Source organism: Filobacillus milosensis (genome assembly GCF_004402015.1).
In the GTDB taxonomy this organism is placed as follows: Bacteria; Bacillota; Bacilli; order Bacillales; family Alkalibacillaceae; genus Filobacillus; species Filobacillus milosensis.
On record NZ_SOPW01000004.1, the window covers coordinates 115,343 to 173,013 of the forward strand.

General features: G+C 35.4%; 63 protein-coding genes (2 of these 63 running past the window's edge). 3 read left to right on the forward strand and 60 right to left on the reverse strand.

All coding sequences use genetic code 11. The features are described 5' to 3' along the window. From fliY to smc, 39 genes are all read right to left on the reverse strand, one after another. Positions 1 to 163, reverse strand: the 5' end (the start) of a protein-coding gene (gene fliY, locus E3U55_RS05125; protein ID WP_134339276.1) for a flagellar motor switch phosphatase FliY. The gene continues 1,046 nt to the left of window position 1, outside the view; the window shows 163 of its 1,209 coding nt (coding positions 1–163); its start codon is at positions 161 to 163; the stop codon falls past the left edge of the window. Next, entirely contained in the window at positions 156 to 1,148 is a 993-nt protein-coding gene (gene fliM / locus E3U55_RS05130) for a flagellar motor switch protein FliM (RefSeq protein ID WP_134339277.1), read from the reverse strand. Before fliM ends, fliY begins: the two co-directional genes overlap by 8 nt. 34 nt (positions 1,149 to 1,182) lie before the next feature. Beyond that, the gene (locus E3U55_RS05135) at positions 1,183 to 1,605 is read right to left on the reverse strand and encodes a flagellar basal body-associated FliL family protein (protein WP_194840823.1); all 423 of its coding nucleotides are present in this window, start codon (positions 1,603 to 1,605) and stop codon (positions 1,183 to 1,185) included. Beyond that, positions 1,598 to 1,816: a flagellar FlbD family protein gene (locus tag E3U55_RS05140; protein ID WP_134339279.1), complete on the reverse strand. Its 219-nt coding sequence runs from the start codon at positions 1,814 to 1,816 to the stop codon at positions 1,598 to 1,600. Before E3U55_RS05140 ends, E3U55_RS05135 begins: the two co-directional genes overlap by 8 nt. Before the next feature lie 42 nt (positions 1,817 to 1,858). Further along, positions 1,859 to 2,803: a flagellar basal body rod protein FlgG gene (flgG, locus tag E3U55_RS05145; RefSeq protein WP_134339280.1), complete on the reverse strand. Its 945-nt coding sequence runs from the start codon at positions 2,801 to 2,803 to the stop codon at positions 1,859 to 1,861. A 78-nt stretch (positions 2,804 to 2,881) separates the two neighbouring features. Continuing rightward, positions 2,882 to 3,259 (reverse strand): TIGR02530 family flagellar biosynthesis protein, encoded by a 378-nt coding sequence (locus E3U55_RS05150; protein WP_134339281.1) that lies wholly within the window; start codon positions 3,257 to 3,259, stop codon positions 2,882 to 2,884. Next, on the reverse strand, positions 3,243 to 3,704 hold the full coding sequence (gene flgD / locus E3U55_RS05155) for a flagellar hook assembly protein FlgD (RefSeq protein ID WP_134339282.1): 462 nt from the start codon (positions 3,702 to 3,704) through the stop codon (positions 3,243 to 3,245). The genes E3U55_RS05150 and flgD overlap by 17 nt, the downstream gene beginning before the upstream one ends. Positions 3,705 to 3,707: 3 nt before the next feature. Next, complete coding sequence (locus tag E3U55_RS05160) at positions 3,708 to 4,997, reverse strand: flagellar hook-length control protein FliK (protein WP_134339283.1); 1,290 nt, start codon at positions 4,995 to 4,997, stop codon at positions 3,708 to 3,710. Positions 4,998 to 5,029: 32 nt separating this feature from the next. Beyond that, positions 5,030 to 5,605, reverse strand: a complete 576-nt coding sequence (locus E3U55_RS05165) for a MotE family protein (protein ID WP_134339284.1) — start codon at positions 5,603 to 5,605, stop codon at positions 5,030 to 5,032. A gap of 5 nt (positions 5,606 to 5,610) precedes the next feature. Next, positions 5,611 to 6,054, reverse strand: coding sequence for a flagellar export protein FliJ (gene fliJ, locus E3U55_RS05170; protein WP_134339285.1), 444 nt, complete (start codon positions 6,052 to 6,054; stop codon positions 5,611 to 5,613). Beyond that, complete coding sequence (gene fliI, locus E3U55_RS05175; RefSeq protein WP_134339286.1) at positions 6,054 to 7,364, reverse strand: flagellar protein export ATPase FliI; 1,311 nt, start codon at positions 7,362 to 7,364, stop codon at positions 6,054 to 6,056. The genes fliJ and fliI overlap by 1 nt, the downstream gene beginning before the upstream one ends. Before the next feature lies 1 nt (position 7,365). Continuing rightward, positions 7,366 to 8,139, reverse strand: coding sequence for a flagellar assembly protein FliH (gene fliH / locus E3U55_RS05180; RefSeq protein WP_194840824.1), 774 nt, complete (start codon positions 8,137 to 8,139; stop codon positions 7,366 to 7,368). Next, a complete protein-coding gene (gene fliG / locus E3U55_RS05185; protein ID WP_134339288.1) occupies positions 8,132 to 9,145 on the reverse strand; it encodes a flagellar motor switch protein FliG in 1,014 nt (337 codons plus the stop codon). The genes fliH and fliG overlap by 8 nt, the downstream gene beginning before the upstream one ends. A gap of 13 nt (positions 9,146 to 9,158) precedes the next feature. Continuing rightward, positions 9,159 to 10,748, reverse strand: coding sequence for a flagellar basal-body MS-ring/collar protein FliF (fliF, locus tag E3U55_RS05190; RefSeq protein ID WP_134339289.1), 1,590 nt, complete (start codon positions 10,746 to 10,748; stop codon positions 9,159 to 9,161). 35 nt (positions 10,749 to 10,783) lie between these two features. After that, entirely contained in the window at positions 10,784 to 11,095 is a 312-nt protein-coding gene (fliE, locus tag E3U55_RS05195; protein ID WP_228547474.1) for a flagellar hook-basal body complex protein FliE, read from the reverse strand. Between the two features lie 15 nt (positions 11,096 to 11,110). Next, positions 11,111 to 11,566 (reverse strand): flagellar basal body rod protein FlgC, encoded by a 456-nt coding sequence (gene flgC, locus E3U55_RS05200; protein ID WP_134339439.1) that lies wholly within the window; start codon positions 11,564 to 11,566, stop codon positions 11,111 to 11,113. A gap of 2 nt (positions 11,567 to 11,568) precedes the next feature. Then, positions 11,569 to 11,958 (reverse strand): flagellar basal body rod protein FlgB, encoded by a 390-nt coding sequence (flgB, locus tag E3U55_RS05205; protein WP_134339290.1) that lies wholly within the window; start codon positions 11,956 to 11,958, stop codon positions 11,569 to 11,571. 321 nt (positions 11,959 to 12,279) lie between these two features. Next, on the reverse strand, positions 12,280 to 13,059 hold the full coding sequence (codY, locus tag E3U55_RS05210; protein ID WP_134339291.1) for a GTP-sensing pleiotropic transcriptional regulator CodY: 780 nt from the start codon (positions 13,057 to 13,059) through the stop codon (positions 12,280 to 12,282). A 28-nt stretch (positions 13,060 to 13,087) separates the two neighbouring features. Beyond that, the gene (gene hslU / locus E3U55_RS05215; protein WP_134339292.1) at positions 13,088 to 14,479 is read right to left on the reverse strand and encodes an ATP-dependent protease ATPase subunit HslU; all 1,392 of its coding nucleotides are present in this window, start codon (positions 14,477 to 14,479) and stop codon (positions 13,088 to 13,090) included. A 4-nt stretch (positions 14,480 to 14,483) separates the two neighbouring features. Further along, positions 14,484 to 15,044, reverse strand: coding sequence for an ATP-dependent protease subunit HslV (gene hslV, locus E3U55_RS05220; RefSeq protein WP_134339293.1), 561 nt, complete (start codon positions 15,042 to 15,044; stop codon positions 14,484 to 14,486). A gap of 18 nt (positions 15,045 to 15,062) precedes the next feature. Continuing rightward, positions 15,063 to 15,959, reverse strand: coding sequence for a tyrosine recombinase XerC (gene xerC, locus E3U55_RS05225; RefSeq protein WP_228547475.1), 897 nt, complete (start codon positions 15,957 to 15,959; stop codon positions 15,063 to 15,065). 313 nt (positions 15,960 to 16,272) lie between these two features. Continuing rightward, a complete protein-coding gene (gene topA / locus E3U55_RS05230) occupies positions 16,273 to 18,348 on the reverse strand; it encodes a type I DNA topoisomerase (protein WP_134339294.1) in 2,076 nt (691 codons plus the stop codon). 103 nt (positions 18,349 to 18,451) lie between these two features. Further along, positions 18,452 to 19,354 carry a DNA-processing protein DprA gene (dprA, locus tag E3U55_RS05235; protein ID WP_134339295.1) on the reverse strand — a complete coding sequence of 301 codons (903 nt, stop codon included), beginning with the start codon at positions 19,352 to 19,354 and terminating at the stop codon, positions 18,452 to 18,454. Between the two features lie 68 nt (positions 19,355 to 19,422). Next, complete coding sequence (gene sucD / locus E3U55_RS05240) at positions 19,423 to 20,325, reverse strand: succinate--CoA ligase subunit alpha (protein ID WP_134339296.1); 903 nt, start codon at positions 20,323 to 20,325, stop codon at positions 19,423 to 19,425. 16 nt (positions 20,326 to 20,341) lie between these two features. Continuing rightward, positions 20,342 to 21,502 carry an ADP-forming succinate--CoA ligase subunit beta gene (gene sucC / locus E3U55_RS05245; protein WP_134339297.1) on the reverse strand — a complete coding sequence of 387 codons (1,161 nt, stop codon included), beginning with the start codon at positions 21,500 to 21,502 and terminating at the stop codon, positions 20,342 to 20,344. 127 nt (positions 21,503 to 21,629) lie between these two features. Continuing rightward, positions 21,630 to 21,896: an EscU/YscU/HrcU family type III secretion system export apparatus switch protein gene (locus E3U55_RS05250; protein WP_134339298.1), complete on the reverse strand. Its 267-nt coding sequence runs from the start codon at positions 21,894 to 21,896 to the stop codon at positions 21,630 to 21,632. Continuing rightward, positions 21,893 to 23,746 carry a hypothetical protein gene (locus tag E3U55_RS05255; RefSeq protein ID WP_134339299.1) on the reverse strand — a complete coding sequence of 618 codons (1,854 nt, stop codon included), beginning with the start codon at positions 23,744 to 23,746 and terminating at the stop codon, positions 21,893 to 21,895. The genes E3U55_RS05250 and E3U55_RS05255 overlap by 4 nt, the downstream gene beginning before the upstream one ends. Before the next feature lie 15 nt (positions 23,747 to 23,761). Then, entirely contained in the window at positions 23,762 to 24,532 is a 771-nt protein-coding gene (locus tag E3U55_RS05260; protein WP_134339300.1) for a ribonuclease HII, read from the reverse strand. Between the two features lie 38 nt (positions 24,533 to 24,570). Then, a complete protein-coding gene (ylqF, locus tag E3U55_RS05265; protein WP_134339301.1) occupies positions 24,571 to 25,419 on the reverse strand; it encodes a ribosome biogenesis GTPase YlqF in 849 nt (282 codons plus the stop codon). A gap of 221 nt (positions 25,420 to 25,640) precedes the next feature. Next, positions 25,641 to 25,985, reverse strand: a complete 345-nt coding sequence (gene rplS, locus E3U55_RS05270) for a 50S ribosomal protein L19 (protein ID WP_134339302.1) — start codon at positions 25,983 to 25,985, stop codon at positions 25,641 to 25,643. A gap of 96 nt (positions 25,986 to 26,081) precedes the next feature. Then, complete coding sequence (trmD, locus tag E3U55_RS05275) at positions 26,082 to 26,831, reverse strand: tRNA (guanosine(37)-N1)-methyltransferase TrmD (protein ID WP_134339303.1); 750 nt, start codon at positions 26,829 to 26,831, stop codon at positions 26,082 to 26,084. Further along, a complete protein-coding gene (gene rimM, locus E3U55_RS05280; protein ID WP_134339304.1) occupies positions 26,831 to 27,349 on the reverse strand; it encodes a ribosome maturation factor RimM in 519 nt (172 codons plus the stop codon). Before rimM ends, trmD begins: the two co-directional genes overlap by 1 nt. 11 nt (positions 27,350 to 27,360) lie before the next feature. Next, positions 27,361 to 27,747: a YlqD family protein gene (locus E3U55_RS05285; RefSeq protein WP_194840825.1), complete on the reverse strand. Its 387-nt coding sequence runs from the start codon at positions 27,745 to 27,747 to the stop codon at positions 27,361 to 27,363. Positions 27,748 to 27,817: 70 nt separating this feature from the next. After that, positions 27,818 to 28,045, reverse strand: a complete 228-nt coding sequence (locus tag E3U55_RS05290) for a KH domain-containing protein (protein ID WP_134339306.1) — start codon at positions 28,043 to 28,045, stop codon at positions 27,818 to 27,820. Between the two features lie 17 nt (positions 28,046 to 28,062). Next, a complete protein-coding gene (gene rpsP, locus E3U55_RS05295; RefSeq protein ID WP_134339307.1) occupies positions 28,063 to 28,332 on the reverse strand; it encodes a 30S ribosomal protein S16 in 270 nt (89 codons plus the stop codon). 78 nt (positions 28,333 to 28,410) lie between these two features. Further along, complete coding sequence (gene ffh, locus E3U55_RS05300) at positions 28,411 to 29,754, reverse strand: signal recognition particle protein (RefSeq protein WP_134339308.1); 1,344 nt, start codon at positions 29,752 to 29,754, stop codon at positions 28,411 to 28,413. Positions 29,755 to 29,766: 12 nt separating this feature from the next. Next, positions 29,767 to 30,093 (reverse strand): putative DNA-binding protein, encoded by a 327-nt coding sequence (locus tag E3U55_RS05305; RefSeq protein ID WP_134339309.1) that lies wholly within the window; start codon positions 30,091 to 30,093, stop codon positions 29,767 to 29,769. Positions 30,094 to 30,105: 12 nt separating this feature from the next. Further along, positions 30,106 to 31,104 (reverse strand): signal recognition particle-docking protein FtsY, encoded by a 999-nt coding sequence (gene ftsY / locus E3U55_RS05310; protein WP_134339310.1) that lies wholly within the window; start codon positions 31,102 to 31,104, stop codon positions 30,106 to 30,108. A 200-nt stretch (positions 31,105 to 31,304) separates the two neighbouring features. Next, positions 31,305 to 34,874 (reverse strand): chromosome segregation protein SMC, encoded by a 3,570-nt coding sequence (gene smc / locus E3U55_RS05315; RefSeq protein ID WP_134339311.1) that lies wholly within the window; start codon positions 34,872 to 34,874, stop codon positions 31,305 to 31,307. A gap of 114 nt (positions 34,875 to 34,988) precedes the next feature. Here smc and E3U55_RS05320 point away from each other — a divergent pair, with 114 nt between their 5' ends. Next, a complete protein-coding gene (locus E3U55_RS05320; protein WP_134339312.1) occupies positions 34,989 to 35,213 on the forward strand; it encodes a DUF1128 domain-containing protein in 225 nt (74 codons plus the stop codon). Between the two features lie 48 nt (positions 35,214 to 35,261). Here E3U55_RS05320 and rnc read toward each other — a convergent pair whose 3' ends face one another. From rnc to sdaAB, 9 genes are all read right to left on the reverse strand, one after another. Continuing rightward, positions 35,262 to 35,936 carry a ribonuclease III gene (gene rnc, locus E3U55_RS05325; RefSeq protein WP_134339313.1) on the reverse strand — a complete coding sequence of 225 codons (675 nt, stop codon included), beginning with the start codon at positions 35,934 to 35,936 and terminating at the stop codon, positions 35,262 to 35,264. A gap of 172 nt (positions 35,937 to 36,108) precedes the next feature. Next, positions 36,109 to 36,342 (reverse strand): acyl carrier protein, encoded by a 234-nt coding sequence (acpP, locus tag E3U55_RS05330; protein ID WP_134339314.1) that lies wholly within the window; start codon positions 36,340 to 36,342, stop codon positions 36,109 to 36,111. Between the two features lie 35 nt (positions 36,343 to 36,377). Then, entirely contained in the window at positions 36,378 to 37,118 is a 741-nt protein-coding gene (fabG, locus tag E3U55_RS05335) for a 3-oxoacyl-[acyl-carrier-protein] reductase (protein ID WP_134339315.1), read from the reverse strand. 4 nt (positions 37,119 to 37,122) lie between these two features. Beyond that, positions 37,123 to 38,064, reverse strand: coding sequence for an ACP S-malonyltransferase (gene fabD / locus E3U55_RS05340; protein ID WP_134339316.1), 942 nt, complete (start codon positions 38,062 to 38,064; stop codon positions 37,123 to 37,125). A gap of 2 nt (positions 38,065 to 38,066) precedes the next feature. Next, the gene (gene plsX / locus E3U55_RS05345) at positions 38,067 to 39,065 is read right to left on the reverse strand and encodes a phosphate acyltransferase PlsX (protein ID WP_134339317.1); all 999 of its coding nucleotides are present in this window, start codon (positions 39,063 to 39,065) and stop codon (positions 38,067 to 38,069) included. Positions 39,066 to 39,080: 15 nt separating this feature from the next. Then, positions 39,081 to 39,641: a transcription factor FapR gene (fapR, locus tag E3U55_RS05350; protein ID WP_134339318.1), complete on the reverse strand. Its 561-nt coding sequence runs from the start codon at positions 39,639 to 39,641 to the stop codon at positions 39,081 to 39,083. Positions 39,642 to 39,711: 70 nt separating this feature from the next. Further along, positions 39,712 to 41,748, reverse strand: coding sequence for an ATP-dependent DNA helicase RecG (gene recG, locus E3U55_RS05355; protein WP_134339319.1), 2,037 nt, complete (start codon positions 41,746 to 41,748; stop codon positions 39,712 to 39,714). Between the two features lie 20 nt (positions 41,749 to 41,768). Beyond that, positions 41,769 to 42,647: an L-serine ammonia-lyase, iron-sulfur-dependent, subunit alpha gene (sdaAA, locus tag E3U55_RS05360; RefSeq protein ID WP_134339320.1), complete on the reverse strand. Its 879-nt coding sequence runs from the start codon at positions 42,645 to 42,647 to the stop codon at positions 41,769 to 41,771. 17 nt (positions 42,648 to 42,664) lie between these two features. Continuing rightward, a complete protein-coding gene (sdaAB, locus tag E3U55_RS05365; RefSeq protein ID WP_134339321.1) occupies positions 42,665 to 43,327 on the reverse strand; it encodes an L-serine ammonia-lyase, iron-sulfur-dependent subunit beta in 663 nt (220 codons plus the stop codon). Between the two features lie 173 nt (positions 43,328 to 43,500). Between sdaAB and E3U55_RS05370 the strand changes: the two genes are divergently transcribed. Further along, positions 43,501 to 44,766, forward strand: a complete 1,266-nt coding sequence (locus E3U55_RS05370; RefSeq protein ID WP_134339322.1) for an NCS2 family permease — start codon at positions 43,501 to 43,503, stop codon at positions 44,764 to 44,766. Positions 44,767 to 45,087: 321 nt separating this feature from the next. Here the strand turns inward: E3U55_RS05370 and E3U55_RS05375 are convergent, their stop codons facing one another. Together E3U55_RS05375 and E3U55_RS05380 are read right to left on the reverse strand one after the other, a co-directional pair. Continuing rightward, on the reverse strand, positions 45,088 to 46,761 hold the full coding sequence (locus tag E3U55_RS05375; protein ID WP_134339323.1) for a DAK2 domain-containing protein: 1,674 nt from the start codon (positions 46,759 to 46,761) through the stop codon (positions 45,088 to 45,090). A 37-nt stretch (positions 46,762 to 46,798) separates the two neighbouring features. Beyond that, positions 46,799 to 47,158 (reverse strand): Asp23/Gls24 family envelope stress response protein, encoded by a 360-nt coding sequence (locus E3U55_RS05380; protein WP_134339324.1) that lies wholly within the window; start codon positions 47,156 to 47,158, stop codon positions 46,799 to 46,801. A 190-nt stretch (positions 47,159 to 47,348) separates the two neighbouring features. On the opposite strand from E3U55_RS05380, the gene rpmB reads away from it, so the two are divergent. Then, a complete protein-coding gene (gene rpmB, locus E3U55_RS05385; RefSeq protein ID WP_134339325.1) occupies positions 47,349 to 47,537 on the forward strand; it encodes a 50S ribosomal protein L28 in 189 nt (62 codons plus the stop codon). Between the two features lie 52 nt (positions 47,538 to 47,589). On the opposite strand, the gene spoVM is transcribed toward rpmB, so the two are convergent. The 10 genes in view from spoVM to coaBC are tightly spaced (at most 42 nt apart) and all read right to left on the reverse strand, a layout consistent with a single transcriptional unit that may run on beyond the window. After that, positions 47,590 to 47,667, reverse strand: coding sequence for a stage V sporulation protein SpoVM (gene spoVM, locus E3U55_RS17940; protein WP_134339442.1), 78 nt, complete (start codon positions 47,665 to 47,667; stop codon positions 47,590 to 47,592). Positions 47,668 to 47,709: 42 nt separating this feature from the next. Next, a complete protein-coding gene (locus E3U55_RS05395; protein ID WP_134339326.1) occupies positions 47,710 to 48,354 on the reverse strand; it encodes a thiamine diphosphokinase in 645 nt (214 codons plus the stop codon). Positions 48,355 to 48,362: 8 nt separating this feature from the next. Further along, positions 48,363 to 49,013 carry a ribulose-phosphate 3-epimerase gene (gene rpe, locus E3U55_RS05400; RefSeq protein WP_134339327.1) on the reverse strand — a complete coding sequence of 217 codons (651 nt, stop codon included), beginning with the start codon at positions 49,011 to 49,013 and terminating at the stop codon, positions 48,363 to 48,365. Position 49,014: 1 nt separating this feature from the next. After that, positions 49,015 to 49,896, reverse strand: coding sequence for a ribosome small subunit-dependent GTPase A (rsgA, locus tag E3U55_RS05405; protein ID WP_134339328.1), 882 nt, complete (start codon positions 49,894 to 49,896; stop codon positions 49,015 to 49,017). After that, positions 49,897 to 51,870 carry a Stk1 family PASTA domain-containing Ser/Thr kinase gene (pknB, locus tag E3U55_RS05410; protein WP_134339329.1) on the reverse strand — a complete coding sequence of 658 codons (1,974 nt, stop codon included), beginning with the start codon at positions 51,868 to 51,870 and terminating at the stop codon, positions 49,897 to 49,899. It abuts the gene before it with no gap. Continuing rightward, positions 51,867 to 52,613, reverse strand: a complete 747-nt coding sequence (locus E3U55_RS05415; protein ID WP_134339330.1) for a Stp1/IreP family PP2C-type Ser/Thr phosphatase — start codon at positions 52,611 to 52,613, stop codon at positions 51,867 to 51,869. The genes pknB and E3U55_RS05415 overlap by 4 nt, the downstream gene beginning before the upstream one ends. A 35-nt stretch (positions 52,614 to 52,648) precedes the next feature. Continuing rightward, the gene (gene rsmB / locus E3U55_RS05420; RefSeq protein WP_134339331.1) at positions 52,649 to 53,989 is read right to left on the reverse strand and encodes a 16S rRNA (cytosine(967)-C(5))-methyltransferase RsmB; all 1,341 of its coding nucleotides are present in this window, start codon (positions 53,987 to 53,989) and stop codon (positions 52,649 to 52,651) included. 4 nt (positions 53,990 to 53,993) lie between these two features. Further along, entirely contained in the window at positions 53,994 to 54,932 is a 939-nt protein-coding gene (fmt, locus tag E3U55_RS05425; protein ID WP_134339332.1) for a methionyl-tRNA formyltransferase, read from the reverse strand. A gap of 13 nt (positions 54,933 to 54,945) precedes the next feature. Further along, positions 54,946 to 57,357 (reverse strand): primosomal protein N', encoded by a 2,412-nt coding sequence (gene priA / locus E3U55_RS05430; protein ID WP_134339333.1) that lies wholly within the window; start codon positions 57,355 to 57,357, stop codon positions 54,946 to 54,948. After that, a protein-coding gene (gene coaBC, locus E3U55_RS05435) for a bifunctional phosphopantothenoylcysteine decarboxylase/phosphopantothenate--cysteine ligase CoaBC (protein WP_134339334.1) crosses the window boundary here: on the reverse strand, positions 57,354 to 57,671 show its final stretch. It continues 888 nt past the right edge of the window; only the last 318 of its 1,206 coding nucleotides appear in the window; the start codon falls outside the window, past its right edge — the gene reads right to left on this strand; its stop codon occupies positions 57,354 to 57,356. Before coaBC ends, priA begins: the two co-directional genes overlap by 4 nt.

A 57,671-nucleotide genomic window follows, 5' to 3' on the forward strand; every position in this document is an offset into this window, starting at 1 on the left:
CATCAATTTCAACAGATGATAAAGACTCATCCATCGGGGGCTGCTTTGTCTGATTTTGCTGTGTTGGTTCAGTTGCTGACTCATTATCATTTTGTTCATCATCACCTTGTCCATTTAATAGAGCGTCAATCTCTTCTTGGGACAACATATCATCCTTATTCATCGTCTTCCCCCCTATATTCTTCAATAATTTGAACAGCTAAGTTCTTTTTCTTTTTACCAGGTTGCACATAAAACTTTGGTTCTTCATTAGCTTTTAATAAGAGTGGTTCATCTATTTTCTGATTTAATGATATAACATCATTGTTTGATAGATTTAAAAATTCTTCGATGGAAATGGCTGATTCACCTAACAAAACTTTCGCTTCAACTTCAACACTCTTAATATTTTTACTTAAATTCTCATAATGCTCTGGTTTAACTTCAGATACTTGATTTTGCATCCAATAGTGCATAGACAATTTAGATATAATAGGCTCTAAGACTATGTGTGGAATACAAATGTTAATCATACCAGTTGTATCGCCGATTGTTGTATTCAAGGTAATTACAATAACCGTTTCATTAGGAGATACGAGTTGCACAAATTGAGGATTCACCTCTAGTTCTTCAAGTGCCATATCGATTTCCACCATTGATGACCAAGCTTCTTCCAAAGTTTCCATAGAACGTTCAAAACTTCTACTCATTATTCTCGTTTCAATCTCTGTTAAATTTTCTACTTTGTTCATTCCAGCCCCTTTACCACCTAGAGTTCGATCAAGGATGGCATAAGCTATATTGGGATTGACCTCAAACAATAATCTCCCTTCAAGCGGAGCAACTGAGAATACATTAAGAACTGTTCGTTGTGGCACAGATCGAATAAATTCTTCATAAGGAATTTGTTCAACAGATACCAATGATACATTTACAAATGTTCTTAATTGAGCTGCAAGAAAAGAGGTGAATAGTCTAGCAAAATTCTCATGAATCCTTGTCAGACCTCTAATTTGATCTTTCGAAAACCTTAAAGCTCGTTTAAAATCGTAAACTCTAACTTTTTGTTCTGTCTCTTCTTGTTTTAATTCATCAGCATCCATTTCACCGCTGGAAATTGCTGATAACAAGGCATCTATTTCCCCTTGGGAAAGAACATCTTCTGACACTTTCTTCACCTCCATCATGGAGAGAGCCTAAACTCTACTGTAATACTTTATCTGTTACAAAAACTCCAGTAACTAAACCTTCATCTAATATCTGATTTAATTTCATTTTTATGTTCTCCTCAATCTGATCAAGGCCTGACCTAAAATCATCTGACTCTTTAACTGTTAAAGCTTTAATAATTACATTATTTAGTTGAAAACTTTCTCCCTTTTGTAAATATTCACTAGCTGCTTTACTGTCAGTTACAATACGGAATTGAATTCTGACAAAATTATTGTCAGCTAAATCAGTTGTTATTTCTTCTGTCAAAAAAGAATTTTCAACTTTTTCATCAATAGTTGGCTCACTCGCTTCATTTGTAGAATCATCCGTGTATAAGAGAACAATAATTGCTACAACTCCAACTAGCGTTAGTGCGATGATTGTAGTCATCATAATTTTTATAGGTTTACTCATCATCCATCACTTCTTTCCTTGCGAGATCTACGATTCCTATTTTTTGATAGAACTCATCCACTAATTGCATGACTTCTGATGCTGATTCCTTCACAAAATGCTTCTTACCATTAGTTAAAGTAATGGTGGTATCAGGTAACGATTCTATCTTTTCAATATAAAGTGCATTTACAATATATTTTTGATTATCTAAACGTGTGACATTTATCATATTAGGCTAGGGGCTGATCGTTCAGCCCCTATACCTCCCTTATTATCGTTTTAGATTAACTAATTCTTGAAGGATTTCATCTGATGTTGTAATAATTCTAGTATTTGCTTGGAAACCACGTTGTGCAGTAATCATTTCAGTAAATTCTTCTGCTAGGTCAACATTAGACATCTCAAGGGCACCTGCAAATATTCCTCCAACACCATTTGTTCCTGGAGCGTTTAAGTCTGCTATAGTATCAAAATCATCATCACCATCAGTCACAACACCAGCATTATTTGTTAGTTTATAAAGGTTTCCACCAGCTTTTTCTAAACCTTCTGAGTTAGAGAAGTTAGCTAGTAATACTTGACCTGCAACCTTAGCTTGACCACCAGCATCGACATAATTTACAGAACCATCAGCACCAACGCTAAAGCTCTGAGCACCTTCTGGAATCTTGATACGACCTGTATCACCATCTAAGTCACCTAAATTATCCGCATTATTAGTTGTACTATCTATTTGTAAATCGTACTCTCCAACTAAATATTGGCCATTGGCATTCACAATATAGCCGTCATTATCTAAATAAAAGTTACCTGCACGTGTAAAACTCACATCATCATTATCTAATTCAATTGAATCATCGCCACCATTAGAACTTGTTTTTTCAGCGACGACGAACATACCATCACCTTCAATTGCAAGGTCTAAAGGTCTATTAGTTGTTTGGCGATTACCTTGTGTATGAATCATATCAATACTACCTGTTGAAGTTCCCAAACCGACTTGCATAGGGTTTTGACCACCAAGAATAGGGTCGCCTCCTGCATCCTGAATTGGCCCCGTTGCACCTTGCATAGTCTGACTCATTAAATCTGAAAAAGTTAAACGCCCTTTTTTATAACCAAATGTATTAACGTTTGCAATATTGTTTGATACCACATCTAATTTTGATTGAAATCCTCTCATTCCAGAAATACCTGTATACATTGAACGTAACATATAACATCATTCTCCTCTCAGAACTTGTTGTACTGTATCAATCGGTCAACAGTACTTAGGCCTCCATACGGTCCAGCCTTAATCTTGCAATATTATGGTTCCGTTTATGTTTGTCACTAATTGACTCTGTGCTTCATTGCGATCCATTGCAGTGATAATAGTATTATTTTTCGTACTTGCCACAAGCACCGCATCTTTAAGCACTATTACTGAGTCAGTTACACCTTTTTTCTTCGCTTCAGTCATTTTTTCGCTTATTTGATTCCACTTTGAATCTTGAATTTGAATATTTCTTTCATCTAACCTTTTTTGTGCATGGTTGCTGATTTTAACCTGTTGATTAGCTGTATCTAAAAAGCTTTTAAATGATTGAGCAGGACTATTTTGCTTAACTGGTTTAGTTTTAGGTGTTAGTGGTAATTGCTGATGATGTATAGGGTTAATCTTGTTGTTCATTACCCGTCACCTCTTTGTCTGATTGAGATAAATTAACTTGATAGACATTGTTAGCATTTACGACGTCGCCATTATTCAATGTTAGAAAGATATCTTGTCCTTCACGTTTTACCGACGTCACTTCTGACTGAGCATTATTGCTTTCGCCATTTTGTTCAACAATATAACTAACTTGATTCCCAATCAAATTGGAATATTGTAAAAAATTTGATTGATTTTGTTGATTAAACAGTTTTTCAAAGTTACTAGACATATTACTGATTTGTTCTAACTGAGAAAAAGAAGCCATTTGTGCTACAAAATCTTTATCTTTCATTGGATCCATTGGGTCTTGGTTTGTAAGTTGTGTCATTAAAATCTTCAGGAAAGCATCTTTATCCATTTTCGAGTTGCCTTCTCGCATTTGATTTTGATTTGATAAATATAGTGAAGAGTCTACTTTCATGTATTACACCTCCTCTTCAAATAAATAATCACTAAATGATTTTTCTAATTGTTCTTCATTTGAGTCTGTTTGGTCTTGTGCATGTTCTTGTGAATCTTGATCTTGTTGTGATTCATCTTTATCCGTAAATTGTTGTGTATAATCTGTATTTGTTTGATCAACTTGCCTCTCAACTACAACTTGGTTCGGAGAGAACATATGCCTTAATTGTTGTAAATTCCCCTCAAGCATTTCTTTAGCTGCTTGTGTTGTTACAGAAATTTTCACTGCCATTTGACCATCAATTTGAGTAAACTTAAGCATCATATCACCTAGGTTAGCAGGTTTAAGCTGAATTGATAATTGTTTTTGAGCACCAACCTGAGTAAATCTTGTCGATTGAATTATTTTTTGTAATTGTTCAATGATTTGCTTCTGATTAGTAGTTGATGTAGTACTTTGCTCTGGCCTTGTCATATGAATGATAAACTGCTCTTGTTTAGTCAATTGACCATTAATTTGTGACTGATCAATACTTGATACTGGCTGAGATTGAAGACTTCGATTCTTATTGGTCGATATGTCAGTCCAATTAAGTTGATTTAATTCAAATCGAGCTTTAGGTGTTGTGACTAATTGCTTGATTGAATCTACTAAACGGTTTGAAACAAGACTCATTTCCAGACTTTGAGTTTTTGTTGTTGGCTGATTAAGTTTAGTCAATAATTCATTCCATTTTTTAGACCAACCATCAGGTATTTTAATATCTAATGGAATTTTATTATTTTGTAGTTGGTTAGAAGAATCTGTTGGTGACTTTATCATTTGGACTATTTTTGACAGCACTCTTTCTCCCTGAACTAATGCATCTGGTTTTGTAATAGGGTTTACCTTCTGATCTGATTGCGTCATTGAATTAAGAATGAACGCTCCAATAACTTGAACAGTTTGCTCCTCGGAATCAACCACCGAAAAGTCACTAGTAATTTGAGTGAGTGTATCTTTCATCAAATTATTCAAATCACCATCAAATTCAATAATTAATTCATTAAACCTTTCAACCAGCTGTTGAGACAATTTCTCAGGTATTTCTTCACTCACACCTTGTTCTAATGATTTAAAAAGTGTCTGTAAATCTAGATTCAATAATTCTTTCAGTTGTGATAATAATTCAGTTTGACTTTCGCCTTCAGTTGTCATTACTTGACTGATTATTTGCTGGAATGAGTTAACTGGTTTATTGGGCGAAAGATTTTTACCTGATGTTAATTGTTGAGCATTTCCCATTAACAAAGTAGCGACCGCCATATTCATTTTTTCACCCCCTTTCAAAGTTTTACAAAGGTTTAATTATTTTGATAAAGTGCATTAGAAAATATTGCTGCCTCTTCGGAATCCATGGCTGCTAGAACTTCTCCACGAATATCGCCAGGCATATCAATTAGCACTTTAACCGCAAGTTCATGATTCATATCAACAAGGATATCTGCAGCATTAGTGGCTTCCATTTCTGAAAAAGATGTGGATAATTTCGATATCGCTTCATCTTCTTTTAATGATTGCTCTTCCAAAGATTTAATAGACTGTTCATATCTTGTAATTTGTTCTTGCAAATTTTCTATTTCTTCATCTTTAGCAGATATTTCAGCCTCCAAATTAGCAATGCTAGCTTCTTGATCATTAATTTTAGCTTCGTAACCAGCTATTTCTTTTTCATTTTCTTCTTCTTCGGGATCAGTAACGAATGAAGAAATAATGGGTAGTTGACTGCCAATTTCCTGTGCTTTTTGAAATGGATTAATACCTGCCACAGTTGAAATAACTAAAGCAAGAGTTATTGCAAAAAGTATTGGGATAATAACAGCAAAGAATATCCATTGAAACTTATTAGTTTGTTTAGCTTCTTGCTTTAAAGTTGCCATATTCATCACCCATTTACTCTAACGTATTGTTGGACAGAAATCTCATCCATAAATTGATTTTCTAGTTTTCTATATAAGTTTTTTTGCTCAGCTTTTCTTTTGTTAATTACTTTTTCAAGCTTCTTAACTTCTTGATGAGCTAAAGTTAATTGGTTTTCTTTTTGTTGCATATTTAAACGTGCTTGATGAACTTTCATTTGTAGTTCATTTTCTTTCTGCTTAATATTTTCCAGTTGTTGACTATATAATGATAGTTTTGAAGCTTTAATACGTTCTTTCACCATGGAATTCAATTGATATTCAATCGATTCTTTAAACTTTAATAGGTCATATAATTGTTCTCCTATTTGTTCAAAATGGTCAATCGAGCGATTATATTGAGAATGAGCTTCATTCAAATCATTTTCTTTAATATCTAACAATTTTTCTAAAGAAATAATAGGATTCATTAACTGTCACCAACTAACTGTTTTAAGTGATTAATAGATTCATCTGAATGAGAAGTGTCATCTATGGACTGATATAAGAATTCCATTATTTTAGGTTGATAATGAATAGCCTCATCAATATGAGAAGATGACCCTTTCTTATAGGCACCTATTTGAATCAGTTCCTTATTCTCTTCATAAATTGATAACATGTTTCTTAATCGGGTGCTGGCTTGTAAGTGTTCTTGTGATACAATTTTTTGCATTAATCGACTAACTGATTTTAATACATTTATAGCTGGGTACTGGCCTTTTTCAGCCAATGATCGATCTAAAACTAAATGACCGTCTAACAAACCTCTCACTGCATCGGCAATTGGTTCATCCATATCGTCACCATCAACTAATACTGTATAAAAAGCTGTTATACTACCTTTATCATCTGTACCAGTTCGTTCTAATAGTTGCGGCAACATAGCAAATACACTTGGTGTGTAACCTTTCGTTGTAGGTGGTTCTCCACTAGCTAAGCCTATCTCTCTTTGTGCCATAGCAATTCTTGTTAATGAGTCCATCATTAAATTGACTTGATAACCTTGGTCTCTAAAATATTCACTTATTGCAGTAGCAGTATAGGCACCTTTAATCCTTTGTAATGCTGGCTGGTCAGATGTAGCTACTACAACAATAGATTTTTTAAGCCCTTCTTGACCAAGTTCTTGTTCAATAAACTCTCTAACTTCTCGACCACGTTCGCCTAATAATGCAAATACATTTATATCTGCATCACTATTTCTTGCTAACATTCCTAGCAGTGTACTTTTACCAACACCACTACCAGCAAAAATACCAATTCTTTGACCGCGCCCGACTGTAATACAGCTATCTATTGCCTTAACTCCAGTAGATAGCGGCTCAGTTATAGGTGGACGGCTTAATGGGTTAGGTGGTAGACGATCTGTTTCAAATTCAATTAAGTCATTATGTAATTCGCTACCATCCAACGGTTCACCTAATCCATTGAGAACTTTACCTATTAAAGATTTACCTACGCCAACAGTCAGTGAACGATTCGTTGATTCAACTAGACACCCTGGACCAATTTGATTGGTCGTTTCATAAGGCATTAATAGCACGTGTTCATTCTGAAAACCGACTACTTCTGCTTTTATTTTTTTAAGCTGTTTATTGTTACTAATAAAACAAACATCACCAATATTTACTTCCGGGCCTTTTGATTCTATAAGCAAGCCAACGCTTCGATAAACTTTCCCATATCGTTTTTTCAGGTTAGCTTGATGAATTGAAGTTATAATAGAATCAATGTTCAATCTAATTCTCCCCTTTTATAATATCGGTGAGGTGTATTTTTAATTGATGTAATTGAGTATCAATACTTGAATCAATCATTCCAAAAGGTGACTCAATCAAACAACTATTTTCAGATAAGTCTTTATTAGGGAATATGGTTAAAACCCCTTTATTTGGAAACAATTCTTCAAGTTCTTCAATGTTTTCTTGTAAAAACTTGTATTGACCTGGATGTACATTTAATGTCACTTCTGGTTGATGAATAACTTCTTCCAAGCTGTCTTTTATAATATTAAAGTAAGTGGATTGATCTTCAGTCATCTTTTGCAATAATATCTTTTCAACAGATGAAATGGTGAGTTTAATGATGTCATTTTCTGCTTCTTTAAGTTTTTCGTGATAATCATTTTTAGTTTGTTGCACTAATTCTTGGGCATTTTTAATTAGTTCTTCGTAGATTCTTTCTGCTTCTAACTCACCTTTTTTAAAACCTTCAGAATACCCCTCTTGATAACCATTATCTTTGGCCTCATTCATCATCTGATGTGATTGTTCCTCAAGTTTTTTATACTTTTCTTCGATATTAAGTTTTGCTTCACTTAATAATTGGTTAGCTTCCTCTTTAGCACGATCTAATTCTTGTTTAGCTTTAATTCTTAATTCTTCGATTTGCTGTTGTTTTATTTCTGTTGAATCATTATCATGAGACGTCGTCTCTTTTTGGTGAACCGGTTTTACTTGAATAACTTTACCACTCTTGGACCGTTCATCTGTTAAACGATAGATATTAGACAATGATGTCGTCACCTCCACCACGAGCAATTACAATCTCTCCCATTTCTTCTAGCCTTCTAATTGTAGCTACTATCCTTGTTTGAGATTCTTCGACATCTTTTAATCTAACTGGACCCATGAACTCAATTTCTTCTTTAATCGTTTCTGCCATTCTGTTCGACATGTTTTGGTAAAGAAGATCTTGTACTTCTTCACTCGCAACTTTTAATGCCATAATTAAGTCTTCGTTTTCTACATCACGAATTACGCGTTGAATAGCACGGTTATCAAGAGTAACAATATCTTCAAATACAAACATACGTTTCTTGATTTCCTCCGCCAATTCTGGATCTTTACTTTCTAAATCATCTAAGATTGTTCGTTCAGTAGATCGGTCAACACCGTTCAATATCTGAACAATCGACTCTACACCGCCAGTTTCAGTGTAATCCTGCGTTACTGTCGCAGAGAGCTTTTTCTCTAACAATGTTTCAACTTCGCTGACGACTTCTGGTGAAGCAGAGTCCATAACTGCAATTCTTCTGGCTATGTCTGATTGAGTATCTTCAGGTAATTCAGACAATATTTGTGCTGCTTGTTCTGAGTTTAGATACGATAGTATAAGAGCAATTGTTTGAGGGTGCTCATTTTGTATAAAATTATAGATTTGACTAGGGTCTGATTGTCTAGCAAAATCAAACGGCCTTACCTGCAATGAAGATGTTAAACGACCGATAATTTGACTTGCTTGGTTCTCACCCAACGCTTTTTCTAAAACTGTTTTGGCGTAATTAATACCGCCTTGAGATATATAATCTTGAGCTAAAGCGATCTGATGAAATTGTTCTAATATTTCTTCTTTTTGTGACCCATCTACTTTTTTTACAGATGAGATTTCTAATGTTAATTTCTCAATTTCTTCTTCTGTTAAATGTTTATAGACTTGAGCAGAGACATCAGGACCTAGAGAGATTAATAAGACGGCTGCCTTCTGTTTCCCTGTCAATTCACTACGCTTAGTGGCCATAATATAATGCCTCCTAATCTTCTGAGATCCAAGTTCTTAATAGTTTTGCAAATTCTTCTGGTTTATCCTTAGCTAAGTTTTCTAATTGTTTTCTTCTCATTCCAGAGTCTGATAAATCTTCTTCTAGTGGAAGTTCTTCAACTTTACTGCTGTAACTTTCTTCTGTTTCTACCAATTCATCGTCTTCATTTCGTCTACGAAGTACTAAGAAGATTAATAAAATAACAAGTAATAGTAGTCCGCCCCCAACTACATAGACCCAAGTTGGAATAGTTGGGACAGGTTGACTTATGTTTGTACCTTCAGAGAAAGGCTGAAAGACAATTGACACTTTATCAGCAGGATTAAAGGTTTCTGTATTGTTAATAACATCTGCTGAGATTGATGTTTCAATCATAGAAGATAAAATTGATTGTACATCTTCTTCAACCGATTGTTGTTCAGCTGCTGAAAGTGTAACTTGCTCTCCGTTTTCTTCTACTGAATTATCGACAGCTACTTGTATACCAATATCTCTAACCTCATAAGGGCTTTCAACTATGTCACGACGAATACGATTGAACTCATTATTAATTGTTTCACGAACCATTTCGTATTCTGAAAGGTCATCAGTATCTCCTTGTCCCAGGTATTCAGGGATATCAGTTACATCTGAAGGGATTTGACCACCATCAATACCAGCATAGGTTTCAGTAACTCGATCAACACTGACAGGTAAACCTTCCATATTTTCTAAGTCAACCGGTTCAACTAATTCTTCAACACGGTTCTCGCGCGTGAAATCAATATCTGTTGTTACTGATACAACAACTTTATCTTGTCCGATCATCGTTCCTAAAACTCTTTGAACCCGACGTTGTAAATCTCTTTCTATGTCTTCCTTAATTTGTTGATGCTCTACGTATGTATTTCCATTACCAGTTGTGTTCGTGTTTAAGTCAAAGTACTCAAAATTCTGATTCATGATTACAATGTTCTCTGTTGGCAAGTTAGGTACCGCTTTTGATACGAGATGATATAAGCTTCGAATTTTACTTTGGCTAAATTCATAGCCATATTCAGTATTTAAAACAATTGAAGCTGAGGATGACTCCTGCTGATCTCCAACAAAGATAGATTCTTTTGGTTGATTAATTAAAACTTTTGCACTTTCTATACCCTGTATATTAGAGATTAATGAAGCGAGTTCTGTCTGTAAGGCATCTAATTCAATTATCTGCCTCTCCTCGTCTGTCATACCCCAAGATACATTTTCACTAAAAAAGGAGTAATCAATATTTCCGCTATTCGGTATACCTTGTGCAGCAAAATCTACTAATAAGCGATCAGATTGAGCATCAGGAACTAAGATTGTTGTTCCACCATCGGTCAACTCGTACTTTACACCGCGACTATCCAGTTCACTTGTTAATTGTCCCGCTTCTTGATGAGATAAATTACTGTATAAAGGAACCATATTACTGGATGTGAACAATAAAGTAGAAACAATAAGAATTAACGGAAGTCCAACTAATCCACCGACCATACCTATTTTTTGTGTCTTAGACTTTGAACTCCAAAATTCTACGAATCTATTCCTGAATTTTTGTACTGTTTCATTCATCGTAGTCCTCCGATTTCATGGCTAAATCCTAATTATTATAGTTGCATTCGCATAACTTCTTTATAAGCTTCAATAGCCTTACTTTGAACTTGAGTTGCAGTCTGTAGTGTCACGCTTGCTTTCTGAGCAGCGATCATAACTTCATGCAAGTCATTAATTTCACCATTAACCAAAGCATTTGTTTTTTGATCAGAGACATTTTGTGCTTCGTTTACTTTATTAATGGCTTGTTTTAATGCATTAGCAAATTGATCATGAGTTTGGCTTGGCGACACTTGATTAATCATCTTACTGTTGTTCATTGCTTTAATATCACTTTTTAAAAATAAAGGATTTATTGAGTCCAATTAGATACCCTCCTACTAACGTCCAATTTCAAGAGCTTTCATAAGCATTCCTTTCGAAGCATTTAATGCAGTCACATTAGCCTCATATGCTCTTGTCGTACTCATCATATTAATCATTTCTTTTAATGGGTCTACATTTGGCATGGCAACATAACCATTTTCATCTGCGTCTGGATGGTTCGGGTTATACACCTGTTTAAACGGTGCAGGATCTTCTTCAACCCCACTCACTCTTACACCATTACCAGGAGAATCACTTTGATTCATAGCTTTCTGTAAAAATGAATTGAAATTTGCACCTCTTGGCTCTTGAGTCACAACTTTTCGACGGTAAGGTTCCCATTCACCATTCTCATTTAATCTAGCTCTTGTTGTATCAGCATTTGCTAGATTTGATGAAATAACATCCATTTTAAAACGGTTAGCAGTAAGGGCACTTCCACTTGTATTCATTCCATCAAAAATACCCATCATTAGTTACCTCCTCTAAGCACTTCTTTTAAAGAGTTAAATTTACCATTAATCCTCTCTACCAATGCCTCATAATATAGTTGGTTTTGAGCAAGTTCTGTCATTTCCTTGTCAATATCCACACTATTACCATTGTGATTATATGTAACATTTTGTCTTGTTGAAACTTCTATATTGTTTCTTTGGTTAGAGAAAGGTAAATGTTTAACGTTAGTACGTTTTGCTTCTAGACGGCTTTGTTCATTTGATAATTGTTGTTTAAAATTCACGTCTTTAGCCTTGTAATTAGGTGTATCAACATTGGCTATATTCTGTGCAATCGTTTTATTCTTGAGTGATGAATAACTTAATCCTCGTTCTAAGTTGTTTATGGTTTCGCTAAACAATTTCACAAACAACACCTCACGATCATTGTTATTATTTATAAAATATCCGAAAATTCTGTAAAATTCAACATATTTTACACTAATGTTACAAATTTATGTTTATATTATTACATAAAACGCGCTGTAATGATATACTTCAATGCTATTTTTATGAAAATTGTCGAACATTTTTCAAATTATTATTTCTATTATTTTCCTGTATTATAGGGCCATTTTCTTAAAGATAATACCAAAAACTAACCACATAAAAAAATGCCCTCCTTAGCTACAAGTTTATCCGTAGCTAAAAAGGGCATGTCCTATAATTATTGAGTATTTAGACTCAATTTATTTAATGCTATGCTTCTCTAATTCAAATAAGAATTTGTCATTTAGAACTTTAATGTAAGTTCCTTTCATTCCTAATGAGCGTGATTCAATAACTCCAGCACTTTCTAATTTACGTAGTGCGTTTACAATAACAGAACGAGTTATGCCAACTCGGTCTGCAATTTTACTAGCAACTAATAATCCCTCATTACCATCTAATTCTTCAAAGATGTGCTCGATTGCTTCAAGCTCACTATACGATAAAGAGTTAATAGCCATTTGTACAACAGCTTTACTTCTCGCTTCTTCTTCGATTTCTTCAGATTTTTGGTGAAGAATTTCCATACCTACGACTGTAGCAGCATATTCAGCAAGTAGAAGATCGTCTTCTTCAAAGCTGTCTTCTAAACGACTTAATATTAAAGTACCTAGTCGTTCACCACCACCAATAATAGGCACAAGTGTAGTCAATCCATTCTTAAATAACTCTTTATTTTCTACTGGGAAAGCTGTGTATTGGCTATTAATGTCAAGGTTCGCTGTTGTTTCATTAATGTTAAAAAGCTGTTGGGTATATTCATCTGGAAAACGGCGATCTTCAAGCATTTGTTTCATTCTGTCATTTTCAATTTCCTGATTAATCGCAAAACCTAGTAATTTACCTTTACGACTTAGAACAAATACATTAGCAGCAATAACATTTCTCATTGTTGCTGACATATCATTAAAATTCACTGCATTTCCTTTCGTTTTTTGTAACATTGCGTTAATGGTTCTTGTTTTCTCTAATAAATTCATGGTACATCCTCCTAAAATTATTTAACTTTTATAATATAAACTGAGATAGGTCTTTATTTTTCACAATATTAGTTAGCTTTTCATCTACATACTGTTCAGTTATTTCAATTGTTGCTAAGTTGATATCTGGTGCCTCAAATGATAAATCTTCAAGTAATTTTTCCATTATAGTATGAAGTCTTCTGGCACCAATATTATCTGTTTCTTGGTTAACTTCAAAAGCAATTTCAGCAATACGTTTGATAGCATCACCTTTAAACTCCAGGTTAATTCCTTCAGTTTCTAATAAAGCTGAATACTGTTTAATAATTGCGTTAGATGGTTCAGTTAATATATTGATAAAATCTTCAATCATAAGCTTATTCAGTTCTACCCTAATAGGGAAACGTCCTTGTAGTTCAGGGATTAAATCTGAAGGTTTAGCCATATGAAAAGCACCAGCAGAAATAAATAACATATAGTCAGTTTTTACTGCACCATACTTTGTCATAATGGTCGAACCTTCAACTATCGGTAGTATATCTCTTTGAACCCCTTCTCTTGAAACATTGGCTTGACCTTCATCTTTTCCGCATACTTTATCAATTTCATCAATAAATATAATGCCAGATTGTTCTGCTTGATCTATAGCAACTTGATGAATGTCATCTGTATCAATCAATTTCTCCGCTTCCATTTGAGTTAGTACTACTCTAGCTTCTTTAACAGGTAAGCGACGTTTCTTTTTCTTTTTAGGCATGAGTTGATTAAATGCATCTTGCATGTTCATACCCATTTGTTCTATACCCGAACCTTGTAACATATCAAACATAGATGATTGCTGTTCCTCAACCTCTATAGTCACCATCTGATCTTCAAGTTCACCCATCTCCAATTGATGCTCAATGCGTTGTCTTTGGTTCATGACATCAGATTCTTCATAATCATCCTGATTAGCTTGTTCCTGTTCTGAATTATTAAACAACATTTCAAAAGGGTTTTTCACTTGAGTGTTTTTCTTCTTAGATGGTACTATTAATTTTACTAATCGCTTGTTAGCCAATTTTCTTGCTTCATCTTGAATCTCTAACATCTTCTCTTCCTTGACCATTCGAACACTGGTATCTACTAAATCTCTAACCATTGATTCAACATCTCGACCTACATAACCCACTTCTGTAAATTTAGTCGCTTCAACCTTAACAAAAGGTGCTCCGACAAGTTTCGCAAGTCTTCTAGCTAATTCGGTCTTACCCACACCAGTAGGACCAATCATGAGAATATTTTTAGGAACTATTTCGTCTCGAATGTCTTCTGGCATTTGCATTCGCCGATATCTATTTCTTAGAGCTACAGCCAAAGCTTTCTTTGCATCGCTTTGACCGATAACATATTGATCAAGCTTTTCCACAAGTTGTCGTGGTGTCGCCTTTGTGCTCATTGAATTATTCTCCTTTATCATCTAAAGTTTCTAAAACAATTTGATCATTTGTGAAGACACAAATCTCACTAGCAATTTGTAAGGCCGCTTTTGCAATTTCCTCTGCACTTTGGTTTTCCCCAAAGCGCTTAAGAGCTCGCCCTGCACTTAGCGCATAGTTACCTCCTGAACCGATCGCTAATACCTCATCATCAGGTTCAATAACTTCACCTGTACCCGACACTAAAAGCATTGTGTCATGGTTCATAACAATTAACATCGCTTCGAGCTTACGTAACACCTTATCACTACGCCATTCTTTAGCCAATTCAACAGCAGCTCGTGATAAATTACCACTATATTTTTCTAAATAAGCCTCAAATTTTTCAAACAAAGTGAAAGCATCTGCTACTGAACCTGCAAAGCCGGCTAAAACTTTACCATTAAATAATTTACGAACTTTTCTAGCCTTATGTTTCATGACAACAGCATTACCTAAAGTAACTTGGCCATCACCACTCATAGCGGCTTTACCTTTATGTAGTACTGCAAAAATAGTTGTTGCATGAAATTGTTGTTGTTCCAATTCACATCTCCCCTATAATCATGATCTTGGATGCGCATTTTTATAAATCTTTTGTAAATAGTCACTAGTGACATGAGTATAAACCTGAGTAGAAGATAAATTCTCATGTCCTAGCATATCTTGAACTGTTCTTAGATCTGCACCTTCATTTAATAAATGTGTAGCAAATGTATGTCTTAATTTGTGTGGATGAATAGTTGATGATAAGGAAGCTCTTTTTATCATTTCATTTAGAACATACCTTACTCCACGATCAGTTAATGGCTGTCCTCGATGATTCAAGAAGACATACTCTGTATGATCAGCTTTATTTAATAACTGGTTCCTGCCATCATTAATATATTGATTAAGAGAATGGCTTGCAAAAGAACCAAACGGTATATATCGTTCTTTACTGCCCTTTCCAAACACGAGAACGGTATTTAAACTAAAATCAACATCACTTAGCTTCAATTTAACTAATTCATTCACACGCATGCCAGTGGCATATAAAACTTCCAGAATAGCTTGATTTCTTTGCCCTAAATGAGTAGTTAAATCTTCAACTTCAAACAGTTTAACTAACTCTTCTTCGTAAAAAAATTCTGGAATGTTCTTTTTCATTTTTGGCATTGAAACAAACTTGAAAGGGTTTTGTTTAACAGTTCCCTCAAGTTCTAGAAAATTAAAGTATGAACGTAAGCTCGATATTTTTCTAGATACTGATCGTCTTGATAATTCACCATCATATAATTCTGTTAAAAAAAGTCTAATATTTAAATGATTTATTTCATTGAGATTATCGATTACTTCTCTTTTTAGAAAGTCGTGAAATTGCTTAACATCTCTGATATAATGATTTATCGTTATAGGAGAAGCATTTTTCTCTACTTTCATGTAATTTTGAAATAACTCAACGCTTGAAGGATAAGTCACCTTGAAGCTCCCCTTTCAAAACGTTTAAATCTTATCAAACTTTTCAAAGTATTTCAACAATTATTAATTGTTTGTCATAATAATTTCACAATACTTCAACATCAACAATCGCATATTTTATATGATGGTTAATTGTAAGTCAATTTAAAAAACTTGACTAAATACATCTTTCACAATATGGATACAAAATATTCAATGTATTGCAATTTCATTGGAAAAATGTGATAACAAAATATGAAGTTCGTTTAGACACAAAAATGCCTCACCCTATTGTGGAAGCACCACATTAGAGTGAGGCATTACTTTTAATTATTTATTGTTGTGCGTTTTCTTCATAATCACATTCCGTACAAGTTACTTGTGTACCTTTTTTCTTTTTCTTTTCAACTAATAAAGAATTACACTTCGGACATGGTCGGTCAATTGGTTTATCCCATGATACAAAATCACATTCAGGGAATTGATCACACCCATAGAAAGTTCGTTTCTTTTTACTTTTTCTTTCTACGACATTTCCCTCTTTACACTTAGGACACTTTACACCAATTTCTTTAAGTATAGGTTTTGTGTTGCGACAATCTGGGAAGTTTGAGCAAGCTAGGAACTTTCCATAACGCCCCATTTTATAAACCATTTCATGACCACATTTTTCACAATCGACACCTGCTGGTTCATCTCTTACTTCAACTTTTTCGATTTCTTCTTCGGCTTTTTCAAGGCGCTTCTCAAAATCTTCATAGAATGTGTTAATGATTTCTCGCCATTGTTTAGAGCCTTCTTCTACATCATCTAAGTCATTTTCCATTTTAACTGTAAATTCCACATTAATAATTTCAGGAAAATACTCTTTTATTAAATTAATTACAATTTCACCAAGCTCAGTTGGGATAAAGCGACGGTTATCAAGGGCTACATATCCTCTACGTTGAATTGTATCTAACGTTGGAGCATATGTTGACGGTCGGCCAATTCCTTTTTCTTCTAAAGTCTTAACTAAGCGTGCTTCAGTATATCTTGGAGGCGGCTGTGTAAAATGCTGATCTGGTTGTATGTCTTCGGCTTTAACCACATCGCCTTCCTTCATCGGTGGTAAAATCTTATTTTCTTCTTTCTTATTATCATCAGTTCCTTCAATGTAAAGCTTCATGAACCCTTTGAACTTGATCTCAGAACCTGATGCTCTAAATTCAATATCGTTATTATAAAGGTGAGCAGTTACTGTATCAAGAATAGCCGGTGCCATTTGGCTTGCCATAAATCGTTCCCATATTAATTTATATAGGCGATATTGATCTCTTGAAAGTTTTTCTTTAATGGCTAATGGTGCTCTATTCGGTGATGTTGGACGGATTGCCTCGTGCGCATCTTGAGCACCTTCACTTTTCTTTGCCTTACGGTTAGGACCTAAGAACTCTTTACCGTAATTTTCATTAATGTAAGTACTTGCTTCATTTTTCGCTGTATCAGATATACGGGTTGAGTCTGTACGCATGTAAGTAATTAAACCAGTTGTACCTTCACGACCACCTAAATTAATACCTTCGTATAACTGCTGAGCAATCATCATTGTTTTCTTAGCTCGAAAGTTTAGCTTTCTAAAAGCTTCTTGTTGTAGAGAAGAGGTTGTAAAAGGTAAAGCTGGATTACGTTTTCTTTCTCTTTTGTTTACTTTTTTAACATCAAAGTTTTTACCATCTAATTGATTCAGTACTTGATCTACAGCTTCTTTGGATTTTAATCCTTGTTTTTCTCCATTTACACCATAAAACTTTGCTTCAAAGTCTTTTTTCCCTTTTTTGAAATGGCCTGTAATTGACCAGTATTCTTCTGGTTCAAAGTTTTTAATTTCATTTTCACGATCAATAATCATTTTAACTGCAACGGATTGTACACGCCCGGCACTTAATCCTTTTTTTACTTTCTTCCATAGTAAAGGACTAATATTGTAACCAACAAGTCGGTCTAATACACGACGAGCCTGCTGAGCATTTACTAAATCCATATCAAGTGTTCTTGGATTCTTAAACGAAGATTTAACAGCATCTTTTGTTATTTCATTAAAAACCACTCGACATGGCGCATCTTCCTGAATACCAAGTGAATGAGCTAAGTGCCATGCAATCGCTTCCCCTTCGCGGTCGGGGTCAGCTGCGAGATAGACTTGTTTGGCTTTCTTAGCAGCTTTTTTCAGGTCATTTAAAACAGGACCTTTTCCTCGAATAGTAATATATCTAGGTTCAAAATTATTTTTTACATCAACACCCATTTGACTTTTGGGTAAATCTATAACGTGACCCATAGATGCTTTAACACTATATTTTTTACCTAAATAACGTTCTATTGTTTTGGCTTTAGCTGGTGATTCTACTATAACTAAATAATCTGACATGTACCGAATCCTCCTACGAGGTATTTTGCTTTAATTAAATCTGTTTCATTATTAAATAAATTTATATAGTTTGTCAAACTTCAATTTTCGACAAACATGTGTTTCACACTTTTTCTTGCAGGTAAATTAAATGATTTTCAACATACCAATTTGTCAATTCTTCTGGTTTAACTAAAGGTATAGCACCATCTTGAATGAGTTTCAAACAACCCTGTGCTTGATCTAAAAATATCGAATCAGGAATGGAAAATACTTCTTTGCCTTGTTCGAGTGCCTGATCGGCTGTAATCATTGTACCACTTCTCTCAGAAGCTTCAATAATTATAGTAGCTGCCGAAAGTCCACTTATTATTCGATTTCTTTCTGGAAAATACCATTTTTGTGGTCTTAACTTTGGGTGATACTCTGTTAAGATAAGTCCCGATTCAATAATTTTATTAAATAATAGCTGATGCTCTTTAGGATAAATGTGATGGTATCCGAACCCTAATATTGCTATGGTAGAACCATTATGACTAAGTGCATATTGATGGGCCATAGCATCTATACCATATGCAAGACCACTAACAATTGCGATGTTGTTTTCCACGGTTGGTTTAAGAAATAAATCGATTTTATGAGAAGCTGATTGTGAAGGGTTGCGTGTACCAATAATAGAAACTTTTGGCATTCTTAATAATTCTTTATTCCCTTTCCAATACAAAATTAACGGGGAATCCGGAATTTCTCTTAATTCAATTGGATAATCTGAATCAAAAAAAGTGATTGGATTTTCCTTCTTATAATCTAAATAGTTTAACTCAATATGTCTTTTTGAATTTAAATAATAATGTAAAGATGTTGCTTGACTTGGGTGTAAATGAAAGGTTTGTTGAAGTTCAGTTGGGGAATGTTGATTAATTCTCTCTAACATTGGGTCATAACTCAAATAAGCATGGATTTTTCTTCTGTTCATACCCTTAAACTGCATCAAATGATACAGCTTAAATGATAAATTGTCATTCAATAAAAATCACTCCTTTAATTGAAAATTCCCCGAGAATAAGTAATGACCTATTTTCGGGGAATTAATTATTAATGAGTTTTTGTTTTTTCTAAAAGGTCATTCTCTTTTAATACTTCAATCATTGTTTCTCCCATTACGGCAGGTGTTTCAGCAACTTTAATACCGCACTCTCTCATTATGCGCTGTTTTTCTTCAGCTGTACCTTTACCACCTGAGATAATTGCACCAGCGTGACCCATACGTTTTCCTGGAGGAGCTGTTGCACCACCAATGAATCCAACAACTGGTTTAGTCATATTAGCTTTAACCCATTCAGCTGCTTCTTCCTCAGCTGTACCACCGATCTCACCAATCATCATAACTGCGTGAGTATCTGGGTCTTCATTAAATGCTTTAAGTACGTCAATGAAGTCTGTACCGTTTACTGGGTCTCCACCAATACCTACAGCTGTAGATTGGCCGTATCCTTCCTCAGAAAGCTGATGTACAGCTTCATAAGTTAATGTACCAGAACGAGATACTACACCAATGTGACCTTTTTTATGAATATATCCTGGCATAATACCAATTTTACATTCATCTGGTGTAATAACACCTGGGCAGTTTGGTCCAACTAAGCGTGTTTTCTTACCTTCCATATAACGCTTAACTTTAACCATATCTATAACTGGAATATGTTCTGTAATACAGATGACAAGATCCATTTCAGCATCAACTGCCTCCATGATTGCATCTGCTGCAAATGGAGCTGGTACATAAATTACAGATGCGTTTGCGCCTGTTTTATCTACTGCATCTTGTACAGTGTTATAGACAGGTACACCTTCTACTTCTGTACCGCCTTTTTTAGGAGTAACACCAGCAACAATGTTTGTTCCATATTCAAGCATTTGCTTTGTATGGAATTTCGCTGTTCCACCAGTGATACCTTGAACTAATACTTTAGTATCTTTATTAATAAAAACGCTCATTTTCGCCCGTCCTTTCTTATTTTACTAGTGATACGATTTTTTCAGCTGCATCTGCCATAGATTCTGCAGACGTGATGTTAAGTCCAGACTCATCTAAGATTTTCTTACCTAACTCAACATTTGTTCCTTCTAAACGAACGACTAATGGAATTTCTAAACCAATTTGTTTAGTTGCCTCAACTACACCTTCAGCGATAACATCACATTTCATGATTCCACCGAAAATGTTAACAAGGATTCCTTTTACACTGTCATCAGATAGAATAATCTTGAATGCTTCTGTAACCTTTTCAGCTGTCGCACCGCCACCAACATCTAAGAAGTTAGCTGGTTCACCGCCGTGATGCTTAATGATGTCCATCGTAGCCATAGCTAGTCCAGCACCATTAACCATACAACCGATGTTTCCGTCTAGAGCAATGTAGCTCAAGTCATATTTAGATGCTTCAATTTCCTTCTCATCTTCTTCATCTAAATCACGAAACTCCAGAATATCTTTTTGACGGAATAAAGCGTTATCGTCAAAGTTTAGTTTTGCATCTAACGCCATTACCTCACCATCACCAGTTGTAACTAGTGGGTTAATTTCAGCGATTGAGCAATCTTTCTCAACGAATACTTGATAAAGGCTCATCATAAACTTAACTGCCTTACCTAATAATTCGTCAGGGATATTGATGTTAAAAGCTAATCTTCTAGCTTGGAAAGGAGTTAATCCTGTTACAGGATCAATCACTTCTTTGAAGATTTTTTCTGGTGTTTCTTCTGCTACTTCTTCAATCTCAGTTCCACCTTCTTCAGAACCCATCATAACGACGCGAGAAGTTGCACGATCTAATACAACACCTAAGTAATATTCTTTCTTTATGTCGCATCCTTCTTCGATAAGAAGACGTTTAACTTCTTTACCTTCAGGACCAGTTTGGTGTGTTACTAATGTCTTACCTAAGATTTCATCCGCATATTCACGAACTTCATCTAAATTCTTTGCGATTTTTACACCGCCAGCTTTACCACGACCACCTGCGTGGATCTGTGCTTTTACAACAGAAACATTTGAACCTAATTCTTCTGCAGCTTGAACTGCTTCGTTAACAGAAAAAGCTACTTTACTATTAGGAACTGCAACGTTGTACTTGCGGAAAATTTCTTTCGCTTGGTACTCATGAATGTTCATGTTACATCCTCCCATCAATCTGTTACTACAAATTAAAAATATATTGGCTTCATTATTAAAACCACACCGTTTTTATTATACATAAAAATAGTCATATACAAAAGAAACTAATCGTATTAATTCGAATTTATTTATATTTTTTATCTGTTTGATATATAAATGCAAAAACTTCAGCTACGACTTGATATAAATCTTCTGGTATTTTTTCGTTAATATTAATTTCATTCATCAATTGAACTAGTGCATCATCTTCATAAACTGGCACATTTGAATTCTCTGCTCTTTCAAGTATCTCTTCAGCAATAAGTCCCTGACCCTTCGCAACAACTTTTGGGGCCTGATCTTGTTCCTCATCGTACCTTAAAGCAATGGCTTCTTTTCTTTTATTTTTCATATTCGAAAATCCACTCCTTGCTGCCATTCATTCGAAGTGTATTTTATCGACTTTTCTTTATTATGCTCTTCATGAATTGACTTAAATTGGACTTGAACGGATGAGTAATCCTGTTTTTGTAATTTGTCATTTAATGACGCGATTAAAGGTTTTGTAAGCAACCTTAGATGTTCAGGCTGGTCATGATAAACACTTAAATCCACATGTCCATTTTGTACATGCATGTCCATAATTGTTTCATTTAAATTTGGCAAATCTAAATAAAATATAACTCGACACTGTTTTGGATGAATGGTTCCATCTTCTTGTTTTTTTCCCTCAAACTCCATAAATAAATCTTGATTTAAATTGAACATATCTTTTGGGAATTGTATCGTAAAACTGGTTAAATCTCTTTGACTTATATCTGTATTAGAAAGGTGTATGGAATTAATGATTTGATTCATTTGTTGTAATGATTCATTAAATGCTGTTTGATTAGTTTGTCCTTGTACAGATCGAATTAAGGATGATAAGGACGGATAATCCTGGTTAGGGCTTGCCTCAGCTTGTGTCATTTGTAAAAAGCTCTTTATATGACTTAAATTAAAATCCACGTTTTGTGGAGAATTAAGCGAAACCATCGATTGCCAAAAAGATAAGCCACGTTGTTCCGTTGATGATACTTGAGAATTAATTAGTTGATTAATTTGATTCAACAATTGCTGGCCATCAGAAGACTGAAGTAATTGTTGTACTTGATTCCAGTTTTGATTTGAAACAAAAGATTGTAATTGTTGCATGACTGGTTGGATGTGATCAGGTAATTTCGCACTCATTTGATTCCATAGAGTAGAATCTAAACCACGGCTTAGCAAGTTTTGTTGATATGAATTAACAGATGAATTCTGAACCTGAACTAACTGCTGAGCTATAGATTTCATTAATTGCAATTGTTTTGGGTCGTTAATAAACTGCTGTTGACTAAGTTGACTAATCGACTCTGCTATTTGATTGGCGGAATAATTAAATGGCAAAGGTGGTAAAGAAGATTGTTGGCTTCCAGCTGATAATTGAATTTTGTTTTGTTTAGCCCAGTTTGACCACGTATTAGACCATTCTTGATAAGTCATTTGGTTAGAAACTAGTCCTGCTTTTTGTAACATTTGAAAAGTCGTATGAGAACCCTGTCCAACTTCCTTTAATGTTTGAAATACAAAAGACTCTAGTAACTTTTGATTACTTATTGATTTTGAAGATAGCAAATCTAGTCTATTACTTAGTTGGCATAGTTCTTGGCTTTGTCCAGACTGTTGGATTTGTGTTTGTAGTTGGTCAACAATCTGTGTGAACGCCAACGGTTGATTGATTCTTTGGTGTATACTATTAAACACCTCTTGATTTAAAGGTAGTTGCCGTTGAACCATTTCTGATAGAATCTGTTGTTGGTTTGGTACATGGTTAGCTTTTGCTAATTGAATGAGAGAATCGATGTTGTTCGTTTGCAGTGGCAGCTGTTGCTTTAACATATTTGCTAACAAGGCATGTTCAGCTTTAGATGCTTTAACACCAGATAGATTAAGCAACGTTTGAGCCGCTTCATCGTATGAAGCAACTGATTGTTGATGAACAACTTGAAGTTGCACAGCAGGCGAGATACCCTTTACTTGAAGTAAGTAATTTTGGTTAGCTTGTAATGAAGCATCTAATTGTGCAACGACTTGATGACCAGATAAATTGATCACCGCTTTATTACCTGGAAAAAACTTCATAACTCTCCCTGTAACAACCTGACCTTCTTTTAAAGTTAATGTATTTGATTGTCGATGGTCTAGCTTTGTTGTCGGAATCATACGATTAACTTGTTTCATCCAACATTCACCTTCTTATGTATATTGGCGTACTGGTTCAAATGAGCGTCGATGGTATGGCGTAGGGCCATGTTCTTCTAAAGCTTTAAGGTGAGCTCGAGTTCCATAACCTGAATTATTCTCAAATTGATACATTGGATATTGTTCACCTATTTTCGCCATCCATTGATCGCGTGTTACTTTGGCAATAACACTTGCTGCAGCTATTGAGATACTTTTAGAATCACCCTTGATGATAGACTCTTGCTCAATACTAATATTTTCTAAACTCATGGCATCAATTAATAAATAATCTGGTTTTTGATTAAGAGATTCAATTGATCGAGTCATAGCTAATTTAGTTGCTTGATAAATATTATAGTAATCAATCTCCTTCGCACTGGCTTCTCCAACACCTACAGCTAATGCTTCTTCTTGAATAATTCGATAGAATTTTTCTTTTTGTTCATGAGATAACTTCTTAGAATCATTTAAACCCGGTAAATAGAAATCTTTCGGTAAAATGACAGAGGCTGCCACAACTGGTCCTGCCAATGGTCCCCTACCTACTTCGTCTATTCCCGATATAAATTGATACCCTTTATAGTGTAATGCCGTTTCTAACTCACTCATTTTTATAAATTGTTCATGCAAAATTGTCTCTTTTTCTTTTTCCTGACTATATTTCTTAATTAATTGCTGTACACCTTTTCGTTCGTCTTCGATAATACGGTTAAACCAATTTGTAGAAAATTGATCTTCTTCAAGTGTTTTCTTGATGACAGCAATCGTTTCTTTTTTAGTCACAATATCCCCCGCTTATATTTATTATCGGATTGTATACCTTATCTATTAGGCTGATCAAACGTTATTCCACCTAATTTGCCACTTCGTAAATCTTGAATAATCACATCAGCTGTCTTCTCGTAATCAATGACTCCACCTGAAGCTAAGCAGCCTCTTTTCTTTCCAATGGTATCAAACCATAACACAATATCTTCTTCTTCTAAATCTAATTTATATCGGTCTTTTAACACGTCAGGGTAATTGTCCCTCATGTACTTTAAAGCATAAACTGCGATATCATCTAAATGAAGAATTTGATCTTTAATTGAACCTATTGCGGCAAGCTTATAACCTACTTCTTCATCTTCAAATTTTGGCCATAGAATACCAGGAGTATCTAATAATTCAAATTCACCCTGAATTTTAATCCATTGCTGTTTTTTAGTTACCCCAGGCTTATCTCCTGTTTGAGCTCGCTTTTTATTTGCTAATCGATTAATTAACGTCGACTTCCCTACATTAGGAATGCCTAAAATCATTGCTCTTAGTGATCTTGGTTTAATGCCTTTTTCTTTACGTTTTTCATTAATGGATTGCCCCATTTGCTTAGCTTGCTTTACTATTGCTTGAACATCACCTTTTTGATTCACATCAACAGCTAAAGCATCATGACCTTGTTCTTTAAAGTGTTCTAGCCATTTATTCGTTAATTGCTGGTCTGCTAAATCTTTCTTCATTAATACAATCAACTTCTGTTTTTGTTCTAACACCTCATGAAGCATAGGGTTTTGTGAGGATTGTGGTGCCCTTGCGTCTACAAGTTCTATAACAAAATCAACGAGTTTCAGTCTTTCTTGTACTTCTCGCTTAGCTTTTGCCATATGCCCTGGAAACCATTGAATCGTCATGTATTCCACCTGCCTTTGGTTTAGTTTTTACCTTATATTAAAATCATTAAACTTTGTCTAAGTATACTCGCTATTACGCTCAATAGCGTTATAGTAAAGTGTGTTGAAAATTGCATTCGCATAGGAGCAAGGAGATGGCATCATCAACAATCCACAGCTATAAAGCTTTAAGGTATAAAAAAGGAGCCTGACCAATGGCCAAGCCCCCCTTTGAATTTACATTAGCGAATTTCTTTAATTCTTGCAGCTTTACCACGTAAATTACGTAGATAGTAAAGTTTAGCACGACGTACTTTACCACGGCGAGTAACTTCGATCTTGTCAACACGTGGAGAATGTACTGGGAATGTACGTTCAACACCTACACCGTATGATACTTTACGTACAGTGAAAGTTTCACTGATGCCGCCACCACGACGTTTGATAACTACACCTTCGAATACCTGGATACGCTCACGGTTACCCTCAACAACTTTAACGTGTACTTTAAGAGTATCACCAGCACGGAATTCAGGTAGATCTGTACGTAACTGATCTTGTGCAACTTTGTTTAGAAGTTCTTGCATCTTCTTCACTCCTTCTCACTAATGCTCATGCTTAATTCGCAGCGGAACATCGTTTTCAGCTTAAACATACTTAAGCACTAAATTAATATACCATAATCATTTATCTCTTGCAACATCATTTCTCTTAATCTCATCTAACATATCCAATTCTTTTTGATCTAACTCTAATCCTTCAAATAAATCAGGTCGTCTTGAATAGGTACGCTTCAGAGACTCATATTTACGCCATTCTTCTATTTTTTGATGGTTACCTGAAGTTAATACTTCCGGAACCGTCATACCTCTAAAATCATTTGGACGAGTATAGTGTGGATGTTCAAGCAAATTAGTAGAGAATGAATCAAGCGTTGCAGATTCATTATTTCCTAAAACATCTGATTGTAACCTTATTATACTATCTGTAACAACCATGGCTCCTAACTCTCCACCAGTTAATACATAGTCTCCAATTGATATTTCATCAGTAACTATATGCTCTCGTATGCGTTCGTCGTAACCTTCATAGTGTCCGCAAATGAATATTAAATGATCCTCTTTGGCTAGTTCTTCTGCTTTTCTTTGTGTAAAAGTCTCACCTTGAGGACACATCAAAACTACACGTGGTTTAGATTCATGTTGATCGATTAAATGTTCAACGGCATCAAAGATCGGTTGAGGCTTTAACACCATACCAGCTCCGCCACCATAAGGGTAGTCATCTACTTTATTATGTTTATCTGTCGTAAAATCTCTAAAGTCAATCAAGTTATAACTGAAAGCACCTACATCCTGAGCTCGCTTTAGAATAGATGATTCAAAGACACCTTTAAACATGTCTGGAAATAGTGTTAGAATATCAATTTTCATTAATCTAACAGTCCTTCCATCTCTTCAATAATGACTTTTTGATTACTTATATCAATTTCTTTAACGACCGATTCAATATAAGGTATAAGAGCATCTTTTAATCCTTCTCTTTTCACTACCCAAACATCATTAGCACCCGGTTGGAGGATTTCTTTAATTTTACCTACATAATCCCCATTATCTTTATAAACTTCACAACCAATTATTTCATGGAAGTAGAATTCATTTTCGTCTAATTCATGAAGATCTGACTCCGGAATTTTTAATAATCCACCTTTGAAGGGTTCAACTTCATTAATCGATTCATATGTGTCAAAAGTTAGTAAATCAAATTGTTTATGTTTTCTGTGTGATTTTACCGTTAATTCTTGAGGGTTATTGTCTTGGTCATCTTTAAAAAAGAGTAGGCGTGAACCTGGCTCAAACCTTTCATCAAAATCCGTAATTGGGATTACTCTTACTTCACCCTTAACACCATGTGTATTTACAACTTTACCTACATTAAAAAAACGTTCCATAAAAATCCACCTTAATTAATATCTATAATTTTTCCATCTTTGATTAAAATTGAACGATTACCTGAAATGGCATCCCAGTTGTCACCAATATCCACTTCAACAACTTCATCAACTTCCCCTTCGACAATTTCATTACCATCAGGAATGTCATGAAGTTGTTGAAGTTGATACTCGTACCACTCAATCAGTTGTTGCCGCTTGTTTTCTTCGACCACAAATCGTTTCTCAACTTTCGATTGACTAAATTTCTTTTGATAGATTAATTTCTTCTTCTCAAATTGTAATTGTTCAAGCTCTTTTTTAGCTTGTCCAATTTTTAAATCAAATTTCTCTTTAAGTTGATTTCGGCTTTCACTAGTTATAATTTGCTTAATTGTTGTTTTTCTTATGAATTTCATAAAATCACCTATTCGGCTCATGTGAATTTTAACCATGCTAAAAATGGGAAAGGTTATCCCTCTCCCATTTTTACATAATATCAACAAATATTTTTTTATTAATATCAGAACCAGCGGCATGAACAACAGTACGAATCGCCTTGGCAATTCGACCGTTTTTACCGATCACTTTTCCAACGTCATTCTCGTTAACCGTTAGATGATAGCGAATTTTTTCATCTGTTTCTTCAACAGTAATATTCACTTCTTCCGGATGGTCAACAAGTGGTTGTACGATCGTTTCAATTAAGGCTTTCATGATATCACTTACCTTTACTATTTAGCTTTTGATTCGTGAAATTTCGTCATGATGCCTTCTTTTGAGAATAGGTTACGAACTGTATCGCTTGGCTTAGCACCTTTAGATAACCAATCTAAAGCTTTATCTTCATTAATTGAAACTTCTGGAGTTTCGCTTAAAGGATTATATGTGCCAATTTGCTCGATAATACGTCCATCACGAGGAGAACGTGAATCTGCAACTACTACACGATAGTAAGGTTTTCTTTTAGAACCCATTCTTTTCATACGAATTTTTACTGCCATTATTACACCTCCATCAAAATTCCTTCTCACAAGATAAAATTGTATCAGATGTCCAAAGGTGTGTAAAGTATTTTTCCATTACATAAAAGGAAAATTTAATCCACCCTTTTTCTTCCCTTTTTTGCCGCCCATCATTTGCTTCATCATTTTCTTCATTTCATTGAACTGTTTAAGCAATCGGTTGACTTGAGCAACTGACGTACCTGAACCGCTAGCAATACGTTTTTTGCGGCTGGCATTAATAATATCAGGCTCAACTCTTTCTTTCTTTGTCATCGACTGAATAATTGCTTCAACCTGATCGATTTGTTTCTCATCAAGTTGCATATTTTTCATGCCTTTCATTTTATTAGCTCCAGGCATCATATTAACCAGTTCATCCAATGGTCCCATACTTCGGACCTGCCCCATTTGTTCAAGGAAATCCTCAAACGTAAAGGAAGCATCTTTCATTTTTTGTTCCATTTCTTTGGCTTTCTTCTCGTCGACATCAGTCTCAGCTTTCTCAATTAAGCTTAAGACGTCACCCATACCAAGAATTCGGGACGCCATTCGATCTGGATGAAAAGCTTCTAGTTGGTCAAGTTTTTCACCCATACCAGCGAATTTAATTGGTTTACCAGTAACAGCTTTAATAGATAAAGCAGCACCACCACGAGTATCACCATCAAGCTTAGTTAAAACAACACCAGAAATATCTAATTGCTCGTCAAAACTTTCAGCAACATTGACGGCATCTTGACCGGTCATTGAATCTACTACTAAGAAGATTTCATCAGGCTGTACGGTATCCTTGATTTGCTGTAATTCATCCATTAAACCTTCATCAACATGTAAACGACCTGCAGTATCAATGATGACATAATCTTTATGATCTTCTTTCGCTTGGTCAATTGCTTCTTTAGCAATGTCTACAGGGTTAGCTTCTGTCCCTTTTGAATAAACAGGCATATCTAATTGTTTACCTAATGTTTCTAATTGATTAATTGCGGCAGGACGATAGACGTCAGCTGCAACTAGCATTGGATTACGGTTATACTTTTTTCTTAGATGGTTAGCTAGTTTACCAGTTGTCGTCGTTTTACCTGCACCTTGTAAACCAACCATCATGATAACAGTTGGTGGCTTATTAGCCACGGCGATTTTACTTTGTTCTCCACCCATTAACTCAGTTAATTCTTCTTTAACAACTTTAATAACCTGTTGACCAGGGTTTAACCCTTGCAATACTTCTTGCCCAATTGCACGTTCTTTTATACGCTTAATTAAGTCTTTGACAACTTTAAAGTTAACATCGGCTTCAAGTAAAGCGAGGCGAACTTCACGAGTCATTTCTTTGACGTCTTGCTCAGTTACTTTACCTTTACCGGTGATTTTCTTTATCGTACCTTGTAATCGGTCGGCTAATCCTTCAAATGCCATTTGACCGTCCTCCTAATCTAGGTTTTCCAGTTCATCTATTAATGACCTGATTTGTTTATGATCTTGTTGGTTTAAAGCTTCTTTCATATCATTCAGAATGATATTTTGCTTTTCAAATCGTTTATAGAGGCCTAATTTCTGTTCATATTCCTCAAGCATTGCCTCTGTACGTCTAATATTATCATAAACTGCTTGTCTACTAACATCATATGTCTCGGAAATTTCTCCTAATGAATAATCTTCCAAGTAATATAATTCCATGTAATTTTTTTGTTTTGAGGTTAATAACTCTTGATAAAAATCAAACAGATAATTAACTCTGGTTGTCTTTTCTAACACAAGCAACCTCCTCTACGATTCATTTGACTCCTCCTGCATTAAATCACCAAATAATCCATAAACAAATTGGTGTGCATCAAATGGCTGCAAATCTTCCATTTGTTCACCAAGTCCAACGAATTTAACTGGAATATCTAATTCATTTTTAATGGCTAATACAATCCCACCACGAGCTGTACCATCTAGCTTAGTAAGTACAATACCAGAAACATCAGTAACCTCTTTAAATGTTTTAACCTGACTGATGGCATTTTGTCCGGTCGTAGCATCTAATACCAATAACGTTTCATGTGGTGCGCCTTCTACTTCACGAGATATTACTTTTTTTACTTTTGCTAATTCATTCATGAGGTTCACTTTATTTTGTAGACGTCCGGCTGTGTCACATATTAAAACATCAGCGCCTCTTGATTTCGCAGCTTGAATACCGTCATAAATAACAGCAGCTGGATCACTGCCTTCACTATGCTTAATCACACCAACACCAGCACGTTCACCCCATACTTCAAGTTGATCAATAGCTCCAGCTCTAAATGTATCACCAGCAGCTAAAACAACATTCTTACCTTCTGACTTTAGACGATGAGCTAATTTACCAATTGTCGTCGTTTTACCAACACCATTAACCCCTACAGTTAAAATAACTGATAAGCCATTCTCATTTAAATTTATCTCTTCAATGGATTCATCGTCGCCATCGTAATAGATCTCAACTAACTTTTCGGAGATTACTTCTTTAACCTGTGAAGTATCTTTTATGTTTCTTCTTTTCACTTCCATTTCCAATTCTTCAATTAGTGTCATGACTGTTTCAACACCAACATCAGCTGAAATGAGTATCTCTTCAAGTTCTTCAAAAAATTCTTCGTCAACACTGCGATAACGAGCGACTAAATCATTAACTTTTGATGTGAAAGAGTCACGCGTTTTCTCCATACCATCTTTAAATTTATCTGTAACTTGATCTGTTTGATTATTAATTTTATCTTTAAGTTTCTTAAAAAATCCCATCAAAGTCTTCCTTTCTGTATTTAACGCTAAATGTAAAACTAATGTACTTGCTCATAATTGTGAAGAAATGAGAAGCGTAAGGCGGCGACTCCTGCGGGAACAGCACGAGTCTCGAGACCCCACAGGCAGTGGTTTTCTGCCGAGGAGGCTCGAGCCGTGCCCGCGGAAAGCGTCCGCCTGTAGCTATTTAACACAGTACATTAATTAAACACCATTTCTTCTGTCTCTTCTAGTTTAACTGATACAAGTTTAGACACGCCTGATTCTTGCATAGTAATACCATATAAAACATCTGCATTTTCCATTGTACCTTTACGGTGAGTAATCACAATAAACTGTGTATGAGCAGAAAATTCTTTAAGGTATTTACCAAAACGGGAGACATTTGCCTCATCTAAGGCAGCTTCCACTTCATCTAACACACAAAATGGAACAGGTCTAACCCTTAGTATGGCAAATAATAAAGCGATAGCAGTTAATGCTCTTTCCCCACCTGATAATAAACTTAAATTTTGCAATTTCTTACCTGGTGGTTGTGCAATAATATCTACACCCGTTTCTAGTAAATCATCTGGGTTGGTTAGCGTCAATTCTGCACTGCCTCCGCCAAACAATTCTGTAAAAACAACAGAGAATTGTTGCTGAATTTGATTAAATGTATCACTAAATTTTCTGACCATCTCTTCGTCCATTTCTTGAATAATTGAATGGAGTGTACCTTTAGCATCTAATAAGTCAGTTTGTTGTTCACTTAAAAAGTCATAACGCTCTTGGATTCTTTCATATTCTTCTATCGAACCAAGATTGACTGTGCCTAATTCATCAATAGATCGTTTGATTAGTTTAACTTTTTCCCGAGCTTCATCTAATTTTTCAATAACACCATAATCGCGCTTAGCTTTCTCGAAAGTTAACATATACTCTTCTCGTAAATGGTTTAGGCGATTCTCTAAATCAACATCTAAACGATTAGCTTTAACTTCAAGCTGCTGCATGTGATTACTTCTTGATTCATATTGTCTATTTCGTTCTTTCAGTTCACGATCTAAATCATCACGATTTTGAGATAGTTGATTACGTTCATCTCTACTTTGTTCAAGTTGTTCATTTACTTGTATTAAATTTGTTCTAGTATTTTTAATTGTATTAGATAACTCATCTATTGTTTGAGCATTTTGATACGACTCTTCCAGCTTTTGGAGCTCTTCTTCAAGCTGCGTCTTAGAGGTACGTTCACTCTCTAGGTCATCTTGAATTTGAGTTAACCGCTCCTGATGATTTCGTAATTCACTTTCTTTCTCTGCTAACCTAATTTGCATATTATTAAGCTTTTCTTTATGTTGCTCCACCGCTTCTTTAAAATCAGATTGGTTAGTAGAAAGGTGATCGATCTCTTGTCTTAATTTTTCGGATTGTTTATCTTGCTGTTGCAATTGGACTGTGATTTCTTCTAATTCATCAGTTAATTGCTTGATATCATCCTGATGCTGCTTATTTTCCTGGTCATAAACAGACAATTGATCGTTAATATTGGATAATCTGGCTTGTAGCGCTTGATAGCTTTCTTTAACCATTTGATATTTATCATAAAGCTCGTCTTTTTGTGACTGTTCTTTCAGTGAAACTTGTTCTAATTCTTCATATTTTTTCTTTTTATCTCTTAATTTTTGTTCAAACACTTCACTTTTTTGTTCATAATCGGCCAGTTTGGTTTTGATTTCTTCTAGTTCCTGGTCTCTTGTGAATAGTGATGTTTGATTCGATCGTTTTTTAGCACCACCACTCATTGAACCACCCGGGTTAACAATGTCACCTTCTACAGTAACAATTCGAAACCTATGGCCGGTGATTTTGGCTAAGTTATTAGCATCTTTTAATGTGTTGGCAATTAAAACTGTTCCCAACAGACTCTGCACGATGGATTGATATGTAGAGTCAAAGTGAACAAGCTCTGACGCCACACCAATAAAACCGTCACTAGATTTTAATTTATTGACGGTATTTGAATCAATTGAGCGTGGTTTAATAGTCGATAAAGGTAAAAGTGTTGCTCGTCCACTATTCGTTTTCTTAAGGTACTGAATAGCTTGTCTAGCTTCCTGGTCAGTCTCTACAACAATATGCTGGGCTTGTCCACCTAACGCAATCTCCATAGCTGTAACATATTGATTCGGAATATCAATCAATTGAGCCACTGCTCCATGGACCCCATTAACTTCATTCTTTTCCTTTGCCTGTAGGATGGATTTGACGCCATAAAAGAAACCACTATAAGAGTCCTTCATATCTTCTAGCATTTCTTTCTTTGAACGGAGCTGCTCAATAATACGATAACCCTTATGAAGCTTTTCCTCATCTTCACGAATCTCAACAGATAATTGTTTGTAAGAATTTTGTTTTTGGCTAATGGTATCATTAAGATCCTGCAATTGTTGTTCCAATGTGACTTTTTCTTTTGCCTGTGCGTCTTGATCTTCTTCTAGAGACTGACGATCTTCTAGTAATTGTTCAAATCGCTCATCTAATCGTTGCTTTCTGTGGTTAGATTGTTCGATTTGTTTTTCAATAGAAGCTTTTTGGTTTCGGTTAGCTGCTTGTTCATTTAATAAATCAATGTATTCCGATTTCATAGACTCAATTTTTTCTTCAATGTCTACACCAGAATTTTCAATGTCTTTCTTTATTTGATTGATTGTTTCTTTTGTTTCATTTCTAGATGATTGAAGTAATTCAATTCTTTTTTCCTGGTCTTCAAAATCTAATTCAAATTGGTCAATTTGATCTTGACTTTCCTTTATGTCATTCGTCAATTTTTCTTTACTCTCATCATAATGCTTTAACCGTTCAACTAATAAATTCTTTTGACCATCAAGCTGTTCGATTTGCTGTGTGAATGTTAACTTTTTGTCTTGTAGTTGTTCGATGGTTTCATCTAACGATTGAATCTGTTGCCCCATCTGTTCAACTTTTGATTCATCAGCTTGGATAGCCGTTTTGTCTTCAACCAGCTGTTCTTTAACTTGATCAATCTGTTTAAGGAGTGTCTCCCACTCTGAATGAATTTGTTCAATTTCAGTAACGATTAATGAAACTTCATGCTGTTCTAATTCTTCTTTTTTCTCTAGATATTCTTTAGCAATGGCAGCTTGTTCTTTTAAAGGTTCTAATTGTCCTTCAATTTCATAAATAATATCTTCTACACGGCTTAGATTATCTTCTGTCTCGCCTAATTTTTTTACCGCTTTAGATTTTCGTTGTTTATATTTCAATACACCGGCAGCTTCTTCAAATATAGAACGTCTGTCCTCAGATTTTGAACTTAAAATTTCTTCAACTTTACCTTGACTAATAATAGAGAAAGCTTCTTTACCCAGTCCAGAATCCATAAAAAGTTCAACAATGTCTTTCAATCGACAAGATTGCTTGTTTATAAGGTATTCACTTTCACCCGATCGATATACCCGTCTAGTGACTGCAACTTCTTCATAATCAATTGGTAAACGTTGATCCTTGTTATCTAGTGTTAAAGTAACCTCTGCAACATTAAGTGCACGTCTTGAATCACTACCAGCGAAAATGATGTCTTCCATCTTGGCACCGCGAAGTGATTTTGCTGACTGTTCCCCTAGCACCCAACGGATGGCGTCTGTTACATTAGATTTTCCGCTTCCATTAGGTCCAACCACAGCTGTCACACCAGGAACAAAATCCACAGTGATTCGTTCAGCAAATGATTTAAAACCTACTGACTCTAATTTTTTCAAAAACATATGTAAACACCTACTCAATTTTTCCGTTCTAACTTAACATCTGAACTTTTTTATTTTATCATAAAATAAGTGGCTGAAGAAGGTTACGAAAACAAACACATTGGAGTGAGCAAAATGAATTTAAATGAACCTACAGAAGAAAACCTGAAATATATCATTGAAGACATGTCTAAACAGCTTCAAGTCCTTAACCCTTCAATAATGGAGCCGGACAACTTTGACTTGGAAAATTACCATCAAATTAAACAGTTATATGACATGGTACAAATGAAAGATCAGATTAGTGTGTCTGAGATTCACGCAATCATTGACGAATTAAAAAAATATCGCAAGCAATAAGTGAAAACCCCTTTGTTCTATTAACAAGATAGACAAAGGGGTTTAGTCTTAATATTTCTTCAAGGCTTCTTCCGCTGCTTGTTGTTCAGCTTCTTTTTTTGTACGTCCTTGACCTGAACCTTTTTCAGTTTGACCTACATAAACTTTAGCTATAAATTGGCGATTGTGGGCAGGACCAATTTCATCCACTATTTTATATTCAACTTGCTTCCCTTGTTGTTGCACAACTTCCTGAAGTTGTGTTTTGTAATCCATCGCATGTGAAAAAGCTCCTGGTTCAATTTTTGGAAAGACAAATTGTTTCAGGAAAAATAATACCTGATCAAAACCTAGATCTAAATAAATAGCTCCAATAAGTGCCTCAAACGCATCAGCTAATAGTGAAGGTCGTGCTCTACCACCAGACTTTTCTTCACCTTTACCAAGTAGTAAGTAATCACTTAACTCCAAATCTCTCGCAAAATGCTCTAATGATGGTTCACACACTATATTGGCACGAAACTTAGTTAGTTCACCTTCGCTCATGTTTGTATATTCGCGATATAAATATTGTGAGACGGCCAATTCTAAAACAGCGTCACCCAAAAACTCTAATCGTTCGTTATCTTCAAGGTTTTGATCCCTATGCTCATTCACATACGATGTATGCATGAAAGCTTGCATTAATAAATTTTCATTTTTAAATTTAATTTTAAGGTCTTCTTGTAATTGTTTAAAGTTCATATGTTTTCACCTGTTCTAGTGAGAAAAACTCAGCTTATTGCCATAACTTATGCTATAAGCTGAAATTTAACACATTAATAGTAAGTTCTTTAAAAGATAAGAGATGAGGATGGCCATTTAAGCCATCCCCTTAATGTTCTGCACATGATCTACAGAACTTTTATTTAAATGATTATTGGTTGCTGTTTATGTAATTAACAGCATCACCAACTGTTTGAATTTTTTCTGCATCTTCATCAGAAATTTCCATGTCGAATTCATCTTCTAATTCCATTACTAATTCAACAACATCTAATGAGTCCGCTTCTAAGTCATCTTTGAATGAAGCATCATTTGTTACTTTAGCTTCATCTACGTCTAAACGTTCAACAATAATCTGTTTAACACGATCAAATACCTCTGCCATTCCTTTCACCTCCCTTCAAAATTTTTTAACCTTTTCTACATTACCATTCCACCATCAACGTGAATAGTCTGGCCAGTAATGTATTCTGCGTCCTTCGATGCTAAGAATCGAACCACGTGTGCGACGTCTTCTGGTTCACCTAATCGATTTAATGGGATTAAATCATTCATAGCTTGTTTAGCTTCATCCGAGAGGGCATCAGTCATGTCTGTCGTAATAAATCCTGGTGCTACCGCATTTACATTGATATTTCTGGCAGCAAGTTCCTTAGCAACAGACTTAGTCATACCAATCACACCAGCTTTAGCTGCGACATAATTGGCTTGACCTGGATTACCAGATACACCTACGACAGAAGCTAAATTAATAATCTTGCCACCTCGTTGTTTCATCATCGGGCGAGTCACAGCTTTAATACAATTAAAGACACCTTTTAAGTTGGTATCAATGACATCGTCAAACTCATCCTCTTTCATACGCATAAGAAGGTTATCTCTTGTGATACCAGCGTTATTAACTAAAATGTCAATCGCACCAAATTGATCAGTTGTTGTCTTAACCATCTGCTTGACATCATCTGCACTGGACACGTTAGCCTGAACAGCAACAGCTTGTTGTCCTAAACCTTCTATTTCTTTAACTACCGCTTCGGCTTTGTCTTTACTACCTGCATAATTAACCACGACATTAGCACCATTCTTAGCTAATTCTAGGGCTATAGCTCGTCCAATACCACGGGATGCGCCTGTCACTAATGCTACTTTTCCATCTAACATTATATTATTCCTCCTTTAGCCAGTTTTTAAAACTTTCAATTGCTCCAACTTCATTGATGGTAAAGACTTTTGCTCGACGATGAACCTTCTTAACTAATCCTGATAAAACTTTACCATTACCAACTTCAACAAATGCGTCTACATCAGAATTCAACATGTTTTGAATCGTCTGTGTAAATTGAACAGGTGAATATAATTGTTCCAGTAGCAATTGTTCAATTTGTTTAGCCTCAGTCACGGCTTCCGCGGTAACATTCGCATATACAGGAATTTTAGCATCTTTAATTTCAGCTTGACTTAATTCATTTTTAAAATCTTCACTAGCTGCTTTCATCAATTCTGAATGGAAAGGGCCACTCACATTAAGAGGAATAACTCGTTTAGCCCCTTGTTCTTTTAACTGTTCAGTTGCAAGTTCTACGCCTTTTACTGTACCCGAGATAACTATTTGTCCAGGGCAATTGTAATTTGCAACATTAACGGTTTCACCAGTTTCAGTTATTTCCTTTGTAACTTTCTCAATTGTTTCTTCATCCACACCTAACACGGCAGCCATCGTACCTTGACCTGTTGGCACTGCTTTCTCCATATATTTTCCTCGCTTATGTACTAATGAAAGCGCGTCTTCAAGAGACAACGAACCGGCAGCATATAAGGCACTATATTCACCTAAACTATGACCGGCTACCATGGATGGTTTTATACCTTCTTCGTTTAATAAATTAAATATAGCGGCACTGTTTAATAGTAGTGCTGGTTGTGCGTTTTCTGTTTTTGTTAATTCATCACCAGGTCCATTTAACATAAGTTCACTTAATGAATAACCTAGTGTTTGATCTGCTTGGTGATATAGTTCTTTAACACTCGGAAACTCTTCAAAAAAATCTTGTCCCATACCGACACTTTGAGAGCCTTGACCAGGGAAAAGGAATGCTACTTTTTTCATCGTTATGCCTCCCGTCCTTGTAATTTGCTTACCTCTTTTTCAATTAATGAAACAACATCTGAATCTACTAAATGATAAGTCTGTTTTATAGCATTAAATATTGCTCTTTCATTAGATGAACCATGAGCTTTAATGACAGGTGCACTCAAGCCAAATAAGCCAGCTCCACCATATTCAGAATAATCCAATTGATTTTTGATACCTTTTAAATCTGATTTAATCATCGCTGCAGCAATTTTTGTTTTAGTGTTTTTCATAAACGACTGTTTTAACATTGTAAACAGAGTTAACGCTGTGCCTTCAATTGATTTCAAAGCAATGTTTCCTGAAAAACCATCTGTAACAACCACATCAGCAGCACCTTCAAGTAAATCTCTAGCTTCAACATTACCGATAAAATTTATTGGAGCTTGTTCTAATAATTTGAAAGCTTCTTTCACTAATTCTGAGCCTTTTTGGTCTTCAGTCCCAACATTCAATAATCCCACTCGAGGATTTTTAATGTCTCTTACATTTTCTACGTAGATTGAACCCATAATGCCATATTGCAGTAAATGGTTGGGTTTTGCTTCAACGTTTGCCCCAACGTCAAGTAATAAGAAACCTTTACCGTCTGTCGTTGGTAACGTTGGACTTAACGCAGGTCGATCGATTCCCTTTATTCTTCCTACTTTAAACAACCCTGTACTCATTAAAGCACCAGTATTACCTGCAGATATACAAGCATCTGCCTCTTTATTTTTTACCGCTTCAGCCATAAGAACCATAGATGCATTTTTCTTTTTACGTACGACTCTTGAAGGTTCGTCAGTATTTTCTACTTTTTCAATCGTATGATGTATTTTGATTCTGGAATGTTTGTTTAAATATGGTTTTATTTTTTCTTCATCACCATAAAGTGTAATTAATAAATCTTCATAATGATCTACAGCTAATTGAGCACCTTTAACTGCTGCCTCAGGTGCATGGTCTCCCCCCATGGCATCAATTGCAATTCTCATGGTTCACTACTCCTTCTATTTATCTGTATTACGATACATATAAAATTTACCTTCAAATACGATTTCATTATTAACAAAGCTTTTAACTTCAATAATCGTACGTTTCTGATCATTACCAACTACTGAAGCTTTTGCAACAACACGTTCACCAAGCTTCACGGGTCTAGTGAAACTAATTTCAGCATTGGCAGTTAAAGCTAATTCATCGTTAATTACAGCTACAGCCAGAGAATTAGCTTGTGCGAACAAATGATGTCCTCTAGCAATTTGATTACGAGAAAAAACATGTTCTTCATGTATATCTAAAATTGAAATAGCTAAATTATCTAATTCTAAATTAACTACTTCACCAATAACTTCATCAATCGGAAGTGCTCGTACTGTCTCATTCCAATTTTTATTAGCTACATTTTTTATACGCTCACGTAATTCAGGAATAGACAATTCTAAGCGATCTAAACGAATGGTTTGAATACTGACACCAAATTTATTAGCTAATTCTTCATCCGTTATAAATGGCGTTTCTTCAATCATCTGTGTTAGTTGTTCTTGTCTATCTTTCTTTTTTAACTTCATATGTCCACCATCCACTATTAAGACTAGGTCCTAATAGTAATATATAATACCTTTAAGGTTCTTGCAATCCTTAATCAAAAATTCGCTCTTTAATTTTAGGGTCGTTCTCTATAAGCTCTTTCAAATATCTATAATCTGTGTCTGTTGAAAGTCGATTGTTAGAAATAACATCGACCGCATCTCTTCTAGCAACTTCTAGAGCTCGATAGTCATCGACGATATTAGCAACTTTAAATTCAGGTAACCCACTTTGTTTTTTTCCGAAGAAATCACCTGGTCCTCTGATTTGCAGATCGTGTTCAGATAACGTGAATCCATCATTCGTTTCAGTCATCACTCGCATACGTTCTTTACCTGTTTCACCTTTAGGATCTGCAAGTAAAATACAGTAACTTTGATGTTTGCCACGTCCAACACGACCACGTAACTGGTGCAATTGTGCTAAACCAAATCGTTCTGCATCATATATCACCATAACAGTAGCATTGGGGACATTAACACCCACTTCGACAACAGTTGTTGATACTAGTATTTGTATATTATTAGCTGCGAATTCACGCATCACTTCATCTTTCTCTTGAGCACTTAAGCGACCATGCATTAAACCTACACTAATGGAAGGTGGCAAAGTAGATTGAAGCTCTTCGAACACATCAACTGCATTTTGTATATCCAGCTTATCGGACTCTTCAATCAACGGTGCAATAACATAAGCTTGATGACCAGCATCAGTCTCTTTAATTAAAAATTGATGGACCCTTTCAATCATATTTTCCTTAACCCAATAAGTTTCAATAGGCTGTCTTCCCTTCGGCATTTCATCAATAATCGATACATCCATATCCCCAAAAGTCGTAATAGATAATGTACGAGGAATAGGTGTTGCTGTCATGAATAACACGTCAGGGTTGAGACCTTTATCTCTTAAGGTTTTTCGTTGATTGACCCCAAAACGGTGTTGCTCATCAACAATGACTAACCCTAATTCCTTAAATAGAGTGTCATCTTGTATTAAAGCATGCGTTCCTACAACAATGTCTACCTCACCACTGCTTATACGCTCTAATCTTTCTTCACGTTTTTTCCCTTTAACCGAACCAGTTAATAACTCTATTTGAAGTAAATCACCAAATAATTCTCTAAGGGACTGCTCGTGTTGCTCAGCTAAAATTTCGGTCGGCACCATTAAAGCACCTTGTTGACCAGCTAAATATGTAGCATACAATGCAATCGCAGCCACTACAGTTTTACCAGATCCAACATCACCTTGCAGTAAACGATTCATGCGATAATTACTTTTTAAGTCACTTAAAATTTCATTTAGAGCTCGGCTTTGACTGTTAGTTAATTGGAAACTTAATTGAGTTATGAATGTCTCTATTTTAGATTTATCATATTCTTTAGGAAGCCCATAAGAAGCTTTTTTGTTATGTTCTTTAATCCATTGCATTTTCAACTGAAAAATAAATAATTCTTCATAAATAAACCGTCTTTTTGCATGTTTTAAAGCCGTTTTTGATGATGGTTGATGCAGCTCTTGTACTGCTAGTTGTCTGCTTGGAAGTTTATACTCTTTCAGATAACTTTCTGGCAACATTTCATAGACATCTTCAAGAGATGACTTTAAAGCATATTTCACTAACTTTTTAATTTGTTTTGTCGATAAATTACCCTTTGAATGGTATACCGGTTGTATCGTATTGTCTTCTTGAAATGACTTTGGGTGAAGTTGTTGTACAGTTAACTGTAGTCTATGCATATCCCATTTCCCTGTAAGCGTAACTGTTTCACCACGAATCAATTTGTCTTTTAAAAAAGCTTGATTGAAAAAAACGGCCTTAATAGCCACAACTCCCACTTGAATGGTGCAGGTTAACCTGGATTTCTTACGACCAAAAAAACTGAGATTCGGTTCAGAAGCAACCTCCCCTTGGATTGTAGCCACTTCTTCATGATTAATCTCTTTTAATGGTTTTAATTCAAAAAAGTCATAACGAAAAGGAAAGTGGAAGAGTAAATCTCCCACTTTCGTAATGTTTAACATCTCAAGTTGTTCTTTTGTTTTATCTCCGACGCTAGGAATAACGTCTACCGGATCATTAAACAAATTTTATCACTCTTTCTATATTACTCTGCAGCAGAGCCGAATATTTTAGCGGCTAGAGCCTTACCGGTTGGTGTAGCTGCTAAACCACCTTCAGCAGTTTCTTTTAATGTTGAAGACATTTTTTGTCCAATTTGATACATAGCGCCAATTACTTCATCACACGGAATCCGGCTTGTTACACCTGCTAAGGCCAAATCAGCAGAGACAATAGCTTGTGAAGAGCCCATTGCGTTACGTTTGACGCAAGGTACTTCAACTAACCCTGCTACCGGGTCACAAACTAAACCAAGCATGTTCTTTAACGTAATAGCCATCGCTTGAGCTGACTGGTCTGGCGTTCCACCTGCCATTTCAACAGCTGCTGCACTTGCCATACCTGCTGCCGAACCAACTTCAGCCTGGCAACCTCCAGCTGCTCCAGAAATTGAAGCGTTGTTAGCGATCACTTGACCAAATGCTCCTGCTGTAAACAAGAATCGCACCATCTCTTCACGTGTAGGGTTTAATCGGTCTTTTATACCAAATAGTACACCAGGCACACAACCTGCACTCCCTGCTGTAGGCGTTGCACAGATTGTCCCCATAGCTGCATTAACTTCATTGGTTGATACAGCTTTACTAACTACATCTAAAATTAAATCACCTGAAAGCGTTTTCTTATTTTCTCTATAATTATTAATTAATACGGCATCTCCTCCAGTTAAACCTGAACGAGACTGAACCCCTTTTAAGCCATCCTCAACCGCTTTCTCCATAACATCTAGGTTACGTTCCATTTCTGAATAAATTTGATCTCTGGTTTTTCCACTTTCTTCGATTTCCTGTTGAATCATTACTTCAGAAATAGATATATTTTTATCTTCGGTTATTTGAATTAATTCACTGACACTTCTAAACATTGCGTTCACTCCCTTTTCTACTCAGCGATCGTTACCACTTGTAAGATGTGGTCACACGTACTTAGTCGCTGCATGACTTCATCAGGAATAACTTGATCTGTCTCAATAACCATCATGGCATCTTTACCTTGTTCTTTACGAACAACTTCCATATGACCAACATTGATCTCTTTTTCAGCTAAAACTTTAGTTACAGAAGCAATCGCACCATAGCGATCATTATGCATCACAAGAATTGCTGGTGATCCACCAGACAATCTTAGTTCAAAGCCATTAAGTTCTGTAATTTCAGCTTTTCCACCACCAATTGAGATACCAACTAATTCAAAGTCGCCTTCGTCATCCCCGATTTTTATTCTCGCTGTATTTGGATGGTCAGAAGAACCTTCTTCTTCTATAAATTCAACTTCCATCCCTGCTTCCTTCGCAAAGTGAAAAGCATCTTTTATTCTATCATCAAACGTATCATAGTCTAACAAACCACCAATAATTGCCACGTCTGTTCCATGACCTTGGTAAGTCTTAGCAAATGAACCATATAAATAAACTTTTGCCCACTTTGGTTGACGGCCAAAGAGCTGTCTAGCCATTTTACCTATACGAGCGGCCCCAGCTGTATGTGAACTTGAAGGACCAATCATCACTGGACCAATAATATCAAATACCGATCTGAATTTCATTAAATGCACCACCTCATAACGTTCTACTTCTATTTTATCGAGAATTCAGCTAAATTCCAACTACTAATCGATAATAATAGAAACTTATTTGAAATTTAACCTAATTTATCGTTATAATGTCTTTTGGGTAACTACCCGGGCGGGCGAGGGCTAACAACAAAGAAGGAGTTTAAATGAAACAACTGAATAACCATAAATGGTCGACTGAAATCATTGCTGGTATCATCGGGTATTTAACAACTGTTTACATCGTCGCCGTTAATAGCTCGATATTAAGTGAGGCAGGGATTGACCGTGAGCAAGCGATGATTGCCACTATATTAGCAAGTTTTGTAGGTAGCATTCTAATTGGACTCTGGGCCAAGGTGCCAATCATCGTCATTCCAGGAATGGGAGTCAATGTCTTGTTTACATTCTCCATCGTACAGCAATATGATTTCACATATGCTGAAGGCTTAGGTATTGTAGTTGTATCAAGTTTGATTTTCTTAATAACTGCGATAACACCTTTAGGCGAAATGTTCAAACAAGCCGTACCCGATTCATTAAAGCATGGAATTACGATAGGGTTAGGGTTATTCCTGGTATTGATTGGTCTAGAAAACGGTGGATTAATCGTTAGTGGAGATTACTCCATTATTACTTTAGGCGATTTTTCTTCATCTACTGTAATTGTTAGTTTATTATCTTTAGCAGTTGGGATCATTTTATTTGTGAAAAATGTACCCGCAAACTTCTTAATAACCATGATAATTGGTACGTCGTTCGCCTCAATGTTTGGGGTTTTAGATACTCAAAAAGGTTCTATGCTTAATGTTAATGGCGTATTGGATTTAATAATTTTACCTGACTTTAGTCATATTGGAGAATTATTCTTTTGGGTTGCCGTATTACCATTATCAATTGTGTTAATATTTGAAAGTATGGGGTTAATCCATGGGCAATTAAGTATGCTTAATCGTCCAAATGCTTTTAAAAATGCTAATAAAAGTAGTGCTGTTTCAGCTTTGATTAGTGGATTCTTGGGAACATCACCCACAATACCTGCTGCAGAGAGTGCAGCTGTTATAGCTTCTAAAGCTAAAACAGGGATTGCAAGTATCGTTACTGGAATATTGTTTTTGTTAACCTTTTTGTTTATTCCTTACATTTCAATGATTCCATCCAGCGCAATCAGTCCAATATTAATTATTGTTGGAGTATTGATGATGCAAAATATTAGGCATATACAGATTGACGACCTGACAGAAGCTTTTCCAACATTTTTAATCATGTTTATGATACCGTTCACTTACAGCATTGCAGATGGAATGGCATTCGGTTTTATTGCTTATCCAATTATAAAAATTGTAACCAGACAAAAAGAACAATTATCACCAATACTCATAGTTATTTCAAGTCTATTTTTAATTGAATTTATTATAAAAGCTATATTATGATATTAAAACTCTTACAATAGGCCATCTCCTGATTGTAAGAGTTTTTTTCAAAGCTATGTTAAAGTTTAGTATTGATTTTAAGACATAGATTAAGTTGTTGAATTGTGATGAGCGAAGGTGGCGACTCCTGTGGGAACAGCACGAGCTGAAGATCCACTATGAAAGAAAAAGGTTTTTCTTTCACAGTTAGCTGAAGCCGTGCCCACGGAAAGCGTCCACCGAAAGCGAATCACAATATCAACAACGGACTTTAACAGAGACTTTTTCATAGAAAAAAGCTGAGACCAACACATTAATCTCAGCTTAAATATAAACATATTATTATTCCACAGAAAAAATATACGAATAAATCGGCTGTTTGCCTTCTATGACTTCAACTTCTATTTCGTCAAAGTTCTCTTCAATAAAGCTTTCAATCTGCTCAACTTCTTCGCTTGTACCTTCTTCACCCTGAAGAATTGTAACAATTTCATCTTCTTCATCATCAATCATTTGTTTTAGTAAATCAAAAATTGTTTTCATCTTATCTGTATCGACAGACTCAATACTACCATCCAAGATTCCCATGAAGTTACCTTCTTGAATCGTTTTTCCTTCAATCTGAGTATCTCTCACAGCATAAGTTACTTGGCCTGTTTTAACAAATTGTAATGCTTCACTCATCGCTTCATGATTTGCATTTAATTCTGCTTCTGGGTCGTATGAAAGCATTGCAGTCATTCCTTGTGGTACAGTTTTAGTTGGTACCACTTTAACATTACATTCAACTAACTCATCTGCCTGTTCAGCTGCCATAATAATGTTTTTATTATTAGGTAGCACTAATACATTATCTGCATTGGCTTCTTTAATTGCTTCAACAATATCCTGTGTGCTTGGATTCATCGTTTGGCCGCCTTCAATGACGATATCAGCATTCAGGCTTTCAAACATTGTTTTAATACCTGTACCCATTGCTACTGTAACAACAGCCATTTGAGAACGTTTCTTCTCTTTCTTCTGAGGAGCTGGTTGTTCTTTATCCAAGATAGCAGTATGTTGCTCACGCATATTCTCGATTTTCATATTGATTAAGCTACCGTAGCGCTGCCCAATTGTCATAACTTCACCAGGATATTCCGCGTGAATATGAACTTTAACGACATCATCATCTGAAACAACAAGTAATGAATCTCCGTGCTCACTTAATTCTTCACGATACTGTTGCTCATCAAATGGGTTTTTAGCCAGTTTATCTTCTTCAAACTTGACCATAAATTCTGTACAATAACCGAACTCAATGTCTTCAGTTTCCATAAAATCTTGGTGCATTTTATGGTGTTCTGCATTAACCATCTCGTCTAACGAAGGTTGAGAACTACTATGTTCAGGAAGTTCTTCTCCTTTTAATGAAGCTATAAAACCTTCATAAACCGTCACAAGACCTTGTCCACCACTATCAACAACACCTACTTCTTTAAGTACCGGTAATAATTCAGGTGTATGATCTAATGACTTCTTCGCTTCTTCGAGTACTGTTTCAAACCACTCAATTACAGAGTCAGAGCTTTTCACAGCTTCAGTTCCTGCTTTAGCTGCATCTTTGGCTACAGTTAAAATAGTTCCTTCAACTGGTTTCATAACTGCTTTGTATGCAGTATCAACACCAGCTTGTAAAGCTTCAGCTAAATCATATACTTCAAGTGTTTTCTTACCTTGAACACTTTTAGAAAAACCACGAAACAACTGTGATAATATAACTCCGGAGTTCCCTCGTGCTCCCATTAGTAAGCCCTTAGCTAAAGAATTAGCCACTTCTCCAAGATGAGCTGTATCAGCCTTCTCAACTTCTTTTGCTCCAGAAGTCATCGTTAGGTTCATATTTGTTCCTGTATCTCCATCGGGTACAGGAAAAACATTTAATGAATCAATCATATTTGCTTGATTTGACAAATGGTGTGCGCCAAGTAAGATCATCTGCGCAAATTGTTCACCATTCAACGTTCGATTAGACACTCTAGTTTCCTCCTTCATCCAAAAACAATGTCAATAATTAAGAAGTTACACGCACTCCATGTATGTAAATATTGACAGTGTTAACATCTAAGCCAATCATTTTCTTAAGTGAATATTTAACTTGGTTCTGTATATTATGAGCTACTTCAGATACTTTAGTTCCATAACCTACAATGATATACATATCAATATCAATGCTGTCGTCTTCATTTTTAACAACAACACCCTTAGAGAAATTTTCTTTTCCTAGTATTTCAGATAATCCATCTTTTATTTGTTTACGTGAAGCCATTCCTACAATACCATAACATTCAACTGCTGCACCACCAGCAATTGTTGTAATAACCTCTTTAGAGATTGAAACGGTACCATACTCATTACGTACTTCAATCGACATATCCATCCTCCTCGGTTCGTAACTACGGTTATTTTACTATAACGGAAATAAAATGAAAAGGCATTCTGTCCTGTCAAGCTAAAAAACTTGATAAGATGAATATCAATTATTGAAAACATATTGTCCATATGGTAAATTAGATAAGTAACGTTTTAGAGATATTTTTTCTGAAAGCTAGGAGGGAATTATAATGGCACGTAAATGTCATGTAACTGGACGCAAAACAACGACTGGTAACCATCGTTCACACGCAATGAACGCTAGTAAACGTAAATGGAAATCAAACGTACAAAAAGTTCGCATTATGGTAGACGGTAAACCTAAAAAAGTTTATGTTTCTGCTCGCGCACTTAAGTCTGGCAAAGTAGAACGCGTTTAATTTTCATTCATATACAAAAAAGCTACCTGATTAATATCAGGTAGCTTTTTTGTTATTTTTTAAAAAGACCCATAAGTCCGCGTACAAGACCTCCTAAGAACCTAGGAAGCTTAACTGTATAAAATTTCATCTTCCCCCTCCTATGCTACCAATCACGTACTATAACATACTCTTAATCGCGACTCTTTATAACTAATAATATGCCTGAATTAAAAAAATAAGTACCTTTTTTTTCAGACCATTCATTCGACACCGTTAAAGTTGACCCCTGTTTTATCATTCTATTCTCAAGTTCATATTTAAATCCTTTTAAAGTCAAATCCTCAACTGTATGTGTAAATGGTAAAAAAGAGATATAAGGGAAAGATGAATCTTTTTCTAACCAATGCTGACCAGGCGCTTTTAACGTCATCTGATTTTGATTATTGACTATCCAAGCATCAATGTCAGTATGAGCAAACTTAACCAACAAGTGAACATTAATCCAGGCATGATCTAATCGTCCACCTGTTGCTCCCAAAACATAAACCGTCGTTGGCTTTAAGTGTATTGCCTCAATAAAAGCTAATTCCAAATCTGTTTCATCTTTTTCATTTGGAAATTCCTTAACCAACTTAGCTTTATGTTTAATGGTTTCTAACTTTTCTGTATCAATAGAGTCAAAATCACCTATAACTAAATCAGGTTGAATGTTTGACTCTATTAAAGTGCTGGCTCCTTCATCGACACCAATCCAAAAATCTATGTCTTTATACTTATCCAATTTAGGAATTTCTTGTTTAGGTCCTGCAGCAACAATCCCAATTACTTGTTTCATATAAGCTCCTATTTCAAACTACTTTTAATAGATTTAATGGCTTTTTGACGATTGTCTTGGTTGAAAATAGCACTTCCAGCAACCAATACATCCGCTCCTGCGTCAACACAAGTTTTAGCCGTTCCTTTTTTGACGCCACCATCAATTTCAATTTCATACTTGTAGTTATGTTGTTTTCTTAATTCATCTAAAGCTTTAATTTTCGGTACAGTTGATTCAATGAATGACTGTCCACCAAACCCTGGGTTAACCGTCATGACTAACACTAAGTCCACATCACCTAAAATAGGTTCGATATGACTAACTGGTGTAGCTGGGTTAATAACAACCCCTGCTTTTGCACCTTCATTTTTAATTTGTTGAATCACTCTGTGTAAATGAGGACAAGCCTCTTGGTGAACTGAGATAATATCTGCGCCAGCTTCAACAAATGCTTTCACATAATTCTCAGGATTTTCGATCATTAAATGAACATCTAAAGGTAAAGATGTTTTGGGTCGTATGGCTTCAACAATTAGCGGACCGATTGTGATATTCGGAACAAAGTGTCCATCCATCACGTCAACATGGATATAATCAACGTCTGGTTCGACATCTTTGATTTCATCCCCTAATTTAGAAAAATCTGCAGAAAGAATCGATGGTGCAATTTTAGTCATATTAATACCTCGGCTTTCTTGATTTTATTTCTTCAAAGAAGTTTTGATAATGTTCATATCTAAACTGTGCGATGTCACCTTGTTTGACAGCTTCTTTTACCGCACATTTAGGTTCATTGATGTGTAAGCAACCTCTAAATTTACAAGAATCTTGAACTTCTAAAAATTCACTAAAACAAAAACGCAATTCTTCTAATTCAATTTCATCAAAATCCAATGAACTAAAACCGGGAGTATCTGCCACAAACCCTTTGCCAATTGGATATAATTCCACATGCCTTGTGGTATGTTTTCCTCGACCCAGACTTTTAGAAATATTATTCGTTTCAATTTCTAAACCTTGATCTAGTTGATTTAATAATGTTGATTTGCCTACTCCAGACTGGCCTGCTATTACAGAAAGTTTGTTTTTAAGATAAGGAAATATTTTTTCATTAAGATCATCCATCACTTTCGATACAACTAAGACATCATATCCAATGGTTTGATATACCTTGGTAAATTCATTTAGTTCATTAATTTGTTTTTCAGTTGTTAAATCTTCCTTAGTAAAAACAACTAATGGGTTAATATCTTTAAACTCGATCAAAGCTAAGAACCGATCCAATAATAATGGATTAAAGTCTGGTTCTACTAATGAACTGACGATAATAGCTTGATCAATATTAGCAACTGGTGGGCGTATAAGCTCATTTCTACGTTTTTCAACGTTTACAATGGTCCCACTTCCATCCTCTTGTGTCTCAATTTCAACATAATCACCTACTAAAGGCGTGATTTTCTTTTTACGAAAAAGACCACGACCTTTGCAGGTAATTACTTTATCTTCAACTAAAACATCATAGAAACCACTCAGAGCTTTTATTATTATGCCTTGGCCCATTTACTGATCCTCACTTGCTTCATCATACGAAATCACTTCTTCCATATATAATTCACCTTCTCTGTAAACCCGAAACCTCGCCGATTCACCTGGTTCAATTGTCAGTTTGATATCATAAGTTGTATCTGAATAAATAGTGTCCTCATAATTGAGATTACTGATATCGTGATCCATATCTTCTACGTAGATTTCCACACTTTGACCACGATTATTACCGTTTCCATTACCGTTACCCCTTTTACCATCATATTCGACAGTAAAAGATTCTTCGGTTGTCACCGGCTTTAAGTCAGGCCCTTTAGATATAAATACCTTGACCTCGTCACCTTTTTCTAATTGAGTATTTCTTGCAGGTTCTTGTCTGATTACTTCACCTTCAGGAACATCTTCAGAAAATTCTTCTTGTGTTATTAAAGACAATCCATTCTCTTTAATATAATTCTGAACTTCTTCCAGTGTCCAACCTTTTAATGATTGGAGGTTAATCTTAGGTGGCCCAGAACTTACATTAAAAATAACCTTTGTTTCTTCTGGAATAATTTTATCACCAGGTTCAGGCTGAATCTGTTCTATAATTTCGCCTTCAGGTAACTCTGATTCTCTATTAAATCGAATCACTTCTTGATAACCATTAGATTCTAAATAACGTTTCGTTTGCTCAAAAGATTTTCCTACGTAATTATTAAATTCTATTTTTTCTTTACCCAAACTCGTATATAAAGTAACAGTACTGCCTTCTTTTACTGTTTGTCCCTTATTTGGTGAAGTCCTAACGATTAAACCTTGTTTAACTGAGTCGGAAAAGACAGATTCTCGGTTAAACTCTAATCCTAAATCATTTAACTCATTAACAGCATCCTCAAAGGTTTCTCCAGCAAGTTGTGGAACTGTGACATCGTTCGGACTTAACCATTTAGGTAATAAAAATAAAGCGATCACAGCGGCTGTAATAATTAACGTTAAAAATGATAGTAGAATCGCGATCCATTTCTTGGATTTTTTACTTTTACCATTTGATGGCTCAGTTTGATTCATGACCATCGTATCCGCTTCATCTGTATAAGACATTGAATGTCTCTCAGAAATTACTGGCATCGCTTTAGTTGCTTCACCATCTTCAGTTGGTGGAATATATGGAGCCTCATTAAGACGATCAGAGTCTAATACAGTTGCGAGATCTTCTTGCATCTCCTCAATCGTTTGATATCGTTTCAGAGGGTCTTTTGCAGTCGATTTTAATAAGACATTTTCCACACTTTGCGGGATATCCTGGTTATAACCTTTAACAGATGGTGTCTCAACCTGCATATGCTTAAGGGCAATGGATACAGCTGATTCTCCTGAGAATGGAAGTTGTCCGGTTAATAACTCATATAAAACAATACCAAGAGAATATATATCTGATTTCTTAGTTGCTGTTCCTCCTCTGGCTTGTTCAGGTGAAATATAGTGAACAGAACCTATAACATTATTAGTTTTTGTTAAAGAGGTAGAACTTAATGCCATTGCAATTCCGAAGTCAGTAATCTTCACATTATTGTGCTGATCCACTAATATATTTTGGGGCTTAATGTCTCTATGAATAATGTCATTTTCATGTGCATGAGCGATTGCAGAACTTAACTGCGTCATAATATGTACAGCTTCATCAACAGTAATTGGACCATTTTGTTGGATATGTTGTTTTAACGTCATGCCCTCAACGTATTCCATTACGATATAATAAACGTCTTCTTCCTGTCCTACATCATAAAGGTTAACGATATGGTTATGTGATAGACTAATCGTCGATTCAGCTTCTCTACGAAAACGCTCAATAAACTCTTGGTCATTAGAATACTCTAACCTTAATATTTTTATGGCGACATTACGGTGTAAAATGAGGTCACGTGCTAAATAGACTCGAGCCATGCCTCCGCCGCCGATTGGTCTAATCAATTTGTAGCGATCATTTAAAACTCTACCAATCATCATGATGCTTCACCCGCTTTTCGTTGAACAACGATGACTGAAATATTATCCTCTCCACCATTTTCATTCGCAAGTGACACGAGGCTATTAACTTTATCTTCTAATGACTGATCAGTTAATAATATCTCATGAATTGTGTCATCTGTTAGTTTGTTAGATAATCCATCCGTACATGAAAGAATATAGTCTTCATCCCTCCACTGAAACGTGCTTACATCGATACGAACGCTCGATTCGGTCCCAACAGCATGTAGTAGAACATTTTTCTTTGGATGTGCTTCTGCTTCTTCCTCTGTCAGTTCCCCATTATTCACTAATTCTTGGACAAAGGAATGATCAACGGTGATTTGTTTTGCTTCATCTTCAGTTATATGGTATAAACGACTATCACCAACATGCGCAACAATTACGGAATCCTCAATAAACACTGTTGCAACAACAGTTGTCCCCATCCCAAAGCATTCTTGATTATCCTTTGCATACTCCAATACACGCTCATTAGTTGTATTTACTGCTTTATGTAGCCAGTCTTGAACATCATCGACTGACTTAAAATCATTTGTTTGTTCCCATAGTTCTTTGAGGTGAGTTGCTGTTAATTCACTAGCGATATCTCCAGCCTTATGTCCCCCCATACCGTCAGCAATGACAGTTAACATTTGCTCGGATTGATTATAGTAAATCCCCCCAGAATCTTCATTAATCTTTCTTACTTTCCCTACATCCGAAATAAAACACGCATTCATTCAATCGGTCACCTCAATTTTTCAAACAGATTTATTTACTCTTTATATTTTAATCTAGTAATAAAAAATCCGTCTGCATTAAAATCTTGTGGGAATATTTGAATCCCATACTCAGTAATACCTTCTAAGTCTTTACAGCTATCTGGTAACTCATCAAAAAATTGTTGATCGACTTCTAAATGAGGATATGTTTTTAGAACATTCTTGATTTGTTCCTCATTTTCTTCACGGTCAACTGTACAAGTGCTGTAAACCATTTTGCCATCTTTTTTTAGAAGTGGTATGACTGAATCCAATAATTCTCTTTGAATTTTTGCTAGATCATGGATGTCAGATTCCTTTTTATTGTATTTAATATCTGGCTTACTTCGTAATACTCCTAGTCCAGAGCAAGGTGCATCTAATAATATTCGGTCAAAAGACTCTTTCTGGTGCTTCTCCCCAAGATTTCTACTATCAATCGCACCAGTTTGTATATTAGTTAAATCTAGTTCATTTGCTTTCTCTTTTACTAACTTAACTTTCTTTGCATGAAGGTCATAAGCAAAAATTTCACCTTGATTTTCCATCTTTTCAGAAATATGTGTGGCTTTACCTCCCGGAGCACTACATGCATCTAAAACAGTCATCCCTGACTTTACATCCAGCATTTCTGACACTAGCATCGATGTTTCATCTTGAATAGTTATTTGCGAAGGAAAGAGTTTACTAGCTAATGGATTACCAGAAACAATATTCAACCCTTGATTACTTAGAGTGGATTTCTCAGTATCTATTCCTTCATTTTGTAATTCAGATTGAGCTTTATCTATTGTCGTTTTTAAGGGTTGGATACGAACAGATAAACTCTTTGATTTTAAATTGGATTCACACATTTTACGTGTTAATTCCAAACCATACATGTTTGACCATCGATCTACTAACCAGTAAGGGTGACTAGTCTTAATGGACAATCGTTCTATTGGGTCTTCTATTGACTCAATAGATGGAAGACCTTTTCGCTGAACACTTCTTAACACACCATTAACAAACCCACTAGTTCCACGGTGCCCTCTCTTTTTAGCAATAGCTACGGCTTCATTAATAATAGCGTGGTCTGGGATTCTTTCCAAAAACTCCATTTGATAAACAGATAAATAAAGTAACCACTTAACCCATGGATCCATTTTCTTTTTAACAAATGGTTTTAAGAAAAACTCCAACGTTAATCGATGTTGTAATGTTCCATAAACAATTTCGGTTAATAACCCTTTATCCTTTTCCGATACATCATTTCTTGAAATAGCTTGATTAATTAATATATGACTAAAACCACCGCTTTCTCCAACTTGAGTAAGTAGTTTTAATGCAATCTCTCTAACGCTTTGCTTAGCCATTTAATCATCCTAACTGGTTGCCTATCTGGAAATAATCATTTGAACCTTTTAAGAAGTCCTCTGTTTTCATTCTTTTCTTGCCTGCTATTTGTAATTCAATGATTTTAATAGCTTTGCCATCACCAGTGGCGATTACGACTCCCTCATCATCAATATCAATAATCGTTCCAGGACTTTTTTCAGATTTATGGTGACTTTTTTCAGCCCACCAAACCTTAATATTTTTACCTTGATAACTAGTATAAGCGACTGGCCAAGGGTGTAAACCGCGTATATGATTATAAATTTGTTCCTGTGGCTTGTTCCAATCGATTTGTTCTTCATCTCTTTTAATATTGTAAGCAAATGTCGCCTCATTATCGTTTTGAGGCAATGGTGTAATCTCTTTAGAAAAGAGCTTAGGTAACGTTTCCATTAATAAATTCGCACCTAAACCAGAAAGTTTATCATGAAGTGTTCCAACATGATCATTTTCCTCTATTGGTAATGAACGTTGTGAAATTATATCCCCAGCATCCAGGGCTTCAGCCATATACATAATCGTAATCCCTGTTTCCTTTTTTCCTTGAATAATGGCGTAGTGAATAGGTGCGCCACCTCTTAATTCAGGTAAAAGCGATGCATGCACATTTACACTGCCAAACTCAGGGTGTTCAAGAATACCTTTCGGCAAAATTTGACCGTAAGCAGCAGTCACAATTAAATCAGGATTATAAGCTAAAATGTCTTCATAATTGTTTCTAATTTTTTCAGGCTGATGAACTGGAATATTATATTCTAATGCTTTTTCTTTAACCGGTGGTGGTGTAAGAACTTTCTTTCTGCCTTTGGGTCTGTCAGGCTGCGTCACAGCAGCTACTACTTCATATTCTGAATCAATTAATGCTTGTAAAACAGGAACACTGAAATCAGGAGTCCCCATAAATATAATTCGTTTTGTCATGATAAATCCCTTCTTACATAAAGTGATATGGTTCAAAATCAATTGTTAATTGAAGTTGGTTTTGGTTCATTTCTTTTCTAAAATGGTTCAGTACTTCTTTAAGTGCGTCATCGACATACTCTCTCTTTTTATATTTTAACATGCATTGATAACGGTAGCGATTTTTGATTCGAAGCATTGGAGATGGAGTTGGTCCCATCAATTGACAATTACCCGTAGTATTTTGTGCGATAATCGTTGCTACTTGTTTTGATGCTTCTATAGCTGCTACATGATTATCATGAGAGATATTAATTAATGCTAAATAAAAATATGGTGGGTATTGAAACTGTCGTCTAACTTCCATTTCTTTTTCATAAAAAGCTGAATAATCATATTGACTTGCCAGTTGGACACTATAATGCTCGGGTGTGTAAGTTTGGACAACTACTTGGCCAGGCAATTCATGTCTTCCGGCACGACCACTAACTTGAGTTAACAATTGAAAAGATTTTTCTGAAGCTCTAAAGTCAGGTAAATGCAACATAGAATCTGCCGCAATAACACCGACTAGCGTAACATTCTTAAAGTCTAATCCCTTAGCAATCATCTGTGTACCTAGTAAAATATCAGCTTCATGATTACCAAATTGATTTAATAATTTCTCATGAGCCCCTTTACGACTTGTAGTATCAACATCCATTCGAATCACACGTGCATCTGGAAAGTGAATGTTTAATGCTTCTTCCACTTTCTGAGTCCCGGTACCAAAAAAACGTATGGCATCGCTTTCGCAGTTTGGACAAACATTTGGCATCGGTCGTTCATCACTACAATAATGACATTTTAATTTGTTAAATTTACGGTGGTATGTCATAGATATATCACAATGATTACAGTTAATCGTTTCACCACAATCACGACACATCACGAAAGTCGAATACCCTCGTCTGTTAAGCATTAAAACAACTTGTTCGTTATTTTCCAAACGTTGGTTGATTTGATCTGTTAAGGCCTGAGAGAACATTGAACGATTTCCCTGATGCAGTTCCTGTCTCATATCCACAATTTCCACTTCCGGCATGGATTGCTCATTAACACGTTCAGTTAATTCCAGGAGATGATAGACCCCTTTCGAAGCTCGTGCAAAGGATTCTAAGGTTGGAGTAGCACTCCCTAATACCACTGGACAATTATGATGAGCAGCTCGCTGTTTTGCGACTTCTCTTGCGTGATACTTAGGATAATCCTCCTGCTTATAAGTTTGTTCATGTTCTTCATCAATAATAATGATTCCGATATTTTCAAATGGCGCAAAGATGGCTGACCTTGCCCCTACGACTACACGTACTTCCTTACGATGAATTTTACGCCACTCATCATATTTCTCGCCTTGGGATAATCCACTATGTAATACAGCGACTTCATCACCGAACCTTGCCTTAAACCTCGATACCATTTGAGGTGTTAAGGCGATTTCTGGTACAAGAACAATCGCTTCTTCACCTTTATCTAACACACGTTGAATGGATTGAAGATAGATTTCAGTCTTACCACTACCTGTTACGCCGTGAAGTAGAAATGTATGGTGTTGTTCATCATCAATCGCATTTAGAATCGGTGTAATCGCTTGTTTTTGATAGTTTGTCAACGTTAAAGGAGTAGTTGATTCATTGTTTTTGCCTTCAAAAGGATCTCGATAGACTTCCTTTTGTTCAATCTTTAATAACCCTTTTTTCACTAATGCATCAATGGGTGCTTTAGTTATATTCAAAAGACTTTGAAGTTCTTTCAACAAAATTGGTTCATGATGTTCAATGAAATAATCTAATATATCTTTTTGTTTTTTGGCATTACCGCTTAAATTTTCTGCTTCCTCCATAAGAATATGAAGGTCTACATTATGTTCTACAAACGATTGTTTTTTTATCCGGTTTTTACCTTTAACAATGTATTTGATATCAATTAATTGATTTTTTACATACCTTTTAACCTCAGAATCACTGATATTACTTTGCTCTAATTCACTAAAAGGAAACACTTCTCGACCCTGTGCAACAGCATTTAATTGTTCTGGCAAACTTGTTTCTTCTTCAATTAACCAAACTTCCTTATCATATGAAGCTTTAAAAACTGCAGGAAGCATAGCCTGTAAAGCAGAAATTCTATAACATAGTGTTTCCGTTTGAAGCCATGTAGATAATTCTAGTAGTTCTTGAGTTAAAATTGGCGTATAATCCATGATTTCCTCAATGAACTTAAGTTGTTCAAACTCACTTTCATCAGCTAAACCTATAACAAAGCCCATTATTTTACGAGGGCCGAACGGAACAATTACTCTGATACCTGGTTGAATAACTTCTTCTAAATGTGTGGGAATTTGATAATCAAATGTTGCATCAATTGGAGAAGCAGCTACATCTACAATTACTTTTGCGACACTCACTCAGATTCCCCCATCATATCATTAATAAAAATATCAAATAATTTCTTAGATATTTCTTGTTTAGATCGGGTTGAAATTGAAAATTCCTCTCCTTTTTGAGTCAGAACATACACTTCATTTTGATCTGATTGAAATCCAATCTCTTTATTACCGATGTCGTTAACAACAATAGCATCTAAGTTCTTCTTACTTAACTTCTCTCTTCCATAATGTAAAATGTTATCCGTTTCTGCTGCAAAACCAACGACGTATTGATGTGTCTTTTTTAGCCCTATGGTCTTTAATATATCTTGGGTTCGTTCAAGTTCTAGAGT

Coding starts and splice junctions, on each gene's coding strand:
- fliJ (WP_134339285.1), bottom strand. CDS start 6,054: ATGAATCCTATTATTTCTTTAGAAAAATTGTTAGATATTAAAGAAAAT.
- sdaAB (WP_134339321.1), bottom strand. CDS start 43,327: ATGAAATTCAGATCGGTATTTGATATTATTGGTCCAGTGATGATTGGT.
- topA (WP_134339294.1), bottom strand. CDS start 18,348: ATGTCAGATTATTTAGTTATAGTAGAATCACCAGCTAAAGCCAAAACA.
- sucC (WP_134339297.1), bottom strand. CDS start 21,502: ATGAACATTCATGAGTACCAAGCGAAAGAAATTTTCCGCAAGTACAAC.
- fmt (WP_134339332.1), bottom strand. CDS start 54,932: ATGACAAAACGAATTATATTTATGGGGACTCCTGATTTCAGTGTTCCT.
- fabD (WP_134339316.1), bottom strand. CDS start 38,064: ATGAAAAAAGTAGCATTCCTTTTCCCTGGTCAAGGCTCTCAAAGTGTC.
- pknB (WP_134339329.1), bottom strand. CDS start 51,870: ATGATGATTGGTAGAGTTTTAAATGATCGCTACAAATTGATTAGACCA.
- rpmB (WP_134339325.1), top strand. CDS start 47,349: ATGGCACGTAAATGTCATGTAACTGGACGCAAAACAACGACTGGTAAC.
- rnc (WP_134339313.1), bottom strand. CDS start 35,936: ATGAACTTTAAACAATTACAAGAAGACCTTAAAATTAAATTTAAAAAT.
- ylqF (WP_134339301.1), bottom strand. CDS start 25,419: ATGACGATTCAATGGTTTCCAGGGCATATGGCAAAAGCTAAGCGAGAA.
- E3U55_RS05255 (WP_134339299.1), bottom strand. CDS start 23,746: ATGAAACAAGTTAATCGTATGATTCCGACAACAAAGCTAGACCATCGA.
- E3U55_RS05290 (WP_134339306.1), bottom strand. CDS start 28,045: ATGAAAGCCTTAATTGAAACGATCGTACAACCACTTGTTGACCATCCG.
- acpP (WP_134339314.1), bottom strand. CDS start 36,342: ATGGCAGAGGTATTTGATCGTGTTAAACAGATTATTGTTGAACGTTTA.
- plsX (WP_134339317.1), bottom strand. CDS start 39,065: ATGAGAATTGCAATTGATGCCATGGGGGGAGACCATGCACCTGAGGCA.
- fliG (WP_134339288.1), bottom strand. CDS start 9,145: ATGGCCACTAAGCGTAGTGAATTGACAGGGAAACAGAAGGCAGCCGTC.
- hslU (WP_134339292.1), bottom strand. CDS start 14,479: ATGAGCACAAAGGCGACACCACGACAACTTGTGGAAAAGCTTGATCAA.
- flgD (WP_134339282.1), bottom strand. CDS start 3,704: ATGAAAGTAGACTCTTCACTATATTTATCAAATCAAAATCAAATGCGA.
- sdaAA (WP_134339320.1), bottom strand. CDS start 42,647: ATGTTTAGAAGTGTCAGTGAATTAATTCAAATAACCGAAGATAAAAAT.
- rsgA (WP_134339328.1), bottom strand. CDS start 49,896: ATGGGCCAAGGCATAATAATAAAAGCTCTGAGTGGTTTCTATGATGTT.
- E3U55_RS05395 (WP_134339326.1), bottom strand. CDS start 48,354: ATGAAACAAGTAATTGGGATTGTTGCTGCAGGACCTAAACAAGAAATT.
- E3U55_RS05370 (WP_134339322.1), top strand. CDS start 43,501: ATGAAACAACTGAATAACCATAAATGGTCGACTGAAATCATTGCTGGT.
- E3U55_RS05285 (WP_194840825.1), bottom strand. CDS start 27,747: ATGAAATTCATAAGAAAAACAACAATTAAGCAAATTATAACTAGTGAA.
- E3U55_RS05415 (WP_134339330.1), bottom strand. CDS start 52,613: ATGAATGCGTGTTTTATTTCGGATGTAGGGAAAGTAAGAAAGATTAAT.
- rpe (WP_134339327.1), bottom strand. CDS start 49,013: ATGACTAAAATTGCACCATCGATTCTTTCTGCAGATTTTTCTAAATTA.
- E3U55_RS05380 (WP_134339324.1), bottom strand. CDS start 47,158: ATGTCGATTGAAGTACGTAATGAGTATGGTACCGTTTCAATCTCTAAA.
- flgG (WP_134339280.1), bottom strand. CDS start 2,803: ATGTTACGTTCAATGTATACAGGTATTTCTGGAATGAGAGGATTTCAA.
- E3U55_RS05250 (WP_134339298.1), bottom strand. CDS start 21,896: ATGAAAAATAAAAGAAAAGAAGCCATTGCTTTAAGGTACGATGAGGAA.
- rpsP (WP_134339307.1), bottom strand. CDS start 28,332: ATGGCAGTAAAAATTCGTATGAAAAGAATGGGTTCTAAAAGAAAACCT.
- rimM (WP_134339304.1), bottom strand. CDS start 27,349: ATGGAACGTTTTTTTAATGTAGGTAAAGTTGTAAATACACATGGTGTT.
- E3U55_RS05160 (WP_134339283.1), bottom strand. CDS start 4,997: ATGAATATGGCGGTCGCTACTTTGTTAATGGGAAATGCTCAACAATTA.
- rplS (WP_134339302.1), bottom strand. CDS start 25,985: ATGCAAGAACTTCTAAACAAAGTTGCACAAGATCAGTTACGTACAGAT.
- smc (WP_134339311.1), bottom strand. CDS start 34,874: ATGTTTTTGAAAAAATTAGAGTCAGTAGGTTTTAAATCATTTGCTGAA.
- fabG (WP_134339315.1), bottom strand. CDS start 37,118: ATGTTAGATGGAAAAGTAGCATTAGTGACAGGCGCATCCCGTGGTATT.
- codY (WP_134339291.1), bottom strand. CDS start 13,059: ATGAATTTATTAGAGAAAACAAGAACCATTAACGCAATGTTACAAAAA.
- E3U55_RS05140 (WP_134339279.1), bottom strand. CDS start 1,816: ATGATAAATGTCACACGTTTAGATAATCAAAAATATATTGTAAATGCA.
- sucD (WP_134339296.1), bottom strand. CDS start 20,325: ATGAGCGTTTTTATTAATAAAGATACTAAAGTATTAGTTCAAGGTATC.
- spoVM (WP_134339442.1), bottom strand. CDS start 47,667: ATGAAATTTTATACAGTTAAGCTTCCTAGGTTCTTAGGAGGTCTTGTA.
- trmD (WP_134339303.1), bottom strand. CDS start 26,831: ATGAAAATTGATATTCTAACACTATTTCCAGACATGTTTAAAGGTGTC.
- E3U55_RS05150 (WP_134339281.1), bottom strand. CDS start 3,259: ATGAACAACAAGATTAACCCTATACATCATCAGCAATTACCACTAACA.
- E3U55_RS05135 (WP_194840823.1), bottom strand. CDS start 1,605: ATGAGTAAACCTATAAAAATTATGATGACTACAATCATCGCACTAACG.
- E3U55_RS05320 (WP_134339312.1), top strand. CDS start 34,989: ATGAATTTAAATGAACCTACAGAAGAAAACCTGAAATATATCATTGAA.
- rsmB (WP_134339331.1), bottom strand. CDS start 53,989: ATGGCTAAGCAAAGCGTTAGAGAGATTGCATTAAAACTACTTACTCAA.
- E3U55_RS05165 (WP_134339284.1), bottom strand. CDS start 5,605: ATGGCAACTTTAAAGCAAGAAGCTAAACAAACTAATAAGTTTCAATGG.
- flgC (WP_134339439.1), bottom strand. CDS start 11,566: ATGGGTATTTTTGATGGAATGAATACAAGTGGAAGTGCCCTTACTGCT.
- fliF (WP_134339289.1), bottom strand. CDS start 10,748: ATGAATGAAACAGTACAAAAATTCAGGAATAGATTCGTAGAATTTTGG.
- ffh (WP_134339308.1), bottom strand. CDS start 29,754: ATGGCATTTGAAGGATTAGCCGACCGATTACAAGGTACGATAAAGAAA.
- fapR (WP_134339318.1), bottom strand. CDS start 39,641: ATGAAGTTAAAAAAGAAAGATAGACAAGAACAACTAACACAGATGATT.
- ftsY (WP_134339310.1), bottom strand. CDS start 31,104: ATGGGATTTTTTAAGAAACTTAAAGATAAAATTAATAATCAAACAGAT.